The 54657-nt window shown below is 67.7% G+C and carries 55 protein-coding genes and 1 pseudogene (2 of these 56 running past the window's edge); 31 read left to right on the top strand and 25 right to left on the bottom strand.

All coding sequences use genetic code 11. From position 1 onward, the window contains the following. Positions 1-519: the 5' portion of a TetR/AcrR family transcriptional regulator gene (locus ACWPXK_RS20000; protein WP_454197674.1), read on the bottom strand. The gene continues 738 nt to the left of window position 1, outside the view; the window shows 519 of its 1257 coding nt (coding positions 1-519); the start codon lies at positions 517-519; the stop codon falls past the left edge of the window. Between the two features lie 267 nt (positions 520-786). Between ACWPXK_RS20000 and ACWPXK_RS20005 the strand changes: the two genes are divergently transcribed. After that, complete coding sequence (locus ACWPXK_RS20005) at positions 787-1059, top strand: LuxR C-terminal-related transcriptional regulator (RefSeq protein WP_454197675.1); 273 nt, start codon at positions 787-789, stop codon at positions 1057-1059. Between the two features lie 9 nt (positions 1060-1068). Here the strand turns inward: ACWPXK_RS20005 and ACWPXK_RS20010 are convergent, their stop codons facing one another. Next, complete coding sequence (locus tag ACWPXK_RS20010; RefSeq protein ID WP_454197676.1) at positions 1069-1503, bottom strand: hypothetical protein; 435 nt, start codon at positions 1501-1503, stop codon at positions 1069-1071. A 314-nt stretch (positions 1504-1817) separates the two neighbouring features. Between ACWPXK_RS20010 and ACWPXK_RS20015 the strand changes: the two genes are divergently transcribed. Both ACWPXK_RS20015 and ACWPXK_RS20020 read left to right on the top strand, forming a co-directional pair. Continuing rightward, the gene (locus ACWPXK_RS20015) at positions 1818-2288 is read left to right on the top strand and encodes a hypothetical protein (RefSeq protein WP_454197677.1); all 471 of its coding nucleotides are present in this window, start codon (positions 1818-1820) and stop codon (positions 2286-2288) included. Between the two features lie 201 nt (positions 2289-2489). After that, entirely contained in the window at positions 2490-5213 is a 2724-nt protein-coding gene (locus ACWPXK_RS20020) for a hypothetical protein (RefSeq protein ID WP_454197678.1), read from the top strand. On the opposite strand, the gene ACWPXK_RS20025 is transcribed toward ACWPXK_RS20020, so the two are convergent. After that, positions 5192-6667 carry an MFS transporter gene (locus tag ACWPXK_RS20025; protein WP_454197679.1) on the bottom strand — a complete coding sequence of 492 codons (1476 nt, stop codon included), beginning with the start codon at positions 6665-6667 and terminating at the stop codon, positions 5192-5194. The two genes, ACWPXK_RS20020 and ACWPXK_RS20025, sit on opposite strands and share 22 nt — an antisense overlap. 116 nt (positions 6668-6783) lie before the next feature. Here ACWPXK_RS20025 and ACWPXK_RS20030 point away from each other — a divergent pair, with 116 nt between their 5' ends. Continuing rightward, a complete protein-coding gene (locus ACWPXK_RS20030) occupies positions 6784-6921 on the top strand; it encodes a hypothetical protein (protein ID WP_454197680.1) in 138 nt (45 codons plus the stop codon). A gap of 4 nt (positions 6922-6925) precedes the next feature. On the opposite strand, the gene ACWPXK_RS20035 is transcribed toward ACWPXK_RS20030, so the two are convergent. After that, positions 6926-7804: a LysR substrate-binding domain-containing protein gene (locus ACWPXK_RS20035; RefSeq protein ID WP_454197681.1), complete on the bottom strand. Its 879-nt coding sequence runs from the start codon at positions 7802-7804 to the stop codon at positions 6926-6928. A 70-nt stretch (positions 7805-7874) separates the two neighbouring features. On the opposite strand from ACWPXK_RS20035, the gene dapA reads away from it, so the two are divergent. Continuing rightward, positions 7875-8777, top strand: coding sequence for a 4-hydroxy-tetrahydrodipicolinate synthase (dapA, locus tag ACWPXK_RS20040; RefSeq protein WP_454197682.1), 903 nt, complete (start codon positions 7875-7877; stop codon positions 8775-8777). 32 nt (positions 8778-8809) lie between these two features. Continuing rightward, complete coding sequence (locus ACWPXK_RS20045) at positions 8810-10348, top strand: DHA2 family efflux MFS transporter permease subunit (RefSeq protein ID WP_454197683.1); 1539 nt, start codon at positions 8810-8812, stop codon at positions 10346-10348. Positions 10349-10539: 191 nt separating this feature from the next. On the opposite strand, the gene ACWPXK_RS20050 is transcribed toward ACWPXK_RS20045, so the two are convergent. After that, a complete protein-coding gene (locus ACWPXK_RS20050; protein WP_454197684.1) occupies positions 10540-10971 on the bottom strand; it encodes a type II toxin-antitoxin system Rv0910 family toxin in 432 nt (143 codons plus the stop codon). 434 nt (positions 10972-11405) lie between these two features. Between ACWPXK_RS20050 and ACWPXK_RS20055 the strand changes: the two genes are divergently transcribed. From ACWPXK_RS20055 to ACWPXK_RS20095, 9 genes are all read left to right on the top strand, one after another. Next, the gene (locus tag ACWPXK_RS20055; protein WP_454197685.1) at positions 11406-12773 is read left to right on the top strand and encodes a sensor histidine kinase; all 1368 of its coding nucleotides are present in this window, start codon (positions 11406-11408) and stop codon (positions 12771-12773) included. Continuing rightward, positions 12773-13198, top strand: a complete 426-nt coding sequence (locus ACWPXK_RS20060) for a roadblock/LC7 domain-containing protein (protein WP_454197686.1) — start codon at positions 12773-12775, stop codon at positions 13196-13198. Before ACWPXK_RS20055 ends, ACWPXK_RS20060 begins: the two co-directional genes overlap by 1 nt. Before the next feature lie 73 nt (positions 13199-13271). Then, positions 13272-13622: a DUF742 domain-containing protein gene (locus ACWPXK_RS20065; RefSeq protein ID WP_039805398.1), complete on the top strand. Its 351-nt coding sequence runs from the start codon at positions 13272-13274 to the stop codon at positions 13620-13622. Then, entirely contained in the window at positions 13597-14202 is a 606-nt protein-coding gene (locus ACWPXK_RS20070; RefSeq protein WP_195130218.1) for a GTP-binding protein, read from the top strand. Before ACWPXK_RS20065 ends, ACWPXK_RS20070 begins: the two co-directional genes overlap by 26 nt. Before the next feature lie 35 nt (positions 14203-14237). Further along, the gene (locus ACWPXK_RS20075; RefSeq protein ID WP_454197985.1) at positions 14238-15476 is read left to right on the top strand and encodes a cytochrome P450; all 1239 of its coding nucleotides are present in this window, start codon (positions 14238-14240) and stop codon (positions 15474-15476) included. 12 nt (positions 15477-15488) lie between these two features. Further along, on the top strand, positions 15489-16718 hold the full coding sequence (locus ACWPXK_RS20080; protein WP_454197687.1) for a cytochrome P450 family protein: 1230 nt from the start codon (positions 15489-15491) through the stop codon (positions 16716-16718). A gap of 157 nt (positions 16719-16875) precedes the next feature. After that, on the top strand, positions 16876-18174 hold the full coding sequence (locus ACWPXK_RS20085; protein WP_454197688.1) for a cytochrome P450: 1299 nt from the start codon (positions 16876-16878) through the stop codon (positions 18172-18174). 197 nt (positions 18175-18371) lie between these two features. Beyond that, positions 18372-19637: a cytochrome P450 gene (locus ACWPXK_RS20090; RefSeq protein WP_454197689.1), complete on the top strand. Its 1266-nt coding sequence runs from the start codon at positions 18372-18374 to the stop codon at positions 19635-19637. A gap of 10 nt (positions 19638-19647) precedes the next feature. Beyond that, a complete protein-coding gene (locus tag ACWPXK_RS20095) occupies positions 19648-20877 on the top strand; it encodes a cytochrome P450 family protein (RefSeq protein WP_454197690.1) in 1230 nt (409 codons plus the stop codon). Here ACWPXK_RS20095 and ACWPXK_RS20100 read toward each other — a convergent pair. Further along, on the bottom strand, positions 20874-21278 hold the full coding sequence (locus tag ACWPXK_RS20100) for a hypothetical protein (RefSeq protein WP_454197691.1): 405 nt from the start codon (positions 21276-21278) through the stop codon (positions 20874-20876). The two genes, ACWPXK_RS20095 and ACWPXK_RS20100, sit on opposite strands and share 4 nt — an antisense overlap. 462 nt (positions 21279-21740) lie before the next feature. On the opposite strand from ACWPXK_RS20100, the gene ACWPXK_RS20105 reads away from it, so the two are divergent. Beyond that, positions 21741-22241: a flavin reductase family protein gene (locus ACWPXK_RS20105; RefSeq protein ID WP_364329390.1), complete on the top strand. Its 501-nt coding sequence runs from the start codon at positions 21741-21743 to the stop codon at positions 22239-22241. A 24-nt stretch (positions 22242-22265) separates the two neighbouring features. Here the strand turns inward: ACWPXK_RS20105 and ACWPXK_RS20110 are convergent, their stop codons facing one another. Both ACWPXK_RS20110 and ACWPXK_RS20115 read right to left on the bottom strand, forming a co-directional pair. Further along, on the bottom strand, positions 22266-23126 hold the full coding sequence (locus ACWPXK_RS20110) for a TIGR03619 family F420-dependent LLM class oxidoreductase (RefSeq protein WP_454197692.1): 861 nt from the start codon (positions 23124-23126) through the stop codon (positions 22266-22268). Then, complete coding sequence (locus ACWPXK_RS20115; RefSeq protein ID WP_454197693.1) at positions 23123-23497, bottom strand: MerR family transcriptional regulator; 375 nt, start codon at positions 23495-23497, stop codon at positions 23123-23125. The genes ACWPXK_RS20110 and ACWPXK_RS20115 overlap by 4 nt, the downstream gene beginning before the upstream one ends. Positions 23498-23649: 152 nt before the next feature. Here ACWPXK_RS20115 and ACWPXK_RS20120 point away from each other — a divergent pair, with 152 nt between their 5' ends. After that, positions 23650-25911, top strand: coding sequence for a hypothetical protein (locus ACWPXK_RS20120; protein WP_454197694.1), 2262 nt, complete (start codon positions 23650-23652; stop codon positions 25909-25911). Positions 25912-25936: 25 nt separating this feature from the next. Here ACWPXK_RS20120 and ACWPXK_RS20125 read toward each other — a convergent pair whose 3' ends face one another. After that, on the bottom strand, positions 25937-26797 hold the full coding sequence (locus ACWPXK_RS20125) for an alpha/beta fold hydrolase (RefSeq protein ID WP_454197695.1): 861 nt from the start codon (positions 26795-26797) through the stop codon (positions 25937-25939). A gap of 64 nt (positions 26798-26861) precedes the next feature. Between ACWPXK_RS20125 and ACWPXK_RS20130 the strand changes: the two genes are divergently transcribed. Continuing rightward, a complete protein-coding gene (locus tag ACWPXK_RS20130) occupies positions 26862-27446 on the top strand; it encodes a TetR/AcrR family transcriptional regulator (protein ID WP_454197986.1) in 585 nt (194 codons plus the stop codon). Between the two features lie 49 nt (positions 27447-27495). On the opposite strand, the gene ACWPXK_RS20135 is transcribed toward ACWPXK_RS20130, so the two are convergent. Continuing rightward, on the bottom strand, positions 27496-28095 hold the full coding sequence (locus ACWPXK_RS20135; RefSeq protein WP_454197696.1) for a TetR/AcrR family transcriptional regulator: 600 nt from the start codon (positions 28093-28095) through the stop codon (positions 27496-27498). A gap of 65 nt (positions 28096-28160) precedes the next feature. Between ACWPXK_RS20135 and ACWPXK_RS20140 the strand changes: the two genes are divergently transcribed. Further along, a complete protein-coding gene (locus tag ACWPXK_RS20140) occupies positions 28161-29459 on the top strand; it encodes a DUF3533 domain-containing protein (RefSeq protein ID WP_454197697.1) in 1299 nt (432 codons plus the stop codon). A gap of 224 nt (positions 29460-29683) precedes the next feature. Continuing rightward, positions 29684-30565, top strand: a complete 882-nt coding sequence (locus ACWPXK_RS20145; RefSeq protein ID WP_454197698.1) for a hypothetical protein — start codon at positions 29684-29686, stop codon at positions 30563-30565. Here the strand turns inward: ACWPXK_RS20145 and ACWPXK_RS20150 are convergent. Further along, positions 30531-30842 (bottom strand): EthD family reductase, encoded by a 312-nt coding sequence (locus tag ACWPXK_RS20150; RefSeq protein WP_454197699.1) that lies wholly within the window; start codon positions 30840-30842, stop codon positions 30531-30533. The genes ACWPXK_RS20145 and ACWPXK_RS20150 overlap by 35 nt on opposite strands. 161 nt (positions 30843-31003) lie before the next feature. On the opposite strand from ACWPXK_RS20150, the gene ACWPXK_RS20155 reads away from it, so the two are divergent. Next, complete coding sequence (locus ACWPXK_RS20155; RefSeq protein ID WP_454197700.1) at positions 31004-31906, top strand: LysR substrate-binding domain-containing protein; 903 nt, start codon at positions 31004-31006, stop codon at positions 31904-31906. A 167-nt stretch (positions 31907-32073) separates the two neighbouring features. Here ACWPXK_RS20155 and ACWPXK_RS20160 read toward each other — a convergent pair whose 3' ends face one another. Next, positions 32074-32403, bottom strand: a complete 330-nt coding sequence (locus ACWPXK_RS20160; protein ID WP_454197701.1) for a hypothetical protein — start codon at positions 32401-32403, stop codon at positions 32074-32076. 16 nt (positions 32404-32419) lie between these two features. Between ACWPXK_RS20160 and ACWPXK_RS20165 the strand changes: the two genes are divergently transcribed. Continuing rightward, complete coding sequence (locus ACWPXK_RS20165; RefSeq protein WP_454197702.1) at positions 32420-33253, top strand: hypothetical protein; 834 nt, start codon at positions 32420-32422, stop codon at positions 33251-33253. A gap of 2 nt (positions 33254-33255) precedes the next feature. Here the strand turns inward: ACWPXK_RS20165 and ACWPXK_RS20170 are convergent. The 3 genes and pseudogenes from ACWPXK_RS20170 to ACWPXK_RS20180 form a co-directional block, all read right to left on the bottom strand. Beyond that, positions 33256-34135: pseudogene (locus ACWPXK_RS20170) on the bottom strand (IS5 family transposase). A gap of 180 nt (positions 34136-34315) precedes the next feature. After that, positions 34316-34651 carry an ArsR/SmtB family transcription factor gene (locus ACWPXK_RS20175; RefSeq protein WP_454197703.1) on the bottom strand — a complete coding sequence of 112 codons (336 nt, stop codon included), beginning with the start codon at positions 34649-34651 and terminating at the stop codon, positions 34316-34318. Beyond that, positions 34638-35069, bottom strand: coding sequence for an SRPBCC domain-containing protein (locus ACWPXK_RS20180; protein WP_454197704.1), 432 nt, complete (start codon positions 35067-35069; stop codon positions 34638-34640). Before ACWPXK_RS20180 ends, ACWPXK_RS20175 begins: the two co-directional genes overlap by 14 nt. Before the next feature lie 270 nt (positions 35070-35339). Between ACWPXK_RS20180 and ACWPXK_RS20185 the strand changes: the two genes are divergently transcribed. The 5 genes from ACWPXK_RS20185 (at position 35340) to ACWPXK_RS20205 (ending at position 42089) form a co-directional block, all read left to right on the top strand. Then, a complete protein-coding gene (locus ACWPXK_RS20185) occupies positions 35340-36572 on the top strand; it encodes a PucR family transcriptional regulator (protein ID WP_454197705.1) in 1233 nt (410 codons plus the stop codon). 128 nt (positions 36573-36700) lie between these two features. Next, on the top strand, positions 36701-38179 hold the full coding sequence (locus tag ACWPXK_RS20190) for a class I adenylate-forming enzyme family protein (RefSeq protein WP_454197987.1): 1479 nt from the start codon (positions 36701-36703) through the stop codon (positions 38177-38179). Between the two features lie 34 nt (positions 38180-38213). Continuing rightward, on the top strand, positions 38214-39974 hold the full coding sequence (locus tag ACWPXK_RS20195) for a DUF3556 domain-containing protein (RefSeq protein WP_454197706.1): 1761 nt from the start codon (positions 38214-38216) through the stop codon (positions 39972-39974). Then, entirely contained in the window at positions 39971-41422 is a 1452-nt protein-coding gene (locus ACWPXK_RS20200) for a phytoene desaturase family protein (protein ID WP_454197707.1), read from the top strand. The genes ACWPXK_RS20195 and ACWPXK_RS20200 overlap by 4 nt, the downstream gene beginning before the upstream one ends. A 199-nt stretch (positions 41423-41621) precedes the next feature. After that, positions 41622-42089, top strand: coding sequence for a PaaI family thioesterase (locus tag ACWPXK_RS20205; protein ID WP_454197708.1), 468 nt, complete (start codon positions 41622-41624; stop codon positions 42087-42089). A gap of 65 nt (positions 42090-42154) precedes the next feature. On the opposite strand, the gene ACWPXK_RS20210 is transcribed toward ACWPXK_RS20205, so the two are convergent. The 6 genes from ACWPXK_RS20210 to ACWPXK_RS20235 are packed head-to-tail and all read right to left on the bottom strand — an operon-like array spanning position 42155 to position 47168. Further along, positions 42155-42997 (bottom strand): acyl-ACP desaturase, encoded by an 843-nt coding sequence (locus tag ACWPXK_RS20210; protein ID WP_454197709.1) that lies wholly within the window; start codon positions 42995-42997, stop codon positions 42155-42157. Positions 42998-43014: 17 nt separating this feature from the next. Continuing rightward, the gene (locus tag ACWPXK_RS20215) at positions 43015-43863 is read right to left on the bottom strand and encodes an SAM-dependent methyltransferase (protein ID WP_454197710.1); all 849 of its coding nucleotides are present in this window, start codon (positions 43861-43863) and stop codon (positions 43015-43017) included. Further along, positions 43860-44126, bottom strand: coding sequence for an acyl carrier protein (locus ACWPXK_RS20220; RefSeq protein ID WP_454197711.1), 267 nt, complete (start codon positions 44124-44126; stop codon positions 43860-43862). The genes ACWPXK_RS20215 and ACWPXK_RS20220 overlap by 4 nt, the downstream gene beginning before the upstream one ends. Next, entirely contained in the window at positions 44123-44692 is a 570-nt protein-coding gene (locus tag ACWPXK_RS20225) for a PaaI family thioesterase (protein ID WP_454197712.1), read from the bottom strand. The genes ACWPXK_RS20220 and ACWPXK_RS20225 overlap by 4 nt, the downstream gene beginning before the upstream one ends. Positions 44693-44696: 4 nt before the next feature. Then, positions 44697-45485, bottom strand: a complete 789-nt coding sequence (locus ACWPXK_RS20230) for a ferritin-like domain-containing protein (RefSeq protein WP_454197713.1) — start codon at positions 45483-45485, stop codon at positions 44697-44699. 24 nt (positions 45486-45509) lie between these two features. Next, positions 45510-47168, bottom strand: coding sequence for a fatty acyl-AMP ligase (locus ACWPXK_RS20235; RefSeq protein ID WP_454197714.1), 1659 nt, complete (start codon positions 47166-47168; stop codon positions 45510-45512). Between the two features lie 242 nt (positions 47169-47410). On the opposite strand from ACWPXK_RS20235, the gene ACWPXK_RS20240 reads away from it, so the two are divergent. The 4 genes from ACWPXK_RS20240 to ACWPXK_RS20255 all read left to right on the top strand — a co-directional run bounded on the left by ACWPXK_RS20240 (position 47411) and on the right by ACWPXK_RS20255 (position 52747). Next, positions 47411-48649, top strand: a complete 1239-nt coding sequence (locus tag ACWPXK_RS20240; protein WP_454197715.1) for a cytochrome P450 — start codon at positions 47411-47413, stop codon at positions 48647-48649. A gap of 139 nt (positions 48650-48788) precedes the next feature. Next, a complete protein-coding gene (locus ACWPXK_RS20245) occupies positions 48789-50012 on the top strand; it encodes a cytochrome P450 (RefSeq protein ID WP_454197716.1) in 1224 nt (407 codons plus the stop codon). Beyond that, positions 50009-51418, top strand: coding sequence for an FAD-dependent oxidoreductase (locus ACWPXK_RS20250; RefSeq protein WP_454197717.1), 1410 nt, complete (start codon positions 50009-50011; stop codon positions 51416-51418). Before ACWPXK_RS20245 ends, ACWPXK_RS20250 begins: the two co-directional genes overlap by 4 nt. 60 nt (positions 51419-51478) lie before the next feature. Beyond that, the gene (locus tag ACWPXK_RS20255; protein ID WP_454197718.1) at positions 51479-52747 is read left to right on the top strand and encodes a cytochrome P450; all 1269 of its coding nucleotides are present in this window, start codon (positions 51479-51481) and stop codon (positions 52745-52747) included. Positions 52748-52866: 119 nt separating this feature from the next. Here the strand turns inward: ACWPXK_RS20255 and ACWPXK_RS20260 are convergent, their stop codons facing one another. The 4 genes from ACWPXK_RS20260 to ACWPXK_RS20275 all read right to left on the bottom strand — a co-directional run. After that, positions 52867-53277, bottom strand: coding sequence for an RNHCP domain-containing protein (locus ACWPXK_RS20260; protein WP_454197719.1), 411 nt, complete (start codon positions 53275-53277; stop codon positions 52867-52869). 10 nt (positions 53278-53287) lie between these two features. Next, positions 53288-53671, bottom strand: coding sequence for an RNHCP domain-containing protein (locus ACWPXK_RS20265; RefSeq protein ID WP_454197720.1), 384 nt, complete (start codon positions 53669-53671; stop codon positions 53288-53290). Positions 53672-53916: 245 nt separating this feature from the next. Next, positions 53917-54480: a TetR/AcrR family transcriptional regulator gene (locus tag ACWPXK_RS20270; protein ID WP_454197721.1), complete on the bottom strand. Its 564-nt coding sequence runs from the start codon at positions 54478-54480 to the stop codon at positions 53917-53919. Positions 54481-54508: 28 nt separating this feature from the next. Next, on the bottom strand, positions 54509-54657 hold the 3' portion of the coding sequence (locus tag ACWPXK_RS20275) for an OmpA family protein (protein WP_454197722.1). Its footprint extends 358 nt past the window's final position; only the last 149 of its 507 coding nucleotides appear in the window; its start codon lies beyond the right edge, outside the window — the gene reads right to left on this strand; its stop codon occupies positions 54509-54511.

Genomic DNA, 54657 nt, shown 5'->3' on the forward strand with positions numbered 1-54657 from the left:
CATGAGGAAGCCATCCAGCACAGCGGTCAGCACGACGCAGAAACTCTTGACGGTGAGCGGCTTTCGCAACGTCGCGCCGCTGTGGGCGAAGAGAACCTCGAAGATCTGCAGAATCAGTTCGTCGCCGCGGTGATAGGAGGAGCGCATCGTCCGCGCCGTCCGCGGGTCGGTCGGGCCGAGCGCCGTCGCCAGCAGCCTGCGGGTGCCGGCCGCGTTGTCGAAGACCTGGTCGAAATGTTCGTGCACCAGCATGCGCAGCGCCCGTCGCCGGTCGCCGCCCGCGGCAGCCAAGGCCACGCGCACGTGCGTTCTGATGTCGGTGGGCAGCCCAGGCGCGGTATCGACCAGGTGGTCGAGTACCGCCGCGAGATACCGCGATTTCGTGGCGAACTTCCGGTAGAACGTGGCATGCGAACAGTTCGCGAGATTGATCACGTCCTCGCTGCGTAGGCCGCCGTCGAGAAGCTTGCCGGGTTGCTCGATCATGAGTTTCAGTCCGGTCTGCACGAGCTCGATCACGGCATGGTCGTCGGTGGAAATCGGCTACTCCTTGCCCCTGCTATGCCCCTGCGTCGCGGCACGGAACGCGACCTGTCGATGAGTTGATCCGGTCGCACGGCCACGCCGTTACGGCGTCGGTTGAGACTCTTCGCTCTCATCCGAGTCCCGGTGGTCCGGCGCGCGGAGTGACCTGGCGTACCGCCAGCGATTACATAGTGAACATCCATCGAATTGCCTTGTACGAGTCGGGGACTCGGCATCAGTAAAAGAAGAAATGGAGACCCCATGGGTGTCCCAGCCGATTGCCACCACGAGGCGGTTCGTCGTCCCGAGCGCCCGCCGCTCAGTCGTCGCGAGGTCGAAGTCCTCCTGGCCTGGTTCGAGTGCGATTCGAAAACGGAAGTCGGCCGCCGCCTTTATATTTCGCTCGGCACGGTCAATACGCACCTGTCTCGTATCCGCGACAAGTACGCCGCGGTCGGCCGACCGGCCCCGACGAAGGCCGCGCTGGTGGCGCGAGCCCTGCAGGACGAGCTCGTCGGCATCGATCAATTGTGAGCCGAGACCTCATTCCGCGTCGTTCGCGGCCCGGCGGCACAGCCGGGCCGCGACGTCGGCCGCGGTGAGTGTCGCCGACGTGGTGGCCGCGAGGAATTCGGCCCAGGAGGTCTCTCGATCGGCAGCATTTGCCGAACCGCTTGTCGCACAGTGGAATTGTACTGAGGCATGCGCTCCATTCAGCTCGAAGACGACGTCCACCGAGATCCGGTGGTGGGTGACCACGCGAAACGCGGCGATCGGATGCCCGGCGTGGTGCCTGGAGCGTGCGGTGTCGATGGCGAGGTCCCGCATGCGGGGTCTGCCGATGCCGACGACGTTGCCGTAACGCCATCGCCGTGACGACGCGAATCCTGGCTGTTCGGCCGCCGCGTGCACGGCGAGGATCAGCTCGCTCAGGGCCGAGGCGGAGACCGTTATCGAACAGACTTCCTGACGAGTCATGACTTCACGCCTTCCGTCCAGCCGACGGCATTGGGACTCCGCACGTTTCAGCGACGATCGCTCGCCCTGCGATGCCTCGAGTCGATGCGAAGTGTTGCCACGGAGGTTAGACCGCGGACCGGTGCGGCGGTATCGGTCGATCAGGGGATAGCCGACGACTCGTGCGAATCCGGATGAATCCAGCCCATTTTCGCATTGATGGTCGATCATTCGAATGACATTCCGAATGGGGCGGCGGTGCTACGTTCGATTCCGCGGGTTCGGTGGAAGCGCTGGATGCAGGGCCCCCGTCTTCGGCCGTCCCAGTGGGGAGCATGGTAGTGGAAATATTCGTCTTCGCGGTGGTCGTCGGTGTCGTCGGCTTGCTCGCCGCTTTTTCGGTCGGATTCGAGACAGGACTTGTTTTCATCGGTATCTATCTGGTGTTCCTGGTGGTCGGCGGATGGGCGCTGACGTTCTCGGCCAGGCGGCATCTCGTCATGGTGGTGCCCGCGCCGGTCGGCGTGGTCGGCGCCGCGGTCCAGCAGCACTTCGCGGGTGCCGGCTGGCGCGCCGTGAAGGGCGAAGGAGCGTTCAATTACCAGTCGCGGGGGATCGGTCTGGGCGCCTATGGGACCGAAAATCCCGTCCTGTCGATCGAGTTGGAGGATCTGCACGACGGCACCACCGGCGTCGAGGTGTGGATGTCGGAATGGATGAGCCGAATCGGCATCGCGGCATCGGTTGACCGCGTCGTGTCCAAGAAGTGGTGGCTGGCACGGAAGCTCGCTGAATATCGGCCATGACGAAAACCACTGTGCCGGGGGCGGGTAGGAGCAGGAACATAATCGGAATGTCGGATGACCAGTACGTTTATGCAGTGTGGATCGTCTATGCGCCAGGGTGCCAACAGCTTTGGCGTCTGCTTCAATAGATCGTCACATTCGGCGGAGGACGCGGGGGCGTTTATGTCCGGCATCAGAGGAGTCTCCTTCCAGGGAGTCGTTGTGCTCGAAGACTTGCTGCGCTTGTTGGTGCCACGGCCGCCGCGCGGCGAACGGATGTTGCCGATGGTGGGTCTATCCGGTGATCTCGCCAATGTCGAGGCCTGCCTGGAGATGTTCGCCGGAGCACTCGGCAGCGCGGTGCACGTGAGCGTCGACGCGGCGAATCTCGCACCCTTGCCCGACGGCAGCTCCGTGGCGGAGGACACGGCGCCAGGGTTGACGACATTGCGCCAACTGCTCTACAGCCTCTGCAAGGGTTTGTCCGCGGATCGCTTCGGACGGTTGCGCCCGTTGCCCTTTCGGCGCTACCGGTTGGCCGAATGGCTGATGGCGCGCAAACTCGACTCCGATAACGAGCTCGACCAGCTGGCGAAGCTGCTGCGCGAAAACCTGGGCCGATGGGGCGAGGAGCTGCTCGGTGAAGCGCACTCCTCGGGGGTAGGACCGCTACACCGCATGCTGTTGGGGGTGTTGCGGCTCGTGTTGCCGACGGCGGTGTTCCGGGCGCGTACCAGCGGACGCATTCCGGGCGTCGGGCGCGAGTTCCGCTGGTTCATGCGTCAGCAGTATCTGGCGCCGGAGCAATCGAGTCAGTTCGTCGGGTTCGCCCACCGGCTCACCGAGCGCGCCCGCAAGGAAGAGCACGCGGAGCAACTGGCCAAACTGCTGGTACATGCCTTTCTCGAGGATCTGCGGGTGGCCTACCGCCGCCGGTGGTGGAGCATCGGCGCGGCGCGGCGAACCACCTATCCCGTCGTCGTCCTGCGCGCTGTCGACGCCGAAGTCGGTCCACGCCTGCTGGACCTGATCAACGACGTCCGCAACGAAACCGGCAAGGACGACCCGCTGCTGGTGCTGATCGGCACTCGGACCCCGCCGGAGGGCGAACGGGCGGAACCGGCCTATGACCTGCGGCGGTGGTACGAGCTCTGGCTGGAGCAGCTGCCGGTCGCGCGGCAGCGTCAGCGACCGCGGGCCTGGCAGCTGTGGTTCACGGTGCCCGGCACCGGAGCCGACGATCGCACGCCGGCCCCGTTCCGGCGGATACCAGCGCCCACACCGCCATGGTGGGCGCGCCGGGGCAAGCCGGTGAGCGTCGGACTGCTGGTGGTGTTGATCGCGGTGGCCGCGGGCGGGTTCGCGGTATGGCGGCCATGGCATACGGACACGCCCGCGTGCGGCACCGGCGACGCCGTGCGGTGGGTGCGAGTCGTGCCCGGCGAGGAGGGCAACTGCATCGGTTTCAGCGCTTACGATCCCGATGATCCGGCCACCGGCGGTCGCGGCTTCCTGTTCGCCGGCGATGAGCCGGGCAGTCGCCGCCTGGTGGAAGTGCAGCGGCGGGTGTACCGGCAGAATCTGCGCGCCGAGCAGTTGGCCCGTGCGCAGCCGACCCGGCCGCTGTTCACCCTCGTCTATTTCGGCCAGCTCACCGGTGTTCCGGGCGATTACCCGGCGCAGAGCGAGGACATCGAGGGACTCGCGCTCGCCCAGTACCACGCGCTCCAATCGGTGACGCCGTCGGCGGAGGTCACGCCGGACACGGTCCCGCTGATCCGGCTGTTGCTGGCCAATACCGGTCCGGCCAACCTGCAGGGCCAACAGGTCGTCGAGCTGCTCGCCCCGCTGATCCGCGCCGAGCCCGGCATCGTCGGGGCGATCGGACTCGATCAGAGCCGTACCGCCACACTGGCCATGATCAACGCGCTGACCGGGCTCGGCGTGCCGATGGTGGCGCCTAGTCTGTCGGCCGACGAGATGGTGCGGTCCTCGCCGTTGTATTTCCAGATCGCCCCGCCGAACTACGAGATCGCCGACATGATCAGGCAGTATCTGAACTCCCTTCCGGGGTTGGCCGGGCGTGGGGTGCGGATCTACCACCGTCCCGATCCGACCGATCTCTATACCGAGAACATGGCCGCGGACCTGCACATCCTCGCCGAAGACGGGCGTGCGATCTGGGACGGGTCGTGGGACCTGCGCGACGCGTTCGTCAACGCGGACAACACGGACGCGTGCGATGAGGTGCTGTTCTTCGCCGGCCGGGATTCGGAGTTTCCCGATTTCCTGCAGAGCCTCAACAAAGCCTGCGGCGACCAGCGCGTCATGTTGATCGCGGATGATTCGGTGAACCGGTTCATGGCCAGCGCGGAGCGGCGCCGGGCGGCCAACAGCGCACGCCCGCTCGTCTACGTGGCCAAAGCCAGCCTGGTCACCTGCCGGAACAAAGGTCAGGGATTCCGCAGCCGCGTCGAGTTCTACAACCTCGCCACCACCGTGGATCCGGAGATCCCGAGTTGGAACGCCTGCGCCGAAACGGACAAGCCCTTGGGTGAACGGGTTCAGTTGCATCCGCTGGGCGAGCGCGTCGCGTTGACCTATGACGCGGTCGGATTGTTCGTGCGGGCCGTGCAGGCATTGGCCCCCGCCGTCTCCGGCGTCTGGACCGAACCGATCCCGATCAGCCCGGCCGCGGTATGGGCCGCGCTGCGTGATCTGCCGCGTCAACCGGTGATCGAATCCAGCAGCGGCGTGCTGGATTTCTCGGTCAGCCAGGGCCCGTACGCGGGGCGGGTGGCGCAGGACAAGTGGGTCGGCCTGCTCAGTGTGGAGCAGATCTGGGATCCCTCGGCCACCGCCGAGCCCGTGATGATCTACGGCTGCGGCCGGGCCACCGCGACCGACACCACGCAGTGCCGTCCCTACCCGCTGGGCGGCGGCTGAGCGGCGGGCGTGCGGGCCGGCTCGTGGGTCGCGCTGAGCGGCTCGGCCAGTTCCTCCAGCGATCGCCGTTCGGCACGCACCCCGTACGCCAGCTCGACCAGCCCCGCGGCGAACATGGCGAGCGCGCCGATGGTGAACGCCAGCGCGGTCTTGCCGGGGTCGCCCTCGTCGGACAGTTCGGCGAACACCAGCGGTCCCGCGACGCCGCCCGCGACGGTCCCGATCGCGTAGAAGAAGGCGATGGCCATCGCCCTGGTCTCCATCGGAAAGATCTCGCTGACGGTCAGATAGGCCGCGCTCGCGCCGCACGAGGCGACGAACAGCACGGCGGTCCAGCACGCGGTGAGCGTCACGGCGGACAACTGGCCCGCCGCGAAAAGCCATGCGGTGCCCAGCAGGAGCACGGCGGAACCGAGGTAGCTGCCCGCGATCATCGGTTTGCGGCCGACCGTGTCGAAAAGTTTGCCCAGCAATAGCGGCCCGAGGAAGTTGCCGAAACAGAGGACGGCGAAGTAGTAGCCGACCCGGTGGTCGGGAACGCCGAACGCTCTGGACAGGATGAGCGCGTAGTTGAACGTGATGGCGTTGTAGAGGAACGCCTGTCCGATGAACAGCGCCAGTCCGAGCGCGCTGCGGCGCGGATAATGCCGCACCATCACCGCCGCGATCTCGCGGAAGGAGATGGCGCGCCGCTGCCGGATCACGAGCCGCTGATCGGAGACATCGTCCAACGCCGCGCCGGTGTCGGCGCGGACCTGCTGTTCGATCGCGGCGACGGTCCGCTCCGCGTCGTCCTCGTGGCCGTGGATGAACATCCAGCGCGGGCTTTCCGGAACATGCCTGCGTACCACCAGGATGACCAGCCCGAATACGGCGCCGAGCGCGAACGTCAAGCGCCAGCCCACATTCGGCGCGAACAGGTCGGTGTTCAGCGCGACGATGGACAGCAGCGCACCGCCGACCGCGCCGAGCCAGTAGGTGCCGTTGACGACGATGTCGACGCGTCCGCGGTAGTGCCGCGGAATCAGCTCGTCGATCGCGGAGTTGATCGCCGCGTATTCGCCGCCGATGCCGAAGCCGGTCAGGAAGCGGAAGATCACGAACCACCACATCGAAAACGACAGTGCCGTCAGCGCGGTCGCGCAGAGGTACACCGCGAGGGTGACCAGGAAGAGCTTCTTGCGGCCGAATCTGTCGGTGAGCCAACCGAAGAACAGCGCGCCGGAGCCCGCGCCCGCGACGTACATCGCCGCGGCGACGCCGGAAACCTGTGCCGCCGTGATGTCCAGGCCGCTGCCCGGATCCGACAACCGGCTGGCCACGCTGCCGACGACGGTCACCTCGAGCCCGTCGAGGATCCATACCGACCCGAGCCCGATCACGATCATCCAGTGCCAGCGCGACCACGGCAGACGATCCAGCCTGGCCGGGATATCGGTCGATATGGTCCGCATGGATCACCCCTTCGGAAGACTGACGACCGGTTACCCGGAGCCGCCCCGGCCAACCGCGCCGGTGGGTTGGGCTCGGACCATTCGAATGGAACGTGTTCTAGAAAGTGGCCGGGCCGATGAAGACGATCTTTGCGCTGTGGGGCGCCCGTGACCTGCTGGCGCGCCGCGTCGGCCGGCTGATGACCAGCGTGGCGGCCTTCGGCGGCGACCGGAACCTGGACGTCGTGCCCACCAGTCGATACCGGCTGCGGTGACAGCTCAACGGCCGGACGAACGTCCCGCCGATTCGCGCAGCGCCACCCGTGCGGCGCGCACTGCGGGATGGTTGCCAGTGCCGCGTCGATAGGCCAGGCGGGTTCGTCGCCGCGTCGGCAGCGGGCTGAGTGCGACGCCGGCCGGGCATTCCCGAGCGCCGAGTTCGGGGACCAATGCAACGCCCTGTGCCGCGGCGACCAGCGCGAGCACGGTGCCGAAGTCGTCGGCATGGTGGCGGATGCGTGGGGTGAATCCGGCCGCCTCGCAGGCGCGCACCGTCATCGTGTGGCACAGCGTGCCGGGAGTGCTTGCGATCCACGGGCTTTCGCGGTAAGCGGCGAGTGGCTCCGTGGAACGGGCGGCGAGATAGACGATCTCTTCGAACAGTGGCTCGGTGTGCAGGGCGGGGTCGGCGGCGACCGGCACGTAGTCGTACTCCTGCACCAGCGCGACATCCAGCGTCTCGGCTCGCAGCGCGTCGGGTGCGAGCGCCGGATCCAGTTCGGTCACCCGCAGTTCCAGCCGGGGATGCGCGGTGCTCAGGGCGACGAGTGCGGAAGAGAGGATGGTCCGCACCGCGGTGGGGAATGCTCCGATGCGCAGCGTTCCGGTCAACTCCGTATGGGTCGTGGCCAGCTCGGCGGTGGCCTGCTCGAGCACCGCGAGAATCGTCTCCGTGTGCTCGACCAGGGCCAGGGCCGTCGGGGTCAGCGTCACCCGGCGGCCGGTACGCGCCAGGAGCGGCACGCCCGCCTCGCGTTCCAGCGCGGCGAGTTGCTGCGAGACGGCCGACGGCGTGTAGGCGAATGCCTCCGCGACCGCGGCGATGGTCTCGCGGTGCGCGAGTTCCCGCAGCAGGCGCAGCTTGCGGATATCGAGCATAAGTTGAGCTTAGGTTCAGCGATAGAAACGTGAACTGGATCTGACGTATTGGCGCGGTCAGGCTGGTGGCATGACGCTCGCAGGTCTCTTCGTTCCTTTGATCACGCCGTTCACCGCGGACGGCGCGCTGGCCGCCGACGCTCTGGAGCGACTCGCCCACGAGGTGCTCGCCTACGGTGCGACCGGCATCGTCGCGCTCGGCACCACCGGGGAACCGGCGACGCTGACGGACGCCGAACGCGCGCAGGTGATCGCCATCTGCGCGCGGGTCTGCCGGGAGCACGGCGACGCGCCGCTGATCGTCGGCGCGGGATCGAACTCCACGGCGGGTTCGGTCGATGCTGTCGCGCGGCTCGACGCCGGCAGCACCGCGGCGCTCACCGTGGTCCCGTACTACACGCGGCCCTCCGAAGCCGGTGTGCTGGAACATTTCCGCAGACTCGCCGCCGCCAGTCCGGTGCCGCTGATCGTCTACCACATCCCGTACCGGACCGGGCTCGCGCTCGGCGCGGACACCCTGCTCGCGCTCGCCGATCTGCCGAACGTGATCGGCCTCAAACACGCCGTCGGCGCCATCGACGACCCCACCATCACGCTGATGAGTGCGCGTCCGGCCGACTTCGCGGTGCTGGCGGGCGATGACCGCTTCGCGGCACCGCTGCTGGCTCTCGGCGCCTCCGGCGCGATCACGGCCTCGGCGGCCGTGCACACCGCATCGTTCGCCGCCCTGGTCGACGCGTGGCGCGCCGGACCGGTCGAGGCGGCCCGGCTGCTCGGCAACCAGCTCGCGCCCTTGTCGGCCGCGCTGTTCGCCGAACCCAATCCGACTGTCATCAAAGCGGTACTCGCGGCGCAGGGCCGCATTCCGAGTCCAGCGGTCCGATTGCCCCTGCTGCCGGCGAGCGACGGCGCGACACGAGCCGCCTTGACGGCGATCGCGGAATTCTCGGCATCGGGAACGCCGAATCGGTAGTGCGAACGTCGGGAAGCTGCCACGCTGAAGCGGTGACACAACCTCCGGATATCAAGGGGGCCGGGACCGGCCCGGCGGCCGACAAACTGGACGTGGCCGTCTTCAAGGTCGCGGGCGTGGTCGTGCTCGGCGCGATCATGTCGATTCTCGACATCACCGTCGTCACCGTCGCGATCCCGACTTTCCAACACGAGTTCGACACCAGCTACGCCATCGCGGCGTGGACGATGACCGGCTACACCCTCGCGTTGGCCACCGTGATTCCGTTGACCGGGTGGGCGGCGGACCGGTTCGGCACCAAGCGTCTCTACATCATGGCGCTGACCTTCTTCGTGCTCGGCTCGGTGCTGTGCAGCACGGCGTGGAACATCGAGTCGCTCATCGCCTTTCGTGTGATCCAGGGCATCGGCGGCGGCATGCTGATGCCGCTGGGCATGACGATCATGACGCACGCGGCCGGTCCGCAGCGGATCGGCCGCGTGATGGCGGTGCTCGGCGTGCCGATGCTGCTCGGCCCGATCGGCGGCCCGATCCTGGGCGGCTGGCTGATCGAGAACTTCAGCTGGCACTGGATCTTCCTGATCAACCTGCCGATCGGCGTGGTCGCGCTGGCGCTGGCGGTCATCGTCTTCCCCGGGGACAAGCCGGAGCCGTCGGAGTCGTTCGACTTCGTCGGCATGCTGCTGGCCTCGCCCGGTCTGGCGTTGTTCCTGTTCGGCGTCTCCTCCATCCCCGAGGAGGGGACGGTCATCGCGGCGAAGGTGCTGGTTCCCGCCGCCATCGGCGTGCTGCTGATGGTCGCGTTCGTGTTCCACGCGCTGCGCACCGAGCATCCGCTGATCGATCTGCACCTGTTCGGCGACCGCGCGCTGACCTTCGCGGTGCTCACCATGGTGCTGTTCGCGATCGCGTTCTTCGGCGCGGGTCTGCTGCTGCCGACCTATCTGCAGCAGGTGCGCGGTGAATCGGCGCTGCAAGCCGGTCTGCTGATCGCGCCGCAGGGCATCGGCGCGATGCTCACCATGCCGGTCGCCGGTCGCCTGGTGGACAAGATCGGCCCCGGCAAGATCGTGCTCTTCGGCATCACGCTGATCGCGATCGGGACCTCCTATTTCGTCCAGCTCGACGCGGACAGCTCCTACCTGCCGATGATCGCCGCCCTGTTCGTGATGGGCCTCGGCATGGGCTGCACGATGATGCCGATCATGACCGCGGCCATCCAGACCCTGACCCACCAGCAGGTAGCGCGCGGCTCGACGCTGATGAACATCGTCAACCAGACCGCCGGTTCCATCGGCACGGCGACGATGTCGGTGGTGCTCACCAACCTGCTGAACAATGAACCGCTCGCCCGTCCGGCGATCGCGGCGACCTTCGATCCCACGCTGGCGGACCAACTTCCGCCGGGTACGGTGGAAACCGGTCTCCAGCAGGCGGCGCACGCGTTCAGCCAAACCTACGTGGTGGCGCTGGTGCTGATCGTGCTCACCTTGGTCCCGGCGTTCTTCCTGCCGCGGACCAAGCCGACGAATCCGGAGGTCGCCGAGGCGGCCACCACGGTGCACGCGTAGCTCCAAGGAGCCCGAGATCGCCTGTTCGGCAGGCGATCTCGGGACGCATGTGGCGAAGCGTTCCCGGCATCGGGCGGCAGGTCGGCCAGCTCGAGTCTTGCGCCGCAAGCTTGTTCGGCCGGACTCGAGAGAGCGATCGAAATCGGGCTCGGCAATACCTGTTCGTTATAGCAAAATTCGATTAATGGTCGTCAGGCGTAAAGGGCGATGAAACGGTCGAGGGATCGTTGGATATCCCCTTTGACGGCACGGGCGACGCCCGCGCCGATCGGGCCGAACAGCGGTGGGCCGCCGAGTTCGACGTCGACGGTGACCTCCGAACCCGAGCCTTTCGGGGTGACGAGCAGTTGCAGGCCCAGCTTGGTGCCGCCCTTGCCCGCGCCGGTCAGTTGTAGCCGGCGTGGCGGCTCGGCGGCTCGCACGGTCCAGGTCACCCGGTTGCGCAGGCCCTTCACGGACGCGATGCCGACCAGTCGGGTGCCGACGGTCAATTCGGCGGGGACATCGCCGCGCCACGCTTCGTGCATGGTCAGCCACTTGTCGAGTTCGGCGAGGTTGGACGTGTGCGACCAGGCCTCCGCGGGGGAGATCGGGACGTCGACCGAGACCTTCAGCTTTGCCATGGGCGCATGGTATCCGGTACCGGTGGTCCGCCCTTATCGGTGAAGCCGTGTTCTGGTGATCGAGTTACACGGCAGCCCAACATTGTTGCGCATCTATGTCGCGATCAGCGGCACCTATCGTCCCAGTTGGGGGAATCCGAAAAGTGTCGGCGGGATCGGCAGAGACTTTGTTGGAATGCTGCTAATGTGCGGATGGTCGGGTTCTGGTAACCGTTCGGACACGATTCGAGCGGTCGGCGATTGACGTGTAATCGCCTGTCCTGCGGGCACTGTGCGGTAGGCGCTCGAGTGAGCGCCGGTGTCGACGTGGGGCTCCGGGGCTCCGACGCGGACTCAACCGACCGGTCCGTCCATGGTCGGCAGGCGAGGGAAGGCGAGCGAAGCAGGATGGCAGAGGGCCGACTCCTCGAGACCAGTCAACGACGAAAGAACTGATGAATCAAGATATCGCCGTGGTGCTTTCATGGATCCTCGCCGTCGCTTTGGTGATCGCCGTAGCGGGGGCGTTGTACGCAGTGCAGTATGCCAAGGCTCAGCGGGTCAGGGTCGAGGCCCTGACCAGAGAACAGCGCGCGACGGAGGACACGCTGGAACGATTCGCCGCCACCACGCTACCCGCGGTGGCCGAGTCGATCCGCCGGTTCGAGTCGCAGGTGCCGCCGGTAGAAGTCCAGGCGGGCATGGAGAATTCGCGACTGGCGCAATGCCTGCGCTGGATTTCCGAGCGATACGCCGACGATCTGAGCCTGATGCGCTCGGAGACCAGGGAACAGACCAACACCGAAGCGCAGCAAGCGATCAAAGCCGCCGAGGAGACCGCGCGTAACGAGGTCGCCGCAGCGTCGCGCCAGGCGTCCAGCGCCGCGGTCCGCTCGTTCGGTACCTCCGTGGTCAGCCTCGGCGCCGACGTCAGCCAGGTGGTGAGCGCCGCGCTGCGCGAGCACCGCGATGACCAGGTGTACGAAACCCTTACCCGCATCGACCACACCGTGCAGCAGATGATCCGTCAGGCGCAGTCCTACGTGATCGTCTGTGGTGGCCTGCCCGGCCGTCGCTGGCCCGCGCAGACGCTGACCGACGTGATCGGTGGCGCCATCGGCCGCGTTCGCGAATACCTGCGCGTGCGGCCGGCCCAGCTGGACCGCGTCGTGATCAGCCGTGCGGTGGAACCGCTCGTGCACACGCTGGCGACCTTGCTCGACAACGCGTTGCGGTATTCCCCGCCGACTTCCTACGTGGACGTCAGCTTCCAGGAGGGCCACCACGGCGTCACCGTGATCATCGATGACGCCGGCGTGCGGATGAACGCCGAGCAAATGGAAGAGGCCCGCCAAGTGCTCGCGCACGAGCGGCCCGTCGACATCCACCAGCTCGGCCCGTCGCCGAAGGTCGGCTTCCCGGGTATCGCCGCGCTGGCGCGCCGCTACGGCTTCACCGTCTACATCGACGGCCCGAACGTGTACGGCGGCATGCGCGCGATGGTCTACATCCCGGAGTCGCTGCTGGTCGCCCCGCAGAACGTCCAGGAGGTCGCACCCGTGACGGAGGCACAACCCGACCCGGTCACGGTTCCGGCTCCGGACGCGCCGAGCGAGCAGTCCGGCGAGGACGAGTCGCTCGCGGTCAGCGAGATCACCACTGGCGGCCTGCCGAAGCGACGCCGTCGAACGGTCGCGTTGGCCCCGGTCGGGCCACGCACCGAACCTGGTCTCGCTCGCCCCGAGATCGCCGCAGCTTGGCAGACGGGTTCCAAGAGCGGCCGCGCCGCCGCATCCGATGACACGGAAGGGATGACATCCTGATGGCCACACCCGTGACCGACAGCAGCAACAAACTGGGCTGGCTACTCGAAGATCTCAATGTCTCCGGGGTCAGATTCGCGGTATTGCTGTCCGAGGACGGCCTGCGGATCGCGCACTCCTCGGGCATTACCCGGGACGAGGCGGAGCGCTTCGCCGCCGCCGCCTCCGGCCTGCGCTCGCTCGGCAAGGCGCTGGGCGAGTTCTGCGGTGATGCCACCAACGGCGTGCGGCAGAACATGACCGAGTACGACCAGGGAATGATCCTCATCACCGCCGCAGGGGAGGGCGCGCTGCTCGGCGTCGCGACCACCAACGACATCGATGTGGCCCTCATCGCGCACCGGATGAACGAGCTGGCCGGCCGGGTCGGACGCGAGCTGGGCAGCCAGCCGCGCAGGCGTGTAGACGGCGGCGAAATGTCATGATCGAGTGCGGCGAGCGAGTCACAGGCACCGCGCCGCTGGGCATTACGGACCCGAATAACCACGAGGCACCGTCATGAGCAAGCCACGGCGCGATCCGGACCTGGTCCGGGCTTACGTGCGCACCGGAGGACGTACCCGTCCCACTCGCGAGCTGGACCTGGTCACTTTGGTCCTGACCGCCAAAGATCCACTCCCCGGCGCGTCGCCCGACGCGCGCCGGGTCATGGCCCTGTGCAGCCGTCGGGGTGCGCTGTCGATCGCCGAGATCGCCGCGTACCTCGACCTGCCGCCATCCGTCGTCAAGATCGTCGCGTCCGACCTCATGGACGGCGGACATCTGGTCACCCCCACCCCGGCCGAGTCCCTGCCGGAGATCGCTCTGCTGGAGGAGGTACTCAATGGGCTCCGTGCTCTCGCCGTCTGATCGCGCCGTCGACTATGTGCCCGAGACCGTGACGCGCTCGGTGAAACTGTTGGTCGCGGGCAACTTCGGTGTCGGCAAGACGACGTTCGTGAGCAGCGTCTCGGAGATCAAGCCGCTGCGCACGGAGGAGACCATCACCGAAGCCAGTGTCGGCGTCGACGACATGGCCGGGTTGCCCGGCAAGTCGCAGACGACCGTCGCGATGGACTTCGGCCGTATCACCCTCAGCCCCAAACTCGCGCTCTACCTGTTCGGCACCCCGGGCCAGCAGCGTTTCGTCCCCTTGTGGGAGGAGCTGGCCCGAGGTGCCCTCGGTGCCCTCGTGCTGGTCGACACCCGCCGCATCGAGAAGTCCGACGAGGTGCTCTCGGTGCTCGAAGAACGCGGTGTCCCGTATTCGGTGGCGGTCAACCAGTTCGAAGGCGCACGGCATTACCCGCTCGACGAGGTGCGCGATGCCCTCGACCTGGAACCCGGCACGCCGCTGACGTCGCTGGACGCGCGTGACCGGGGCACGTGCCTGCGTTCGCTGATCACGCTAGTCGAATTCTTGTTCCATCGTTTGGAGTCTCGTCTTTGACCACGCCCCAGTCCTCGTCCACGCTCACCAGCCATATGGCCGCGGGCGGCTGCCCGGTCGTCGCGCACGGATCGCCGATCGACACCGATGGTCCCCGCATTCCGCTGTACTCGGAGGAATTCGCGGCCGATCCGCACGGGATCTACCGGGACATGCGCAGACGTCACGGCTCGCTGGTGCCGATCGAGCTGTCACCCGGTGTACCGGCCACGCTGGTGATCGGATACCAGGACGCCCTGCGGATCCTCAACGACCCCGAGCATTTTCCGGCCGATCCGCGCACCTGGCAGAAGAACATTCCCGAGGACTCGCCCATCCGCCCCATGATGGAGTGGTACCCGAACGCGCTGCGCAACAGCGGGGCGGCACATGCCCGCTATCGGGGTGCGTACACCGCCAGCATCGACGCCATCGACCTGCACGAGGTGCACGCGACGGTCGAGCGCATCGCCATCCCGCTGATCAACTCCTTCTGCCAGGCCGGATCCGCCGACCTGGTCACGCAATACGCGTTCCCGCTCGTCTTCGAAGTGCTCAACCGGATGGTGGGCTGCTCGGCGGAGCTGGGTCAGCGCGTCGCGACCGGCATGGCGATGCTCTTCGACACGGTCGAAGCCGCCAAGGGTATGCAGATGCTCTCGGAGGCGCTGATGGAGCTGGTCCACCTGCGCCGTGCGGATCCCGGCGACGATGTCACCTCACGACTGGTCCATCACCCGGCCGGCCTCGACGACGTGGAAATGCTGTCGCAGCTGATCAGCCTCTACGGCGCGGGAATAGAACCGCAGCAGAACCTGATCACCAACACGCTGCTGCTGATGCTCACCGACGACCGGTTCGGCGGCGAGATTCTCGGTGGCAGCCTGTCGACGCGCGACGCGCTCGACGAGGTGCTGTTCAACGACCCGCCGATGGCGAACTTCTGCATCACCTACCCGCGCCAGCCCATCCTCATCGCCGACACCTGGCTGCCCGCCCATCAGCCGGTGCTGGTCAGTCTCGCGGCCTGCAACAACGATCCGGCGATCCACGGCGGGGATCGCTCCGGTAATCGCTCCCATCTGGCGTGGGCGGTGGGACCGCACGCCTGTCCCGCGAAGTCCGTGGCGTCCGTGGTCGTCCAGGAAGCCATTGATCAGCTCCTCGATGCTCTCCCCGAAATGCGGTTGGCCGTGCCCGCCGACCAAGTGGTCTGGCGGCCCGGCCCGTTCCACCGGGCGCTGGCGGCCTTGCCGGTCGTTTTCCCCGCGTCCCCTCCGTTGAACCTGGTGTAAGGAGAGCGTCCGATGTCGCAAGAACCGATTGTCCTGGACCTCACCGGATCCGATATCCAAGGCGAGTCCGCGCGGCTGCGCGAACGTGGGCCGGTTGCTCTGGTGGAGCTACCCGGCAGGGTGCCCGCGTGGTCGGTCACCGACGCCGTCGTGCTGAAGAGCCTGCTGGCCGACCCGCGCGTGTCGAAGGACCCACGCCAGCACTGGGCGGCCTTCATGAACGGTGAGATCACCCAGGAGTGGCCGCTGCACCCGTGGGTGGCGGTGGACAACATGTTCACCGCGTACGGCTCCGATCATCGGCGGCTGCGGAAGCTGGTCGCGCCCGCGTTCACGCATCGGCGCACCATGGCCATGCGTCCGCGCATCGAGGCGATCACCGAAAGCCTGCTCGACCAGCTGGCCGCGACCCCGCCGGGGGAGTCGGTCGACCTGCGCGAGGGCTACGCCTACCCGGTACCGATCCAGGTCATCACGGAACTGATGGGTGTGCCCGATCACCTCGGGCCCGCCGTGCGGACCTGTGTCGACGGGTTCTTCGACACCTCGTTCGGGCCGGAGCAGGCCCAGGCGAACTATCTCGAAATGTACCGGCTCATGAGCGAACTCGTGGCGTACCGGCGGGAGACCCCCGGCGAGGACATCACGAGCGTGCTGATCAGCACCCGTGACGAGGACGACGGTTCGCGGCTGACCGAGAAGGAACTCGTCGACACGCTGATGCTGGTCATCAACGCCGGGCACGAGACCACGGTGAACCTGCTCGACCAGGCCATCTTCGCGCTGCTGACCCGTGCGGACCAGCGCGCCGACGTGGTCGGGGGCCGGGTCGCCTGGTCCGACGTGGTGGAGGAGGCGCTGCGTTTCGAGGCGCCGGTCGCGCATCTGCCGCTGCGGTATGCCGTCGACGACATCGAGATCGCCGGTATCCGTATTCCCAAGGGCGAGGCGATTCTCGCCTCCTACGCGGCGGCGAACCGTGATCCGAAGGTGCACGGCCCGACGGCCGACCAGTTCGACGTGCGGCGCTCGGGCAAGGATCACTTGGCCTTCGGTTACGGCGCGCACCACTGCCTGGGTGCGCCGCTGGCCCGGATGGAAGCCGAGATCGCGCTGCCCGCCATCTTCCGGCGCTTCCCGGACATGCGCTTGGCGGTCGACCCGTCCGAAGTCGGCACCGTACTCAGTTTCATCTCCAACGGACACTCCGAACTGCCGGTCTTGCTGGCGGCGGAGAACTAGCCCCGCACTGGCTGGCGTCAATACGCACCGCGACAACGAACTTCGCTGACATGGCGAATGCCCGTATCGACCACCTCGACGCACGTGACCGAGGCACGTGCCGCGCGCTTTTGACCATGCTCGTCGAACGTTCTGTCCCCGTTTTGGAGTCACGTTTTTGACCACGCCACAGTTCTCGCCGCACACTTCGGCAGCCGCGAACGGCTGCCCTGTCCAGCACGGTTCGCCGATCGACACCGACGGGCCGCGCGTCGCCCTGTACTCGGACGAATTCGCCGCGGACCCGCACCGTGTCTACCGCGAGATGCGCAGCAGGTACGGGCCGCTGGTGCCGGTGGAACTGGCGCCCGGCGTACCGGCGACGCTGGTCGTCGGCTACCACACCGCGCTGCGGATCCTGAACGACCCCGACCACTTTCCGGCCGATTCGCGCACCTGGCAGGCGACGGTGCCCAGTGACTGCCCGGTTCTGCCGATGCTGGAGTGGCGTCCGGCCGCGATCCGCACCACGGGCCCGGCGCACACCCGCTACCGGCAGGCCACCGTCGCGGGCATCGAAGAGATCGACCTGTTCGGTCTGCGCGGCACGGTCGAGCAGATCGCTGTTCCGCTGATCAACACCTTCTGCGGGGCTGGTTCGGCCGACCTGGTCGCGCAGTACGCGTTCCCGCTGGCCTTCGCGGTGATCAACGCCATGCTCGGTTGCCCGCCGGACATCGGGCAGCGGGCGGCGATGGGCATGGCCGCGATGTTCGAAGGTATCGAGGCCGAGCAGGGTAACGCGATGTTCGCTTCGGCGATGGCGGACCTGGTCGCGCTCAAGCGAACTCAGCCCGGCGACGACATCGTCACGGGGCTGTTGCGGCACCCGGCCGGGCTCGACGACGACGAGATGATCCACCAGGTGCTGTGCGTGTACGGTGCCGGTATCGAGCCCACGAAGAACCTGATCATCAACACCCTGCGGCTGATGCTCACCGACCAGCGATTCGCGGGCGGCATTCTCGGTGGCAGCCTCTCCACCCGCGACGCGTTGGACGAGGTGTTGTTCACCGATCCGCCGCTCTCGAACTACTGCGTCACCTTCCCGCGGCAGCCGATTCTGATCGACGGTGTCTGGCTACCGGCACACCAGCCCGTGGTCGTCAGCATGACCGCCTGCAACAACGACCCCCAGATCAACACGGGTGCGTACACCGACAACCGAGCGCACCTCGCCTGGAGTGTCGGTCCGCACGCCTGCCCGGCCAGGTCGGTGGCCTATCTGATCGTCCAGGACGCCATCGATCAGTTGCTCGATGCCCTGCCCGAGATGCGGCTCGCGGTCGCGGCCGAGGAGCTGGCCTGGCGGCCGGGTCCGTTCCAACGGGCGCTGGCCGCGCTCCCGGTCGTCTTTCCGCCATCCCCTCCGTTGAACGTATTCCCGGATCATCCTCGAGGACCATCGGCGTCATAGCCTCGATCCGCTCGGCGGGGGGCCACCGCACACCGATTCAGAAGGGAGGCAACGCCCAGGGGCGTGTACATCGAGGTACGCGCCGATCGACCTGGCACCCCGATACGCCTCAACCGAGTCGACGTCCGTGACCGGAGCGCGTGCCCGCATGCTCGACCGCGGTCGTCGACTGTCTGTTCGTTTCTGGAGTTACCTTCGTGACCACGCCACACTTCCCGCCGCCCGTCTCCCCGACGAGCGGTTGCCCTGTCCAGCACGGTTCGCCGATCGACACCGATGGGCCCCGCTACGCCCTGTATTCGGAGGAGTACGCCGCGGATCCCCATCGGGCCTACCGCGAAATGCGCCGCAAATACGGTCCACTCGTTCCGGTCGAGCTGGCGCCGAATGTGCCCGCCACCTTGGTGATCGGCTACCACACGGCGCTGCGTATCCTCAACGACCCCGAGCACTTTCCGGCCGACCCGCGCACCTGGCAGAAGGGCGTTCCCGGCGAGTGCCCGATCCTGCCGATGCTGGAGTGGCGGCCGAACGCGTTGCGCAGCGCTGGCCTGGAACACCTGCGCTACCGGCAGGCGAACGTGGCGAGTATCGCGGAGATCGATCTGCACGCTCTGCACAGCACGGTCGAGCGGATCGCCATCCCGCTGATCAACGCCTTCTGCCAGGACGGCGCCGCGGATCTGATCAGCCAGTACGCCTTCCCGCTCACTTTCGCGGTGCTCAACGCCATGCTCGGCTGCCCGCCGGAGATCGGGCAGCAGGTGGCGACCGGCATGGCCGCCATCTTCGAAGGCGTCAACGCGGACAAGGGCAACGCCATGCTCACCGACGCGCTGTTCGAGCTGGTGCAGATGAAGCGGAAGGAACCGGGCGACGACGTCACGTCTCGGTTGCTGCGGCACTCCGCGGGCCTGGACGACGTGGAGATGATCCACCAGCTGGTCACCTTGTACGGCGCGGGCATCGAGCCGCAGCAGAACCTGATCGTCAACACCCTGCGGGTGATGCTCACCGACGACCGGTTCGCGGGAGACTTCCTCGGCGGAAGCCTTTCGACTCGCGACGCCCTCGACGAGGTCTTGTTCAACGACCCGCCGATGCACAACTACTGCGTCAGCTATCCGAAGCAGCCGGTCCTCATCGACGGCGTATGGTTGCCCGCGCACCAACCGGTCTTGATCAGCATGGCGGGCTGCAACAACGACCCGGCGATCGGGATCGGCGACCGCGTCGACAGCCGCGCGCATTTGTCCTGGAGTGTCGGACCGCATGCCTGCCCCGCCCGGTCGGCCGCCTATCTGGTGGTGCAAGACGCGATTGATCAACTCCTCGATGCACTGCCCGAGCTGAGATTGGCCGTCGCGCCGAGCCAATTGACCTGGCGGCCCGGTCCTTTCCACCGCGCCCTGGTGTCCCTACCTGTCGTCTTCCCGAAATCCCCTCCGTTGACCGTGCTTTAAAGGAGACCCGATGGACACACAGCCCCTAGTACTCGACCCGGCGGGCACCGATATCCAGGGCGAGTCCGCTCGAATCCGTGCGGGTGGACCGGTCACCCTCGTCGAACTGCCCGGCGGCGTGCGTGCGTGGTCGGTGACCGACGCCGGCCTGCTCAAGCGCCTGCTGGCCGACCAGCGGGTATCGAAAGACGCCAGGCAGCACTGGCCGGCGTTCATCAACGGGGAGATACCGCAGGACTGGCCACTGTTCCTGTGGGTGGCGGTGAACAACATGTTCACCGCGTACGGCGCCGATCATCGCAGGCTGCGCAAACTGGTCGCGCCCGCGTTCACCCATCGCCGCACCCAGGCGATGCGTCCGATGATCGAGCAGATCACCGCGAATCTGCTGGCAGAGCTCGCGGCCACCCCCGCGGGTGAACCGGTGGACCTGCGTGAGCGTTTCGCCTACCCGCTGCCGATCCAAGTGATCAGCGCGCTGATGGGTGTTCCGGAAGCCCTGAACGCCGGTCTGCGCAAGTGCATCGACGGCATCTTCGACACCTCGCTCGGCCCGGAGGAGTCCCAGGCCAACTACATGGAGATGTACCGGATCCTCGGGGAACTCGTCACCTACCGGCGCGAGACGCCCGGTGACGACATGACCAGCCTGCTGATCTCACACCGCGACGAGGACGACGGTTCGCAGCTGACCGAACAGGAGTTGATCGACACGCTGCTGCTCGTCATCAGCGCGGGGCACGAAACCACCGTGAACCTGCTCGACCAGGCCATCTTCGCGCTGCTGACCCACGAGGACCAGCGCGCCCAGGTGACCGACGGCGCTGCGGCCTGGACCGACCTGATCGAGGAGGCGCTGCGCTTCGAGGCGCCGGTGGCGCACCTGCCGCTGCGGTTCGCCGCCGACGACATCGAGATCGACGGGATCCGGATCGCCAAGGGCGAGCCGATTCTCGCCTCGTACGCCGCGGCCAACCGTGATCCGAAGCTGCACGGCGCGACCGCCGACGACTTCGACGTGCGCAGGCCCACCAAGGAGCACTTGGCTTTCGGCTACGGGGCGCATCATTGCCTGGGCGCTCCGCTGGCCCGGCTGGAAGCCGAGATCGCGCTGCCCGGCATCTTCCAGCGCTTCCCGAGGATGAGGCTGGCCGCCGACCCGGCCGAACTCGGCAGCGTACCCAGCTTCATCTCCAACGGCCACGCGAGGCTCCCGGTCTACCTGGAGCCTGCGGACTAGCCCAGGCTGGTGCCGACGTGCCCGCGGACCAGCCCCGGGCACGTCAGCGCACGGCCTCGGCTCTGCCGGTCTTGCGCGCACGGGCGAGTCCGCGGCGCGCGAGAAAACCACTGGCGAGCAACAGGATCGTCTTGTTCGGCGGCGCCGTGAACCCGGCGGCGGTGTGCGCCGCGTACACCGCCGCCGAGTCGGAAACCTCGCAGCCCGATCGGCGCCACCGCCGCCACCACCGCGCCGCCCGCGGGCGTCAGGTACGCCACCGCGCAGGTCAGGTCGCCGCCGAGCACCTCGTCCACCTCGTCCGGCCAAGGTGACCGCCATGAGCGGAGTTCACTGCGCGCGTCCGATCGCGCCCCGGGAATCGTCGTCGCCGGACACTGCTGTTCGAGGAACCGAGTCATGTGGCACCGCATCGGTTCGGAACGCCGAGCTGGATCGGCCGCGTCATGGACAGTCGGCCCGGTCGCCACGACAATGGCCTTCGTGCCCGACACCAGAACGCGTTCAGCGGACGGCGTGCGCCATCTTGTTCCGCGGGGTATCGACAGGGTCGGGGTATGTGGGAAACGCCGTGGGTGTGGGGTTGTGCCCCGGTAAGCGCAGGTGCACACGCAATGTGGCAATCGCCACTCGGCATTTTCAGTGTGGGCGCGGAAGGCGTTGCGGTGGACTATCATCCACGGAACGTAGATCAGAAAGCGCTGACCTACGCAGCCGTCTCATGGGCACCGCACCCCTGTTGGCGTCACCGTCTCAGACGATTCGCCGCCGCAGTTGTAGGGTGAGTGGTGCCCAGCCCGGAACGTTTGCCCGAGGATCGCGCGGGCATCCGGGGAAGACGTCGCATCACGCTGGGAGGACCCATGGCTACCGAAGACCGGACCGCAGTGTTCGACGCGGTGGTCGCGGCGGCGGACTATCCCGTGCTGCTGGTCACCGTCCAGGCCGATGGGCGGCGGGCCGGATGTCTGGTGGGCTTCGCGACGCAGGTGAGCATCGAGCCGCGCCGGTTCCTGGTCGGTCTGTCCAAACGCAACCACACCTACCGGGTCGCCCAGCGCGCCGAGCGGGTCGCGGTGCATGTGCTCGGCAGCGAACAGCTGTCGCTCGCCCGGCTGTTCGGCGGTGAGACCGGCGACGACATCGACAAGTTCGTGCACTGCGACTGGACCCCCGGGCCCGGCGGCGTGCCCGTGATCAGCTCGGTGCCCAGCTGGTTCAGTGCCCGCATCCGGGACCGCTACGACTTCGGCGACCACGTGGGAATACTGCTGGAACCGGAGGACGGAGCAGCGCCGCGCCGCGGGGCCGAGACGCTGCACTACCACGCGGTGGCCGACCTGACCGCCGGACACGCGGTCTGAGGCCGTTCGCGTCCGGCTGCCGGGTCAGGCCGGAGCGTGTGCGAGTCCGAAGCGCTCGGCGAAGGCGGACAGCTCGTCGCGCGCCTGCTGCGGCTCACCCGTGCTCGCGCTCACCACGATGCGTGTGACACCCTGCTCGGCCAGCGCTTCGACACGCTCGACCGGCATATCGAGCGATCCCCAGCGCGTGTACTCGAACGCGCCGATGCCCTGGTCCGCCGCCGCGGCGCGGGCGATCTCGAGCTGGACGGCGCGTTCGCCGGGACCGAGCGCGCCGCCGGGGAAGTAGCCGTCACCACGGGCTCCGGCCCGCCGGGCGGCGGCCCGGCTCGATCCGCCGACATGAATCGGCAACCGCTGGCTCGCATAGGGTTTCGGGAAGCTGCACAGGTTCTCGAAGCGGAAGAACTCGCCCTCGAAGCTCACCCCGTTCGCGTCGCCCGACCACAGCAAGCGCAGCACGTCGATGGCCTCGTCGGCCCGGCGACCGCGGGTGCCGAAATCGACGCCAACCGCCTCCGCCTCACCGGGCAGCGTGCCCAGCCCCACGGTCAGCAGGCGCATCCGGCCCCGGGACAGCACATCGATGGTCGCCAGGCGTTTGGCCAGCACCACCGGATGGTGGTACGGCAGCAACAGCACCGCCGTGCCGAGCAGGATCCGGTCCGTCGCGGCGGCCACGAAGCTCAGCGCGTCGAGTGGGTCGGCGAAGGGCACCGACGGCGTGATCTCCATCGGTCCGACCGTGGCGCCCGGGTACAACGCGATGTGCTCGGGCAGGTAGATGGCTTCGAAGCCGCACTGTTCGGCGTGCTGGGCGTAGCCGATCAGCCGGTCCGGGTCGGTGCCGAAGAACGGAGTGCTGTAGCTGACCGCGAACTTCACCGGCCCTCCTCGATCCGGTCGAACTCGCAGGCCGCCGTGAGCTGGCCGCGCAGTTGATGGCGCACGGTCTCCAGGCGGTCGATGTAGGAATCGACCTCGGCCAGTTTGCGCCGCAAGGTGGAGACCGAGTCCGGGCAGATATCGCCGGAGGGGTTGCCCGCCCGCAGGCAGGCGACGAACGGACGGATGTCGTCGAGATCGAAACCCGCTCCGAGCAGCGCGCGAATCTCCGCCACGATCCGCAGCTCCGCCTCGTCGTAGGAGCGATACCCGTTCGCGGCGCGGCGCGGCCGCACCAGGCCGTGCTCCTCGTAATAGCGCAGGGCACGCGTGCTGGTGCCCGCCCGCTGCGCCAGTTCGCCGATTCGCATCCATCCTCCTTCACCGACGTCACCGCAACGCTAAACCTTCTCGTCGACGTCAAGGCAAGTCGGCGCCCTTCCTCTTCCGATGGCGAAAAGTCGGACATATCGCGTGCATAGGACGTGACGAGTTCACTCGCCGCCACTACACTGCGCGCTTTGTGAGGATCGGCGCGGCGCCCGGAGCGCGAAAAGAGCACTACGTCTGGGGTGCGGCCACCGTCATCGGGGTGATCGCCGGGTATGTGGCGGTGCTGCTCGCCGACGCCAGGCACTACTACACCGACGACACCGAGGCGCAGTACGCCCCCATGTGGGTCAGGCTCGGAGAGCTGTTGCGCGACGGCAAGTTTCCCGCCCTCGTTCCGCACGAGTGGATGGCGGGCAACTACACGCTGGAAGAGGCGGCGTTGTTCAATCCGCCGCAGCTGCTGGTCTACCTGCTCGCGCCGTCGATGGACGATCTGGCCGCCTACGCGACGGCGGTGAAGCTCGTCTTCTCGATCATCGCCGCGCTCGGCGTGTTCCGCATCTGCCTGGCCTACGGCGCCCGTCCTCGCTGGGCGGCGGTGGCGGGGATCGCGTTCCCGCTGAGCGGTTGGTTCTTGTTCTTCGATCAGGCGAGCTGGTTCACCCCGCACGTCGCGACCGCGTGGATGGTGCACGCCTGGGCCTCGGCGGTGCGGTACGCCCGCGGCCGGAGTGGACCGTTGCCGGTGTTCGTCTTCCTGTATCTGACGCTCACCGTCCAATATGCCTTTCCAGCAGTGGAATCCGCGCTGATCATCGCCGCGGTCGCGGCCGGCGAGGTCGTGCATCAGCGCCGGTGGGGGCCCACGGTACGACTGTGCCTGGCGGCGGGATGTGCCGCGCTCACGGCGGCTGTCGCGAACCTGTCCGGGATTCTGTCCTCGCAGGTGACCTGGCGGGGGAGCGCCCAGATCCACAACGATCCCTTCCTGACGGTGCCGTGGTCGGAGTCGCTGAATGCCAGTCTGCCGAGCACCACGCCTGCGTTCACCGCATGGTGGGGGCATGTCCAGCCGCTGCCGATGGTCTATATCGCCTGGTTCCTCATCCCGGCGCTCGCATTCGTCGACTGGCGTGCCGCGCGTGCCGCGGCACGAGAGTTGAGCGGTCTGGCCTTCTTCGCCACAGCGGTGCTGATGTGGACGGCCGGGCCGGGCGCCATCGGACCGCTGCGCTGGCCCGCCCGGGTCCTGCCGATGCTGGCCGTCGTCTTGCTCGTGCTGGTGTGCGTATTGCTCAGTCGTTACGGCGCTTTCGCCGCTTCGCGCCGCCGCGCCACGGCCGCCGCCGTGCTGGTCGGGTTGTTGTTCGTCCGGTCGGTTTCCGCCGCGCCGGACTTGGTGCTGCGCCATATGGTCGCGGTGCTGGCGGTCGGCGCGCTCGGCGCCGCCGCCGTATGGCTGGCCCGCAATCGCGGGACCGTCGCCGCGTGCGCGCTGACCATCGCCGCCATGTTCCCCATCGCCTACGAGCAGGTGCGGGGGGCGCCCACGACGCCGATGTCCTACGACTTCCCGGAACGGCGCTCGGCGATGCGTGCGGCGTTCCCCGATTTCGACGGCCTCACCCTGCAACTGGCCGACCGCGCCGCCCTGCCCCCCGAGGACAGGAACCTCGCGGGCGCCTACGGCTCGCTGGCCATCGGCAACTACGCCAAGGCCGTCGGGCTCGACTACGTCAACGCCTACACGCCCATCGGCCACGCCGCTTTCGCGGGCATGTTGTGCATGGCCTGGGACGGCAGCACCTGTCCCGACGCGTACCGTCGCGCCTTCGCGACCGAAACCGTCACGGGGGCACCCATCGTCGATCTGATGAAGGTCGACAGGGTGGTACTGCATCGCGTGCAGTACCCCGACGCGCGCGAACGTCCCGCGCCCACTGGCTGGCGGTGGGCCGACTACCCCGGACACGAACGCCACATCTGGGTGCTGGAACGCGCCGATGGGCAGGTTTCCACGCGCAACGGTCCGATCGCCCACACCGCGGGCGTCACCGCGGTGTCGAGCAGTTCCTCGGACGACATCACGGCCCGCGCCGTGGTGAGCTCGGCGAGCGGCGGACGCGTCGTGTTCGCGCGGCTGGCCTGGCCCGGACACCGGGTCACGCTGAACGGCAGGGAGCTGTCCGCCCACACGATCGGAGGCGTATTCCTCGCCGTCGACATCCCTGCGGGCACCGAGGACGCGGAATTGGTCGTCGACTGGCGCCCGCCCGGCAGCCGGATCGGCATCGCGACCACCGTTGCCGGACTCATCGGGATCGGCCTGCTGCAGTGGATCCATTACCGGACGCGGCGGCGCGCCCAGGACGAGCCCTCCGAGCCGTCCGAGACCACGGAGATTCCGGAGACCCCGGCGGCTCCAGTGGAACTGGAGACCGTGAAAGTCTGAGAACGGATTCGGCCGCCGGGAACGTCTACCGCGTGCTCGGCCCCGGAGTGGCGCGGTGTTCGGTGAGGAACGCCGACATAGCCTCGGCGACCGCGGTGGGCTGGTCGAGCATGGAAAGGACGTAGGCGTCGTCGATTTCGACCAGTCGCGCACGGGGGATGAGTTCGGCGAGCCGACGCCCATGCTCGCGCGGCATCACCTTGCCCGGCGACGACCACAGGATCAACGCGTCACCCGAGAAGTTCCGCAGCGCTTCGGTGTGGGCGACGAGTTCCCGCTTGCGGAAGCCCGATTTGGTGTAGGCGAGCAGGTCGCGCCGGATGCGGGCGTCCCGCAGTCCGGGTTCGGTCCAGCCGCGCACCAGGTCGTCGGACAGCGGGCGGCGCGCCATCCAGCCGAACAGCAATGGTGAGCGACGCAGCCACGGCACGCGTAACTGCCGCAGCGCCAAGGAGATCCCGCCGGGTAGATAGGTTGCGACGGTCGCCATCTTGCCCGGCAGGCCGGGCGGGAAGTTGTCGAAAGCCTCACACGGCAGCACGATCAGCCTGCCGACGCGCTCGTCGAGCCCGTAGGCGGTGAGGAACAGCGCACCGCCCCAGTCGCTGTGCACCAGCGTCACGTCGCGCAGATCCAATGCCGCGAGGAAATCGGCGAGCAGCTGGTTCAGGCCGCGCAGGCTCAGGTCGGCGCCCGGCTTCAACGGTACGGGGTGCGCGCCGAGGGGAAGGTCCGGCAGCACGTACCGGAAGCCGTCGGGGAGTAGGCCGAGCACCTCGTCCCACAGTGTGTGGTTCATCAGCAGGCCGTGCAATAGGACGACGGGCGGTCCTTCGCCCCGCTCGACATAGTGCACCCGTCCCACGGGAAGGTCGATTGTCGGCATGTTCGCCTCCATTCGAGCGATCGCTCTAGAGTATTTGCTCTAGTCTGGTGGGGTGACCGAGAAGATGTCAACCAGCACCTCCGCACGCCTGGTCACCGCCACGGCCGAGCTGATGCGCACGCAGGGCTACGCCGGAACCAGCGTCAAGCAGATCACCGTCGCCGCCCGCGCGCCGATGGGCTCGCTCTACCACCACTTTCCCGGAGGGAAACCGCAGATTGCCGCCGCGGCCCTGCGCGCATCCGGGGCCGCCTACATCCAGTTGCTCCCGCTCCTGTTCGACCCGCACGACGACCTGCGCGACGCGGTCCCCGCCGCCTTCGAAGCCGCCGCCGAACAGATCGAAGAGACCGGCTGGATCAACATGTGCCCGGTCGGGACCATCGCGGGCGAGATCGCCGACAGCGAACCCGCCCTCCGCGAGGTCGCCGCCGAGGTCATCGGCTCCTGGGTCGACGAGGGCACCGCCTACTTCGTCCGCCGCGGCCTGTCGGCCCCGGACGCCCGTGACTTCATCCTCGCCGTTCTCGCCGCCCTCGAGGGTGCCTTCGTCCTCAGTCGCACGCTCCGCTCGACCGAACCCCTGCATGCCGCGGGCAGATCGCTGCGCACTCGCATCGATGAAATGCTGGCGGCCGTGCGCGGCTGAGAGCGAACTGGATCGCGGTCACCGATCGATCGAGCACCGTGCCGCAGCCTCACGGACGCGGGCGCAACCCCTCGATCATGTGCGTGGTGGTCTCGTCCAAGAGTTCGTCGGCGGCATCGGCGGCGATCACACCGGAGCTGACGAAGGTGGCCAGGCCTTGCAGGGCGGCGACGGCGGACAGCGCGATGCGGCGCGGGTCGCCCGCGATCACCTCACCGCGCGTTTGCGCTTCGGCGATGAGCGCGACCGGCGTCGCGAACGCCGCGTCCACCGCCTGGGACATCGCGTCGCCCGCGGCGGGGCTGTGTCTGCGCGCGAACATCAGCGCGATGAGCGCCGAATTCTCCGTCGCGAAGCGGAGATAAATCCTGGCCAGCGCGCGAATGTGCCCCTCGATCGAACCGGCGGCGCCGGTCTGCTCCAAGGCGGTGGCAAGGCGTTCGAATCCGGACACCGCGAGGGCGTCCAGCAACGCCTGCTTGTCCTTGAAATGCCTGGTCGGGGCGGCATGGCTGACGCCGATGTCACGGGCAAGCCGGCGCAGCGACAGGCCGTCGACCCCCGACTCGCGCAGCGTCGCCTCGGCCCGCTGCAGCAACTCGGCGCGCAGGTCGCCGTGATGGTAGGAGCGGGCTCGGCTGATCGGCATGGTGTTGGCAGGATAACAAAATGTAGTCATTGCCTACTTTGTTGTCACTGACTACATTGACTCGCATGACGGTTCGGACCTTCACCGCCCCGATCGCGGTGCTGATGGTTTTCGCGGCGCTGCTCGCGACCATGTACCTCGGCTACTCCGGCAATACCGAGAAGAACCTGCACGACTTCCCGGTGGCCTTGGTCAATCAGGACGTCGGCGACACGATCGACGGCAAGCCCGCCAATATCGGCGCTCAGGTCACCGACGCGCTGGTCGCGGGTATCTCGTCGGAGAAGATCGACCTGCGCGTCGTCGGCATCGCCGAGGCGCGCACACAGTTGGGGCACGGCGAGGTCTACGGTGCGATCGTCATCCCGTCCGATTTCACCAAACGGCTGGCGATCCTCGGCGCCGCCGCCGTGGTGCCCGGCGAGATCGAGCGGCCGGTGATCACGGTCCACACCAACCCGCGCGTCGGCCCCTACACCACCGGGATCATGCAGCGCATCGCCGACCGCGCGCTGAACCAGGTGGACGAGACGGTCGGCAAGAACCTGACCGATCAGGTGAACGCCGCCCTCGCCGCGGGTCCCGGCGCGCCGGTCGAGCCCAGTGGCGCGGCCCGGCTGATGCTCACCGACCCGGTGCAGATCGTCACCGCGCCTTACCATCCCATGGACGAGTCCGCCGGGCAGGGTCTCGTCGCTTTCTTCTACACCCTGATCCTGCTGCTCGCGGGCTTCACCGGCGCCATGATCATCCACACTCTCGTCGATTCGGTGCTCGGCTTCACTCCCACCGAATACGGCCCGTGGTTCGTGCATCCCCCGGCCACCGGGATTTCCCGCTTCCGCACCCTGCTGGTGAAATGGGCTGTCGTGGCCACCGCGGCGCCGATTCTGTCCGGGATATTCCTCGCCGTGGCAAAGGCATTGGACGTTCCGCTGGGTAGTTCGCTGCTGTTGTGGCTGTACGGAACTCTGGCCATCATCGCCGTCGGCGTGACCGCGCTGGCTGTCCTCGCCGCCTTCGGCACCGCGGGACTGATGGTCAACCTGGTCCTGTTCGTCGTTCTCGGCCTGCCATCCTCGGCCGCCACGGTCCCGCTGGAAGCGACGCCCACCTACATCGCGAACCTGGCCGCGTTCGAACCCATGCACCAGATCTACTTGGCGGTGCGCGCCATCCTGTTCTTCGACGCCCGCATCGAAGCCGGTTTCGGCCAAGGCCTGTGGATGACGGTGCTCGGCCTCGGCGTGGGCCTGCTCCTCGGTGCGGGCGTCACCTACGCCTACGACCGCCGCGGGCTGCACCGCGCCACGGCGTCTGTCGATACCGCGGTGGTCATGCCTGTGCCCGCCGTTGCTCGGTAATCCGCGTTCCCGTGGGAGCGTGGCGTAGGCGACACTCGCCATGTCGAGGTGCGGGAGACGCCGGACGAGCAGGTGCGTTCGGTAGTCTCCCGCTCCGGCTGATCGCGGTGAGTTGACTGAACTACCGACCCCTCCCGGCTCGATCTCGTGGCCAATGCTGCGCGGCCGGGGCTATGTTCCGTGCTTGTGTCTGAAGAGCGCGATGCGCCAAGAGATCGCTGGACTTGCCCGAATACGTCCGCAAAGCGTTGGGGCTGGGTATGGCGCAGCTGATCGTCGGCGACTATGTGCGTCCGGCGGTGAGCTGGTTGTTGACCACGGCGTCCCCGTTGCGGATCGCTAGCGAGATGGCCCATGTCCGCGACCCGGCCGGCTTCGCCGAACTGGCAGCGGTCCGGGCGGCGAACTCGCTCGGCGATGCGACCATGCTGCCCGCGATCGAGAAAATCGCGCTGGTCATGGCGTTCTGGAAGGACCTCGAACGGCATCATCCCGCCATCGACACGCTGCGGCTGAGCCACGAGATCGCTGCCGCTTGGAAGCAGCGGGCCCGCACCCGCACCATCCGTTCGACCGGCCCCGACGGCGAGGTCGTCGAGATCACCGTCGAACGAGACACCGCGGCCGACGTGCTGATGACCGTGCGCAGCTTCTATCTCGACCTCGCCCAGTGGGCCTTCGACGACCCCGGCCGCTGGGGCCGGTGGGCCGTGCCCTGCCCGATCCGCGCCGACGACACCCAATACCGAAAGATGACCTCGCGGCGCAAAGCCCGCATGGACCAGCGCACCCGTGAACGGCTTCCGGTCCTGCCGACAGTCAGAATTCCTTACTGGGTTCGGAACGCTTGGACCGTTCTTCGAAAGGCGATGCCGGGCCTGCCCGAGGTTGGCGGGCTCCCGCCCCGGCTGTCGCGCCGCACGCGCGCATCAACCACCGTGACATCCGGCCAGGACATCGGCCCACCTTCGACGCTCAACGAACCGGCAACCGCGAACGGCGTTCCGCCGATAGCCGGGACCTGCCCGCAACGGCACGCTCCGAACGCGTCCCGGAGCGTGCCGTCCTGCCTCAGCCGGTGCCGTCCTGCACCGGATAGTCGATGACGACCACGCCGCCGGTGGCGTAGTTGACGACATCGGCGGCCAGCCGCTGGCCTTGCGGCGACTCCCGCGCCGCGGCCAGGGCGGCGGCGTCAGCGAAGTCGCCTTCGAAGACCGCGAAATACGGCGCTTCTCCGTTGGTCGCCGCTACGTCGAAGCTGTAGCGCCACGCAAGCAGGCCGGGCCAATTCATGACCAGTGGAAGGTGGTTGTTCACGTAGTAGTCGCGGAAGTGGTCAGGGTCGGCGGGCTTGGGATATAGGACCACCGTCTTATGCATGACGACCTCCGTCCAGATCAGGGGTGTGTGTGAGTGCGATGTCCGGTACCGCGGTCAGTTGAATCGTCATATGCGCAGGTTAGAGGTTGATGTGAGGTCGAGGGAAAGACCGGGACGGGATAGACTCAGAACGGATCGTTATCAATCGGCAGGGAGGGCATGTGGCGCCGGACACGGCGAGCCTGCGGTACTTTCTGGTGCTGGCGCAGGAGTTGAACTTCACCCGCGCGGCCGCACGGATCGGGATCGCGCAGCCCGCACTCAGTGCCCGGATGCGCCGATTGGAGGCGGAACTCGGTACGAGCCTGCTGGTTCGCAACACGCGTAGCGTCGTATTGACCACGGCCGGTGCGGCTTTGGCGGAGTCCGCGCCGCCCGCGCTGGCGGCGCTGGACCGAGCATGGGACACCGCCCGGAATGCGGGGGCCGGTGAACTGGGCACGCTGCGCATCGGATACAGCCTCAGCACGGGGGCCGAGACGGCACCGGCCCTGGTGGACAGGCTCATTCGCAGCAGCCCGGGCCTCGAGGTCGGTGCGGTCCCGATGGCGACACCGGAGATCTCTCCCGCGGTCGCCGACGGCCGCATCGATGCGGGGATCACCCGCGGTGAACAGCCGGGTCGTGGCGTGCGCCGGTTCCTGCTGCGGCGCGAGCGCGTCGGGGTCCAATTGGCACAGCATCATCCGCTGGCCGAACACCCGGAGATCGGGATCGCCGATGCGGCCGCGTATCCGCTGCGACTCCCGGACCGTGCGGCCAACCCCGTGATCCACGATCAGCTGTCCGCACTGTTCCGCGACACCCGGCCGACCCCCCGATTCCACACGCCCGCAGTCTCTTTCGACATGTCTCAGCTCGACCTGCGCGACGGGCTCACCCTCGCCCCGGCTAGTGAAGCCGCGGTCACGGCACTATCGGCCGGTCTCACGTGGCGACCGCTGCGGGGCGCACCCACCTTGACGTTCCACCTGGTCCTCCCGCGCGTGCAGTCACCACTACACCGCCGGATCCGTACCGTCGCCAAAACCCTGGCACACGAGCTGCACTGGCTGCCGGACTGACGCGCAGCAGGTCACGCAGATTGCCGACGACGATTACGAACCCCTGCACCGCCAAAAACCTTCAACCACAGGCTTTCTCTCAACTGAATGTGCGGCGACCGAAGTTATTTCAGATCTGCGTCTCACCACCACACGCCCTCAGCCGTCGGCGGCTGTGTGCCGGGGAATCACGCGTCCGGCGCACCGATCTCGAGCCAGTACCGCCGCACTGGACCGTGTTCGGTGTTGCGCATACCTTCGAGGATGCCGCCGTTTCGTTCGATCGTCTTCGCCGAGGCGATGTTGTCGATGGCGCAGACGATCAGTACGCGGTCCCATGTCTGGCGCCGTTTCAGTGTCCGCTCTCCGGCTCTAGCGTCGAAAGCGAATTTGCTTGAAACGTGCGGATTCCGTGGGTGTTCCGTCAGCTCCGGCGTGGTGCCGATGCCTGCGCCGGAGCACCAAGACCGGTGGGTGCGTTGCAGCACCGCACCCACCGGCCAATCCAGACGACACACGCGCCAAGGGGACAAGATGTCGGAAGAATTCGGAGTTGTATTGATCATCGCAGCCGCCGTCATCGGGGTCGTGCTGCTTCTGTTCTGGGTGCTGCCCTGTCTGATCGACCTGGGCCGCCAGCTGCCCGAACTCGAGCACGCTGATGAAATACCGGAACGCCTAGGGCCCCACGCCGCGCCGAAAAGGCCCTACCTGGTGGATGAGGCCCACTGGGTGACCCAGGAACACATCGACTGCGACGCCCGCACGTGCGCCGCCAAGGGCGCAGCTATCGACGTCCTCATCGAAGCAGGGCGCATGCGCGCTGGGGTACGGATCGGTGGTGTTGCGATGAGGAAACGACTCGTCGGCGAAGGGTGCGAGGACGCTGCGGTGGCGGGCATCGATATCCGCCAGGCTCGCGGCATCATCGCCATCCACGAGCACTGCACCCCCTGTTTGCGCAATGATCGAGAGATGTTGGTTCGTGTAGAGGAGATGCCGCAGGTCCCGCTCCTGCCGATAGCGGTTCGGGTTCACGCACCTGTTGGAGTCGCTGTGGTGGCGTGGTGCGGCGCTCCGGAGCAGGCAGACGGTCAACATCATGTTGAGTGGTCCGTGGACGAGGATATCTTTTGGGGGCGGAACACCCGGCCGACCGCTCTTGCCGAACCCGGACTTTGGCAGGACGGCGACGAAGTCCTCCTGCGCGGCAGACTCGATGCCACCGGAAGCGAGCCTGTCCTCGAGATGGGTGACTCACAGATCTTGTTCGATCTTGCCGCCCCGCTTCCTGACGGCATCGACGTCGCCTGGGTGGAAGTCCGTGTGGAGGCAGCCACCGTTTCCCTGTGGCCGTATCAGCTCTGACATCACTGGTACCGGAGCCATTGGTTGATGACGGCGATGTGGATCGTGGCCTGGTAACGGACCGCGAGTTTGTCGAACCGGGTGGCCACGGCCCGATGCTGTTTGAGCTGGTTGATGCCACGCTCGACCGCATTGCGGTCACGGTAGACCACCGGCAGAACCGCGACGCCGCCGGTGCGCGGCCTGATCGGCCGGGACCGGAATCGTCGCCGCGGTCCCGTGACGACGTAACCATTGCCGGTTACCGCGACTGGAATACGCTTTGTCGGCCAGTACCCGCTGCGGCCGCATCCGGGCACGCCCACCACCGGTTTTCGGCACCACGATGCTGTCCAGCACTGCCGTGAACTGCGGACTGTCACCGGCCTGACCAGCGGTGACCAGTACCGACAGTGCCCGGCAGCCCTGCTCACACGCCAGATGCAGCTTGCTGGTCCACCCGCCCCGCGAGCGCCCCAACCCATGGTCGACCGGCTCGGACTCACCCGGACCGGCCGGCGGCTCAGCCTGGCCACCGCCATCGCGGCGCGCACCGGCGGCGTGCTGGTGGGCCCGGGTGATCGTGGAGTCCACGCTCACCTGCCAGTCGATCGCCCCGGCTGCATCGGCCAGGACCTGCAGTGATGTGAGGATCACCGACCACGCACCAGCCCGCTGCCAGCGTCGGAACAGTCCATACACCGCCTGCCAGGACCCGTATTCGGCCGGGACGTCGCGCCACGGCGACCCGACTCGTGTCCGCCACCGGATCCCGTCGATGAGCTGCCGCTTCGTCCACTTCGACGGGCGGCCTGTCTTCTTCGGTCGGGGCAGCAACGGTTCCAACCGCGCCCACTGGGCGTCGGTCAGGTCCGCACGACTCGCCACCGCTACGCTGGCCATGAGGTCTCCGGCACTATTCAGATTTGCTTGGTCGCTAATCCGAATACCGGAGACCTCACTTACATGCCAACGCGGGCAACAGCTTCCACCGAACATACTGATGGGGCGGCACCGCTTCGCCGTGCCACCCCATCAGAGACTTCGAGACACTGCCTGCAGCCGATCCGCGTGGAAGGCGCGTTACCTGTCGTCGAGGTGTCTCCGTAAGGCGTCGAACTGACCGTCCCAGTCGCGGGCGAGCGCGGCCAGAAACTGTTGCGCCACTTGCATCGGGGCGGAGTTGAGCCGGTATCGGATTCGGCGTCGTTCTCCCGGTTCGGCCGTGACCAGGCCCGCGTCCGCCAATAGGGCGAGGTGTTTGGCGATCGCCTGCCGGGTGATCGGCAGGCGATCGGCCAGATCCGTTGCCGTGGCGGGGCCACCGGCCGCCAACGCGGCGAGGATGCCGCGGCGGCTTGGGTCGGCCAAGGCGACGAAGACCTGCTCGGCGATCGCCTCGATATCAGGCGGCGTCAAGGTATTCGACCAGTTCACCCAGCTCGCTCGCCCAACCCTCGGTGTTGCCGTCGAACGCCTTGCGATATTCATCCGGAGGCAACTGGGCGAAGCCGGTTTCCACCACGGTCAGCCGAGTTCCGGCGCCGGCCGGCTCCAGCGTGAACTCGACATACGTGCGGCGCGGGTCGTCGTCCGGCAGGCCGTAGATGTGCCAGGTGAACCCGAACGCCGTCGGCTCCTCGACCCGTTCGATGCGCATATCCGCCTTGTCGCCACTCTTCCATGACATTTCCGCCGCGCCTCCGGGACGCAGGTCGATCGTCGCCGCATGACCGAACCAAGTGCCGAGGCCCTCGGCCGTGGTCAGCGCCGCCCACACCTTCGCGGGCGCATGTGCGAACTCGACGGTCCGCACGATCTTATCGGGGAATCCCATAACAGCCTCCAATATATAGCAACCATTTTGTTGCCATTGACAATATTGCAACCGAATGGTTGCGTCAAGGGGTGATTGTCTGTCCGAGCGGGAAGGCCCCGTCGGCCGCCGGGGCTGTTCACCGGTGCCGAACGCCGGCGAAGTGGTGCTCGCTCTCCAGCGCCATACTGTCCAGATAGCCGACGCAGAGGAGCTCGATCGAGCGAGGTGTCGCCGATTCGGCAACCGTAGCTGTCTCGGCTTCGCTCGTCGGTCGGGAGGCAGCTGGACATGCAGAGCAACGGCGCAGAATTGCTCGCGAGGATCGCGGGAGGGCTGAGCCGGCGTGCACTGGCCCTCTCCGAACAGTTGACGGAGCAGATGCTCGCGATCGAGCCGGAACTGCGCGGCGACAGCCGAGTCGAGGCTCTGCTGCGCGCCAGCGTCACCGGCAACGTCGTGATCGCCTTGCATGTCTATGAGCTGGGACTGGACGTCGAAGAGATCGATGCGCCGGCCGAGGCGTTGGAGTACGCCCGTCGCCTGGCCCAGCGCGGCACTTCGATCACCGCGCTGCTGCGGGCGTACCGCATCGGCGAGCGACTGTTCACCGGCCACATGCTCGGTGAGATCACCGCCGCGACGAGTGACCCCACGCTGGTCACGGCGGCGGTGGCCGAAATGACCGACCGCTCGTTCGCCTACATCGATCGGGTCTCCCAGCAAGTCGTGGCCGCCTACGAGGACGAGCGGGACCGGTGGTTGCAGAACCAGATGGCCGTCCGCACCGGTCGGGTGCGCTCGATCCTGTCCGGACAGCGCGTCGACCCGGGTGACAGCGAACGTGCGCTGGGGTATCGCCTCGACCGAACCCACTTGGGCCTGGTCGTCTGGTCCGACGCGGGCACTGGCCAGCTCCGTGCGGCCAAACACCTTGCGACCATCATCGCCGATCAGCTGCACTGCCAAGGCCAACCCCTGCTGATCCCGGCCGACGAATCGACGCTGTGGGCGTGGCTCCCGCAACCGGAACTGGACATGAACCCGGCCGCGGTGTGCCCGCCGGAGGCGACCTGGGTCGCGGTGGGCAGACCTGCCGCCGGGCTGGAGGGCTTCCGACTGACCCATCGCCAAGCGACACAAGCGCAGGTGGTCGCGATGTCCGCACCGGCACCGCAGCGTGCGCCGGTGTCGTATTCGGCACAGGTCGGGCCGATCGCGCTGATGTGCTCGGATCTGGCCGCCACCCGGGCATGGATCAGTGAAATCCTCGGGTCGCTGGCGCGTGATGACGATGCCACGGCACAGCTGCGTGAGACGGCGCGTGTCTTCCTGGACACCAACGGCAGCTTCCAGACAACGGCCGAGCGGCTGGTACTGCACCGCAACACCGTCCAGTACCGGATCCGCAAGGCGGAGGCGGTGCTGGGGCATTCGCTGCGGGAGGGACGGCTCGACGTCGAGGTCGCCCTGCTGGCTTGCCGATGGCTGGGATCGACTGTGCTGCAGCCCGTGGGTGACTGAAGCATCCGTCGTGCGGTGCGCACGATCACACCGGATTTCTTCATGCGCCCGCTATATGGTCCAGGTCACATCACCTTCCTAACGTGGCGTTCACGCAAGCGAGCTGCTGCGTCAGCAAGGAGATCGACATGCACTTCGCCGCCCTCCCGGATGTACGCGCCGGGAACTCCCCCACCAACCCCTGTCTTGCCGACGACAACCTCGGGCGGATCACCAACGCCGAATTCCTCGACCTCGTGCGAAAGTACGCCGATCGGTTGTCGAAAGCCGGGATCGGTGTCGGCGACGTTGTCGCCGTGATGCTGCCCAACCGGCTGGAATTGATCGTGGCGTTGTTCGCGGCTTGGCGGCTGGGTGCCGCGGCGACACCGATCAACCCGTCGCTGACCCCGGTCGAGGTGAACTATCAGCTGAACGATTCCCGCGCTCGGGCGCTGGTCTGCGCTGACCACAGCGAGTCCGGCGATGTCACTGTGCCGCAGCGGCTTTCGGTGCCCGACCTGGATCGGCACGAGGGCCGCGTCGGTGGCGCGGAGGCAACCGAGTTCTCGGGCGACGCCCTGGCGTTGATCATCTACACCAGCGGTACCACCGGACGCCCCAAGGGCGTCGAGCTGACGCACGCGAACATCATGGCGATGGCCGAGACGATGGTCGCGGGCATGCGACTGACCGCTGCCGATCACAGCCTGTTGATCCTGCCGCTGTTCCATGTCAACGGCATCGTGGTCAGCGTGCTGTCGCCACTGCTCGCCGGGGGCCGGACCACTGTCGCCGGCCGGTTCTCGCCGCGGACCTTTTTCGACCGGGTCGAGGCGGCGCGGCCGACCTATTTCTCCGCGGTGCCGGCCATCTACGCGATGCTGTCGGCGCTGCCGGACGAGATCCGGCCCGACACCTCCTCGGTCCGGTTCGCGCTCTGCGGTGCGGCTCCCATGCCTGTCGAGCTGCTCACCCGGTTCGAGGAGCGCTACGGTGTCCCGATCTACGAAGGCTATGGCCTGTCGGAGGGGACGTGCGCGAGCACGGGTACTCCGCTCGACGGTGTCCGCAAACCCGGCACCGTCGGCATCGCGCTGCCGGGGCAGGAAATCGCTGTCGTCGACAGCGACGGCAACTTCCTCGGCCACGGATCGGTCGGCGAGGTCGTGATCAAAGGCCCGACGGTGATGCGGGGGTATCTCGGTCGGCCCGAGGAGACGGCGAAGGTGATCGTCGACGGCTGGCTGCGCACGGGAGACGCCGGCCGCATCGACGCCGACGGCTACCTCACCCTGGTCGACCGCATCAAGGACATGATCATCCGCGGCGGCGAGAACATCTCTCCCAAGGAGATCGAGTCCGCGATCTACACCCACCCGCAGGTGCTCGAGGCCGCCGTGATCGGGCGACCGCACCCGGTGTACGGCGAAGTGCCCGTCGCCTTCGTGTCCTATCGCGATGACGCCGCGGTCGAGCCGGAACAGATGCTCGATCATCTCCGGAAGTCCTTGGCGCAGTACAAGCTTCCCGATCTGATCGTGACCGTAGACGAGATCCCGAAGAACCCCGTCGGGAAGATCGACAAGCGGGCGCTGCGCGCCCGCGCGGTCGAAGCGCGCCTCTGACGCCCCTCAATTTCCACCTCGAAAGACATCTGCCATGGGATTCACAAAACCGGATCTTCCGGACATCGACTACGCCGAATGGAAGACTCGACCGCGCGGCGAACGGCTCCGCATCGTTGCCGAACACTGGGTCGAGCACGGTTTCGGCACCCCTTATGCCGTCTACCTGCTCTACATCCTCAAGTGCGCCCTGTATGTCCTCGGCGCGGCAGCGGTGATCTCCCTGACTCCTGGACTCGGAGCGCTCACCGACATCACCTCATGGTGGACCGAGCCGATTGCCTACCAGAAACTGATCGTCTGGACCCTGTTGTTCGAAATCCTCGGGTTCGGGTGTGGGTTCGGGCCGCTCACCATGCGGTTCCTGCCGCCGGTCGGCGGGTTTCTGTACTTCCTGCGTCCCGGCACGCTGCGGCTTCCGCCGTGGCCGGGGAAGGTGCCGTTCACCCGTGGTGACGAGCGCGGCGTCATCGACGTCGCCCTGTATGCGGTCGTCCTCGGATCCGGAATCTGCGCGTTGCTCGCACCCGGTCATGGTGCGCCCCCGGTGGACGGCAGTCGGGCCGGCCTGCTCGATCCCACGGTCGTCATTGCTCTCGTCGTTGCCCTCGGCACGCTCGGGTTGCGGGACAAGACGGTGTTTCTGGCCGCCCGCTCCGAGCACTATCTGTTGATGCTGCTGATGTTCTTCGTCCCGTTCGCCGACATGATGATCGGATTCAAGCTGGTCATGCTGGCACTGTGGTGGGGTGCGGCCACGTCCAAGCTCAACCACCACTTCGGGCACGTGGTAGCCGTCATGATGAGCAACAGCCCGGTCATGCGGATCAGATGGCTCGAGCGCAAGATGTATCGCAACCCGCCGCAGGACCTGCGCCCGTCGTGGATCCCGTCCCTGCTGGCCCACGGCGGCACTGTCGTGGAATACCTGGTTCCCGCCTACCTGGTCTTCCTCGGCAATGGCGGCCCGCTGACCTGGGCGGCGATCATCTTCATGGCGGTCTTCCACCTGCACATCATCTCCACGGTGCCGATGGGCGTGCCGCTGGAATGGAACATCTTCTTCATCTGCAGCCTGTTCTACCTGTTCGGACACTATGGCTACATCGACGTCTGGGAGCTTCGATCACCGCTGGTACTCGCGCTGATTCTGTTCTCGGCACTCGTCGTCCTCCTCGGACATATTCGGCCGCAATGGGTTTCGTTCCTGGCGTCGATGCGCTACTACGCCGGCAACTGGGCCACCAGCGCCTGGTGTTTCCGCGGGGACGCCGAGCTGAAGCTCGAGCAGCATGTGACCGCGAGCGCCGCACTGCCGGTCACCCAGTTGACCAAGCTGTACGGCCCGGAGGTCGCCGACATCCTGTTCCAGATCGGGATGGGGTGGCGATCGATGCATACCCACGGCCGGGCGCTGAACGATCTGATCACCCGGGCGGTCGACAACGAAGAGGACTACGCAATCCGGGACGGAGAGGTTGTCGCAGGCCCGCTGCTGGGCTGGAACTTCGGTGAAGGGCACCTGCACAACGAACAATTGCTGGCAGCGGTGCAGCGTCGCTGCCAATTCGAGGAAGGCGAGCTGCGCATCGTCGTCCTCGAATCCCAGCCCATCCACCGGCAACGCCAGGCGTATCGTATCGTCGACGCCGCGACCGGAGTCATCGAAGAAGGTTATGTGCTGGTTGCGGACATGCTGGCCCGCCAGCCGTGGCCGGAGCCGGGCGACCCGTTCCCGGTTCACCCTCTCCGCCGCGATGAGACACGGGTTCTGCCCCCGGCGGATGTGCGATGACCACGGCGATCGTCGTCGGCTCCGGGCCGAACGGGCTGGCCGCCGCCGTCACGCTGGCCCGCCACGGCGTGGACGTCACCGTGCTCGAGGGTGCCGCCACCATCGGCGGCGGCATCCGCTCCGGCGAACTCACCCTCCCCGGCCTGCTGCACGACCATTGCGCAATGGCCCACCCCATGGCGGTGGGGTCGGCGTTCTTGACCGGAATCGACGCGGCCCGATACGGACTGGAATGGGCGTGGCCGGAAATCGACTGCGTGCACCCGCTCGACGACGGAACAGCAGGAGTGCTGTACCGGTCCGTCGAGGACACCGCCGCGGGCCTCGGCGCCGACGGCTCGATCTGGCGCCGCCTGTTCGCCGGTCCCTCCGCTGGATACGAGCCGCTGGCAACCGATTTCATGCAACCGCTCCTGCGGATACCGGCACATCCGCTGCGGTTGGCGCGATTCGGCATCCCGGCCCTGATACCCGCCGCCACGCTCGGACGATTGTTCCGGACCGAGCAGGGACGGGCGCTGTTCGCTGGGAACATGGCGCACGGCTGGCAACCACAGGAGCGGATCCTGTCCGCGGCAATCGGTCTCGGCATCACCACCGCCGGCCATCGCTACGGGTGGCCGGTCGCGGTGGGCGGCTCGCGCGCAATCGCCGGCGCCATAGCGGCCGCACTGACAGATCTGGGCGGGAAGATCGAGACCGGGCTGTGGGTCGAGTCGCTCGACCAACTGCCGCCAGTCGATCTCGTGATGTTCGACCTCGCCCCAGCCGCGATCGCCGACATCGCCGGGGACCGCCTGCCTCCGCGGGTCTCCCGAGCGTACCGGCGATTCCGGCACGGACCCGCCGCCTACAAGGTCAGCCTGGCCGTCGAGGGCGGCATCCCATGGACCAATCCCCACGCCTGCCGGGCTGGAAGCCTGCACGTCTGCGGTAGCGCGGCGGATGTGGTTCGCGCCGAACGCGTGATCCATCAAGGACGGCTTCCCGATCGACCCTTTGTCATGGTCGGACAGCAGTACCTCGCGGATCCAACACGATCACGCGGAAACGTGCACCCCATCGATCTGTACGCGCATGTGCCACAAGGATATTCGGAAGATGCCACCGACGTACTGCTCGATGGGGTCGAGCGGTTCGCGCCCGGGTTCCGGGACCGCATCGTCGCCACCACCGTGGTCGGCCCCACCGACATGCAGGCCTACAATCCGAACTACGTGGCCGGAGACATCCTGACCGGCAACAAGAACATTCGCCAGCTGGTCTTCGGCGGACCACGCATCACCCTGCGCCCCTACCATATAGCGGACCGGATGTTCATCTGCTCGGCCGCCGTTCCGCCGGGGCCCGGAGCACACGGGATGAGCGGATACAATGCCGCGGCCGCGGCGATGCGACAGCTCGCCATCCCCATCGAGGCACCTGCTGCCTTCGGATCCGCACGTTGACGCGTGCTATCGGCCACACGGGCGTCAGCAGTCGTAGAGTACCCATCTGATCAATAGCGGGTGGTCATGGCCGCGAGAGATGGACCCGAGGGGCGTCCTATCGGCCGATCGAAAGTCGGAATGCAATCGGGGGTGGCCGGGTGGAGTTCATCGGGCGCTGATCGAATATCGGGGCAAGGTTCGCGAGGGAGGAAAAGTCATGACCAGCATCGACACTCATGCCAACGGGACCGTCGCGTCCCGCGTCACCGAACTGACCACGGTCTTCGAGCGGGGGCTTCGCGAGAATCTCGGCGTCGGCGCATCCCTGGGTATTCGGTTGGAGACGGCCGGGGATGGCTACACCCGCTACTACCTCGACCCGAACCCGGCCACGATCAACGCCATGTTCACCGTGCACGGCGGCGTCCTGGCCACCTTGATGGACACCGCGATGGGCAGCGCGGTCTTCACCAAACTCCGTGACGGCGTGGCGTATACGACGCTGGAGTTGAAAGTGAACTTCATCCGTGCGGTGACGCTGGACGGTTCCCGCCTGACCTGCGAAGCCACCGCGGTGCACGTCGGGCGGCGCACGGCCACCGCCGAGGGACGGATCACCGACGCGGCCGGCAAGCTGATCGCGCACGGCTCCACCACGATCCTGGTGCTGCACCCCGAAGGGTGACCCGCGAACGCCGAACGGCCCTGCCGCGAAAGGAACTCGGCGGCAGGGCCGTTCGGCGTTCGAGCTCACGCGAGCGACCGGCACTCCTCGATGAAGCGCACCAGTTCGTCCAGGCGATCGCTGCGTGCGTCCACGGCGCGGTCGATCACCTTCACCAAGTGCTCGTAGGCCTCGGTGTGGTCGTAGGAGGCCACATCGGCGATCCGCAGCGCCCACCGCCAGTAGCCGCGCATGGTGTCGGCCAAGGGCATGCGGAAGGTGGCGATCACGTCGCGGATCGGCTGGACCGTCGCGTCGCCCTGTACCCGCAGGTAGCGCGTGACGACATCGGCCATGAAACTGAAATGCCGTGCCTCGTCGCGGGACAGGCGCGCCAGCACCGCCCCGAGCACCGGGTCGTCCACCACGTCGCGCAGATGCTGGTAGTACATCTGCGTCGCCTTCTCCTGTACCAGCGCGTAGGCGAAGAACTGCACCGGGTGCTGGTAGGGCAGGTCGAACGGCTTCTGCCCCTCGACCGCCAATTCCGCGCGCAACGCGTCGCGTCCGGCCATCCCGGACGCCTCCTGGTAGCGGCTCAGCGCGCGAGCGTGCGTGTCCTCCTCCAGCGCCCAGCGGACGGTGAAGTGGTACAGCTCGCGGTTGTGGATGAACGCCGCTGGTTCCACGCTGTCGTCCACCGGGAAATACCGGTGGTAGACGTCGAAGTAGCCGGGCAGATGGTCTTCGATCAGGGTGACGAACCGCACCGCGGAGCGCTGGCCCTCGGTGAGCCTGCCCGCGTCGGCGCGAGGCCAGTCGAACGCGGTCTCCACGTCCCAGGCCCGCGCGGCCGGGGACGCCGCGAGGAACCCGTCGACGGCCGCGGCCACCTCGTCGACGGGAATCAGCGCCGATTCGATGTTCATGTGCTCCTCCTCCGAGGTCAGCGGGCGTTACGGCAGGTCAGCGCGTAATGCTTGGTCGTGTAACCCCATCCGGCGTTCGCGATCTCCAGGTAGTGCCGCAGCTTCGCGGCCATGCCGGGGCCGTGCGCGTCGATGCGCTCGGCGGCGGCGTCGACGTTCGCGATCCAGTCATCGATGGTGCGGCGGTAGTGGTCGGTGAGATCGTCCACCGCGATGATCGAGAACCCGGCATCCTCGGCGGCGGTCACCAGGTCCGACAGCGGACGCAGGTCACCCCATCCGAAGATGTCCTCGCGGACGAATTCGGTGCCGTCCTTGGTGTCGAACGCCGTGCGCGCCGCCGCGTTGCGGAAGCAGCTCTCCGATACGTACAGCGTGCCGCCGCGGCGCAACACCGCGCGGGCGCGACGGAAGATCGCGCCGAGATCGGGCATGTGCACGATCGAGCCGAGCAGCGTCACGGCGTCGAAACTCCGCGGCGGCAGCTCGATCCGCTCGAAATGGCCGACGCGGGTGTGCACCCGATCCGCGACGCCGCGGGCGCGCGCCTGCTCGGCGATGTACTCGTGCTGGCGCGGCGCCGGGCTGATACCCGTTGTCTCGCAACCATATTCCGTCGCCATGAACAAGATCAGCGATCCCCAGCCGCAGCCGACGTCCAGCAGCCGTTCGCCGCCGGTCAGGCCGAGCCGGTCGGCCACGAACCGCAGCTTGCGCCGCTGCGCCTGCTCGAGGGTGTCGGTGTCGGACGCGTAGAGCGCGGAGCTGTATTTGCGCAGCGGGTCGAGGAACTGGCCGAAGATGTCCGGGTCGAGGTCGTAGTGCTGGTTGGTGTCGGCGGTGACGGGCTGGTCGGTGACGGTCACGCCGCCGCCTCGTGCAGCGCCTTGCCGACCACCGTGGCGACGTCGTCCAGCGTGGACAGGCCGAAGACGTCCTGGTCGTCGAGCTCGATGTCGTAGGTGCGCTCGATCTTGGCGACCATGCGCAGTACGCGCACCGAGTCGACGCCCGCCATGCCGCGCAGGTCCGCGTCGGGGCGCAGCTCGGCCTCCGGAATGCCGGTCTCGGCGACGGCGATGGCGGTGACGGTGCGCAGGATGTCGTCGGCGGTGTGGGTGCTGGTCATGACGGGACTCCGTTCGGTGTGCGGGCGGTGCCGCTGGACAGGGCGTGGGAGAGCGCGGCGACCTCGTCGTCGCCGAGGGTGAGCTGGTGGCGCACGTCGTCGAGCGCGAACGGCTGGTAGGCCGCGGTGGAGCTGGCGCAGACGAGATCGCCGGTGTCGCGGATCTCAGCCGAAGCGCGGATCGGGCCGTCTTCCTCGGTGTCGGACAGCGTTGCGACGCAGCGGTATTCGCGGCCGATGAGCAGTGGCGTGAGGAACCTGGTCCGCTGCGAGACGGTGAACGCGGGGTGGTGGCGAGCCAGGACGATCAGGTTCCCCATCACCTCGTCGCAGATCACGCCGATCAGGCCGCCGTGCACGACGCCCGGGTAGGACTCGAACTCGCGACCGAGCCGGAACCGTGCCTGCAGGCCGTCCGGGTGCAGGGTGAAACGCAGGCGCAGGCCGGTCGCGTTGTGCGGCGAGCAGCCGAAGCAGTGGTAGTCCGGGATCACCGACCAGGGCACCCGGACGGTGTCCACCCGGCCGTGCATGCTGTCCTCGCCGGGCGTGCTGTGGCGTTCCATGGCGCTAGGCGATCGCGTCGGCCAGGGCGCGGCGGACCTTGGCGTTGCTGGACAGGTCCAGCCCGGTCATGTTGCCGAAGGTGCGACGGACCTTGTCGTGCAATACGTTCAGCTCGCCCTCCGCGGCGACCTGCTCGAGGAACAGGTCGAACCCGGTATCGATGGTCTCGTGGTCGCCCAGCTCGCTGATCCCGGCCTTGAAGGTGCTGACCGGGTGCTTGATCTTGGCCTCGGAGCTGTACACGTACAGGGTCTCCAGCACCGAGGGCAGCTCTTCGGGACGCTGCCGCAGCCGCTCGGTGGCGTAGTGGATGAACTCGCGCGCGTGGCCCGCCTCGTCGCGACTGGCGTCGAGCAGCAAGCCTTTCAGCACCGGTTCCTCGACCCAGCTCGCGACCGCGCGGTAGATGTGGTTGACGGTGAGCTCGGAGATGATGTTGGTGGCCAGCGTCGCCGAGGGCGTGGTGCCGGGCGCGTACGGCTCGCGCATCGAGTCCACGGCCTTGTCGTCCACACCCTCGCCGAGGGCGCCGAGCCAGGCACGGAACGCGTAGTGGTGCTGCACTTCCTGGTAGCCCCAGACCACCGCGAAGGTGGAGAAGTCGTAGTCGTCGAGGAATTCGTTCAGGAATCCGTGCACCGCGGCGATCACGTTGGACTCACCCATCGTCGCGCTCTTGGCCAGCGTGATGTACTCGGGACGGACCAGGGACTTGTCGATGGCGTCGAGATCGAGGTCGGCCAGCTTCCAATGCAGGCGCTCGTAGTGGCGGAAGACGTCATAGCTGTGCACGAGAGGACTCCAGTTCGGTCGGTGTTACCGGCGGTGCGTGATGAGGTCGCGGGCGGCGAGCCGCTGGAGCTTGCCGCTGCTGGTTCGGGGGATGCTGCGGGGCGCGACGAGATGGACCTCGACCGCGGCCAGGCCGAGTTCGGCGGAGATCCTGGCGCGGATCGCCTCCGCCAAGGCGTCGGCTTCGGCTCCGGTGCGCTCGGATTCGGCGATCAGCGTGATCACGTCCGCGCCGTCCGGGTCGATCGCCGCCGTGCACCGGCCCTTGTACACGCCGTCGAGGCCGCGCACGGAGGCTTCGACGTCCTGCGCGTAGTAGTTCACGCCGCGGACGGTGATCATGTCCTTGCACCGGCCGGTGACGAAAAGCTCCCCGTCACGCAGATATCCGAGGTCGCCGGTGCGCAGCCAGCCGCCGGTGAACAGCCCGGCGACCCGCGACGGGTCGGCGGTGAGGTATCCGCCGGTGACCGCGTCGCCCTGGATGAGGATCTCGCCGACCGCGCCGTCGGGCAGGTCGTGGTCGCCGTCGGGCGCGACGACACGCAGGCGCAGTCGCTGCACCGGCGCGCCCACGCCCGCGATCGCCCGCGCGCCCGGCGTCTCCGGCGAAACGGGTCGTGCCAGAGCGTTGTCGGACAACTCGGCGCGATCGACCCACTCGAAGACGGGTTCCCGTCCGAGCGGGGGAAAGGTGACCGCCAAGGTGGCTTCGGCCATGCCGTAGACGCCGAACATCGTCGTCGGCCGGAATCCCGCGGGCGCGAAACGCTCGCAGAACGCGAGCACGACGCCCCGGGATATCGGTTCCGACCCGTTGAACGCGATCCGCCAGCGGCTCAGGTCGTAATCGCGTACCCGCTCCGGCGGGACGGCCGCCAGCAGCGACTCGTAGCCGAAGTTGGGCATCGCGGTGATCGTCGTGCCGCTGGCAGAGAATTCGGCCAGCCAGCGTGCCGGATCCTTGATGAACGCGATCGGCGACCACACATGCGCCGGAATACCCCGCAGGATCGCCGAGAGCGTGCCGAACAGGCCCATGTCATGGAACAGCGGCAGCCAGAAGCCGCCCTGATCGTCCGGGCTCAGCTGGATGCCGGTACGGATCGACGCGAGACCGCTGAGCACGTTGTGGTGGGTCAGGCGGACGCCTTTGGGTGTCGCGGTGCTGCCGGAGGTGAACTGCACGATGGCCGAGTCGTCGGGCCCGAGTACGGGAAGGGGAATACCCGACGCCTCTTCGGACTCCGAAAGCATTGTGGTGTCGATGAATTCGACGTCCATCGCCTCGTGCAGCGCGGTGGCGATATCGGCGAAGCGATGCGACACCAGCACGGTGCGCATGCCCGCTGCCGCGGTGATGGCCGCCAGTTTCCGTGGATAGCCGCTGGTCGCCCGCGCGCCCGTGGGCAGCGGCAGGGGAGTGGCCGCGCCACCCGCCGCGGCGACGCCGAACAGGCAGGTGAGGAACTCGGGCGCGTTCGGACCGAGGATGCCCACCGGTTCCCCGCGCCGCACACCCCGCCGTACCAGAGCCGCGGCGGCAACCTCGGACCGCCGATGCAACTCGGCGTAGTCCACGGTCTCCGACACCGACCAGAACGTGGCCGCCACCGCGGGATGGGCGGCGGCGATCTCGGCGAGGCGGCCGTGCAGGGTTTCGGCCGATTCCGCGGAATTCATGTCCGCCACCACAACAGCGAATTGTGACAATGCCTTGAACTCGTTGTGAATTAACGTCTGCGATAAAGAATGCCGATCAGCCGATCACACCGGCGGATAAAGTATTTCGACTATGGGCCGATAGGAACGGGCAATCGCCGCCGCGCCACGCGTCCGCGGCCCACCACCATGGACGACGGAATTTCTTTCCGGTCCCGGCTGCGGAATTCCGTGTCGCATCCATTTCTACTCAGGAGTTTCCGGTGAGTTCCGACCATTCCGCGGTCGAGGAATTGACCTCGGTTCAGCTGGCGGTCGTCGAGAGTGTCGCTCCGCATATGCGGCACAACCCGTACGGCAGTTACGAGGTGTTGCGGGCGGCGGGGCCGTTCGTGCCGGGTCCGCACGATACCCACTTGGTCACCCGCCATCACGAGGCGCAAGCGATCATGCAGGACCCGCGCTGGAGCCACGCCGAGGAACCGGACCTGCTGCACGGCGACAGTGATGTCGAGCTGCCCGGGTCGTTCCTCTGGATGGAGCCGCCGGAGCACACCCGGCTGCGCGGACTGGTGAGCAAGGCGTTCACCGCACGCACCGTCAGCGGCATGCGGGAACGTGCCGAGCAGCTGGTCGACGACCTGATGGCGAAAGTGCTCGCCGACCGCGACGTCGATCTGCTGGAGGCACTGGCCTACCCGCTGCCGCTGACCATGGTGTGCGAACTGCTCGGCGTGCCCGCTGAGGCGCACGAGCACGTCCGGCAGATCTCCACCAGCATCGCGCGCGGCCTCGACCCCGATGTGCTGCTGTCGCAAGAGGAGTTGGCCGCGCGCACCGACGCCGTGCGCGCCTTCCTCGAGTTCTTCGGCGACCTGGTCGAGCAGCGCCGCCGCGCCCCGCGCGCGGACCTGATCACCGCGCTGGTGCAGGCCGACGACGCGGGCGCGCGCCTGACCCGCACCGAATTGCTCGGCACGCTGCTGATCCTCGTCGTCGCGGGACACGAGACCACGGTCAACCTGATCGGCAACGGCGTACTCGCGCTCATCCGCAATCCGGAACAGTTCGAACGGCTGCGCGGCTTCCCGGAATTGTCCGAACCCGCCGTCGACGAAGTGCTGCGCTACGACGCCCCGGTACACCTGACCACGCGCACCGCGCATGACGAGATCACCATCTCCGGACGCACTTTCGCGCCGGGCGAGGCGGTGATCGTGTTGCTCGCCTCCGCCAACCGCGACCCGGCGGCCTTTCCACGCGCCGGCGAATTCGATATCGCGCGATACGCGCGAGGACGAAAAGCCGAGCGGCACTTGTCCTTCGGACTCGGCCTGCACTACTGCCTCGGCGCGCCGCTGGCCCGGCTGGAGATGCGGGTGGTGCTGCGGGCGATCGCCGATCGGGTGGCGTCCATGACCCTGCTCGAGGAACCGCCGTACCGGCCGAATGTGGTCGTGCGCGGCATGTCGCGACTTCGTGTCCGGATGGAGGCGCGATGAGGGGCGGCGGCCCGGCCGCCGTGTCCCGCCGGCCGGGCGTGGGTGTCCGGCACCGCACAGCAGCCGCGATGAGGAACCAGTGCGGAGCGCATGATCGCGCCCACCGGGTGCGGGCGTCCAGAAAGCAACAGGAGTCCCGATGAACACCGTTACGCCTACCGATGTGACCTTCGATGCTTTCGATCCGAGTGAGCGCGCCGACCCGTATCCGGCGTACCGGCGCGTGCGGGACGCCGCGGCGCTGTTCCCGTACGCCTTCGGCGACGTGCCGGTCACCTTGGTCACCCGCTACGAGGAGTGCGCCGCGATCCTGACCGGCGCCGACTGGGGCCACGGCTACGCGGCGGGCATCAGCCCGTTCCGGGACACCACGGCCGCGATCCCCGGTTCGTTCGTCCGGATGGATCCGCCCGAGCACGGCCGCTACCGCAAGCTGGTCGCGAAGGCCTTCACGCCCCGACTGATGGCCGAGATGGTTCCGGTGGCGGGACAGGTCGTTCGGGAGATCATCGACACCGCCCTCGAGCGCGGCGAACTGGATGTGCTCAACGATTTGGCCGTCCCGCTGGCGGTGGCGATGGTCCCGGTCCGGCTGCTCGGTGCCGACCCGGCCGACGGCGCGAAGTTCCGGGAGTGGCAGCTGGCCATCGCGCGCGGCAGCGACCCGGATTCGCTGCTCGGCCCGGAGGACGTGGCCGCGCGCGGCGCGGCGGCGATGGAGTGCATGGGCTACTTCGCCGGTTTGGTCCAGCGGAAGAAGGCGAATCCGACCCCCGATCTGCTGAGCGCTCTGGTCGCGGCGAGCGCGGACGGCGACCAGCTCACCGAGCCGGAAGTGATCGGCATGGCACTGCTCACCCTGGTCGCGGGCATGGAGACCTCGATCAACCTGATCGGCAACGGCATGCTCGCGGTGCTGCGCAACCCGGATCAGCTCGCGCGGCTGCGGGACAACCCGGAACTGATCGCCCCCGCGCTCGACGAGATGCTGCGCTACGACGCGCCCACCCAGTTCACCATCCGCGTCGCCCTGGCCGACACCACGGTCGGCGAGCACCAGTTCCGCCGCGGCGACGGCGTCGTGGTGCTCACGGCGTCGGCCAGCAGGGACGAGCGGGTCTACCCGGACGCGGATACCTTCGACGTCACCCGCTATGCCGGAAATCGCCCGGCCCGAAAGCATCTCGGCTTCAGCCTGGGCGTCCACTACTGCGTGGGCGCGCCGCTGGCACGGATCGAGGCGGGGGTCGCGGTCGGCGCGCTGCTGGCGCGGGCCCCGAAGCTGACCCTGGCGGCCGACGCGATCGAATACCGGCCCAGCCTGATCCACCGCGGCATCCTGTCGCTGCCGGTGTCCCTGTGAACGAGACGCGGCACGCGGTCGTCATCGGCGCGGGCATCGCCGGGCTGCTGGCGGCCCGGGTGCTGGCGGAACACTTCGCGCGGGTGACCGTGGTGGAACGCGACGGGTTCGATGTCGAGGGCATGCGCAAAGGCGTGCCGCAGGCGCGGCATCTGCATGGGCTGCTCGACCGTGGCCGGACCATCATCGAGGAACTCTTCCCTGGGTTCACCGCCGAGATGGCGGCCCGCGGCGCGACCATCGCCGAGGCGCTGGTCGACACCCGGTGGTATGTGGGCGGCCTGCGAGCCGCGCCGACCTCGACCGGGCTGACATCCGTGATCGCGACCAGGCCGCTGCTGGAATCTGTGCTGCGCGAACGTACTTCGGCGCTGCCGCGGGTCCGACTGCTGAGCGGGACAGCGCGCGGATTGATCGGTGACGCGCGCCAGGTGCGCGCGGTCGCGATATCCGGCGAATCGGGTGACGAGACATACGCCACGGACCTGGTCGTCGACACTTCCGGGCGCGGTTCGCGGGCTTCGGTCTGGCTCACCGCGCTCGGCGCTCAACCGCCGGACGAGCAGCGGATCGAGGTGGATCTGGGCTACGCCTCACGGTTCTACCGGCGCACCGAAGGACAGCTGGACGGTCAGTCCTCGGTGATCATCTCCACCGGGACCGATGGACGCGGCGGCGGCGCGATCCGGGTGGAGGGCGATCGCTGGCACGTCACCCTCGCCGGGATCCTGGGCGATCATCCGCCTACCGATCCGGACGGTTTCGCGCGCTTCGCCGCCTCGCTCGCCGCGCCGGATATCCACGACATCGTCCGCAGCTCCGAACCGCTCGGCGACGCGGTGCCGCACCGCTTCCGCTCGCCGGTGCGCAGGCGCTACCCACGCCGGGCGGCGGTGCCGGACGGATTCCTGATGTTCGGTGACGCACTGTGCAGCTTCAACCCGCTCTACGCCCAGGGTATGGCGGTCGCTGCCCAGCAGGCGATCGCGCTGCGCGACTGCCTGTGCACGGGCGGGAGCGGACCGGGTCTGCCCGCGCGGTTCTACGCGGCGGCGGACAAGGTGCTCGACGTCGCGTGGCAACTGTCGGCTGGAGCCGATCTCGCGCATCCTGGCGTGGCCGGACCGCGCACCGTACGGACCCGGCTCGGCAACGCCTACGTCGCCCGCGTTCATCGCGCCGCGCACGTCGACCCGCGGGTGGCGCGAACGTTCCTGCGGGTGGCGAACCTGGTCGAACCGCCCGCGGCACTGCTGCACCCGCTGCTGGCGGGCCGGGTCCTGCTGCGCGGCGGCGCGTCCGCGGATACGCCGCGGGGCATCCCCCCGTCCGGTCCCGGACCTGTTCCGGAGCCGGGTCCGTCATCGCCGCCGCGCCCGCGCTCCCGCATCCACTCCGATCACTGACGCATTCCGAACGACCGGCAGCACCGTCCAGCGTCGGTGCTCCGCACAGGAGGGACCACCATGGACTCGTCGACCGCGGGTACGGCTGTCGCGGAACAGGATTCCGCCATTCAGACAGCCCTGACCCAGCTCTTCGGCCCCGAAGGCCGGCCCGATCCGTACACACCCGCCCGGGTGCTGCGCGAGGCGGGCAGACTGCACCGGACGCCACTCGGCCATTACCTGCTCACCCGCTACGACGACTGCGCCGCCGTGCTGTCGACCACCGCATGGAGTCATGCGGAGGAAGCGGCCATGATGCATCCGACGGTGTCGCCGGAGGACGCGCCCGAGGAACTGCCCACCTCGTTCCTCTGGATGGAGCCGCCGGACCACACCCGGCTGCGCAACCTGGTGACCAAGGGCTTCACTCCGCGCATGGTGACCAGGTTGCGTCCGCGCATCACCGAGCTCACCGAGCAACTGGTCGACCAGGCCTTGGCGGCAGGCGAATTCGACCTCGTCGAGATGATCGCCTACCCGCTGCCGCTGATCATCGCCTGCGAGCTGATCGGCGTGCCGCCGGACGCCTATGACCAGTTGCACCGCTGGTCGCAGGATCTGGCCCGCGGCTTCGACCACGATTACACGTTGCCCGAGGAAGCGCTGAAGGCGCGCAGTGCGGCCTCGCGCGGCTTCATGGGGTACTTCCGCGAGTTGCTGAACGAACGCCGCCGCGACCCGAAGGACGACCTGCTCAGCGCGCTGTCGCAGGTCGAGGATCGCGGTGACGTCCTCACCGAGCAGGAGTTGCTGGCCACCTGCATCACCACGTTCGTGGCCGGGCACGAGACGACCGCCAATCTGATCGGCACCGGCATGCTCCAGCTGATGCGCAACCCCGGCGAGATCGACGCCCTGCGCAAACGCCCGGAGCTGACCGCTTCGGCGCCCGACGAACTCTTGCGCCTCGAGCCGTCGGTGCAGATCACCACGCGCGCGGCGACCCGCCCGATCACGCTGGCCGGACACGATTTCGAACCGGGCGAAGGCGTGGTGGTGCTGATCAATTCGGCCAACCGCGACGACGCCGCGTACGTCGATCCCGATCGCATCGACGTCGCCCGCTACGCCGACCCGATGAACCCGGCCAAGAAGCATCTCGGCTTCAGCCTCGGCATCCACTACTGCCTCGGCGCACCGCTCGCGCTGCTGGAGATGGAAGTGCTGCTCGAGGTGTTGCTGCGGAAGGTCCGCGACATCGAATTGCTTTCGGACACACCGCCGTACAAGCCGAACGTGGTGATCCGCGGCTTGGCGGCGTTGCCGACCCGTTTCGCCGCCGAATAACCGGCACCCCTGGACGGACCCCGGTTTGTAGTCCTGCACCGAGCGGAGGCGAGCAGCCGACTTGGTCGGTTCTCCGTCCGGGCCGAGAAGTCCTCGGCCCGGACGGTTGCACCGATCGGTCACAACGACAGCAGTACCCGGCGGCCGATCCGCGGATCCGCCAGCGGGCGCAACGCGATCCGCATCAGCGTCACCGCGTTGTCGTCGCCGGCGATGCGGTTCGCCCGGACGCAGCCGCAGGCCAGGCACTGGTGAACCAGCAGCCATTCGCCGTCGTCCCTGGCCGACATGCTCACCGCGGCCATCCGGCCGCGGCAGGACTCGGCGCGGTCGCCCGGCACGCGCCGGTCGACGTGCTTGCTGGCCAGGCAGTGCGGACAGTGATTGCGGTGCGCGGTGCCCGGTGCGACGACCGGGACTTCCCTGCGGCACTCGACGCAGCGGAACATGTCGCCGGATTCGCCTCCGCGCCCGTGCAATACGTGCTTGGGGCGCTGCGGGCGACGTGCCTCGGGTTTCCTTCGTGGCATCGCGCGCCCCCTACAGATCGCCGAACACTTCGAGCGGGAACGGCGGCTCGGCCAGCGGGCGCACGGCCATGCGCATCAGCATCAGCTGATTGTCGTCGCCACACACGGGGTGCAGCGCGAGCTCCTGACAGCGGGTGCACCGGTGCACCACGGCCCATTCGCCGGTGCGCAGCACGGCGATCGAGAGCGGAGCCATGCGGGCACCGCAGTCGGACGCGCCGCCCTCGACGTGGTCGTGGGTGTGCCGCGAACTCAGGCAGCTCGGGCAGTGGTTGCGCCAGCTGTCGTCCGGCGCGAGCGTCGCGACGACGAGTCCGCAGCGGATGCAGGTGAAGGTATCGGTCCGCAGCGACGGGCTGGGACCGCGATGAGACGAAGAGGTGTTGCTCGACACCCGGATCACTCCTAACTGAGCAGTGTTGCGATGCAGCAGGAGAAGACCGAGCGCGCCTCGATAAGCGCTTGCGGCGTCGGCTGGTTCAGGCGTGGCCGGACAGGTCGTTCGGATCCACACGGTGAGGCGCGCTCGGCGCTCGCCGGGACATAAACCACTCCTTCGCACGTCGGCAAACCCTCGCGCTGGCGAGGTCGCGCAACCGTACCGCCACCCGCCGCGGCGCCACCACCGAATTTCCGTGGCTACCTGTCCGGGAGGTCGAGGAGAAAACTCCCGGCGCGTGCGACGACCTCCTCGCGGGTGCGGCCGTCGTGATCGGCCGCGAGGAAGTGTTTGCCGATGGCCAGGCAGAAGGCGAGCATGCTGAGGGCTTCGACCTCGTCCGGGTCCGAGCAGTAGCTGCCGAACAGCGCGCGCAAGTAGTCCATGCGCCGGTTGTCGACGCGGCGCAGCCGCTCGGCGACTCGGGGGTCGCGCCGGGCCCAATCACGGACGGCGAGGTCGATCGGGCGCAGCCGGTCGTCGGAAAAGGTGAGCAAACCCGCACGCCGGATCTTCGCGCGCGCGTCGCCGCCCTCGCGTTCCACGCGGGTGATCACGTCGTCGGTGGTCTCGCGTTCCCAGGTGTCGAGCATCTCGGCCAGCAGCGCGTTCCGGTCGGCGAAGTGCCCGTAGAAACCGCCTTTGGTGACCCCGAGCGCCGCCGCCAGGCTCTCGATCCGCACGGCCTCCGGGCCGCCTGCCGCCAGCGCCGCGAGGCCCTGTTCGATCCAGCTGCTGCGTGGTGTGCGTGTGGCGGCGACCATGTCCTCAGTATGGCCGACGCTGTCGCACCTATTCGGCGACCACCTTGATCTGCGCCTCGTCGACCTCGACGTCCTGCGCGGTCGGGTTGGCCTCGGCATTCACTTTCATGCGCGCCTTGTCGATGCCCTCGGACTCGAGTTCGGCCGCGATGTTGTCGCCCCTGGCCTCGGCCAAGG

This window comes from Nocardia sp. Marseille-Q1738, assembly GCF_965283145.1.

What these genes read in the sequence shown, in the direction of transcription:
- ACWPXK_RS20005 (WP_454197675.1), top strand. Translation starts at nt 787, where the DNA reads ATGGGTGTCCCAGCCGATTGCCACCACGAGGCGGTTCGTCGTCCCGAG.
- ACWPXK_RS20010 (WP_454197676.1), bottom strand. Translation starts at nt 1,503, where the DNA reads ATGACTCGTCAGGAAGTCTGTTCGATAACGGTCTCCGCCTCGGCCCTG.
- ACWPXK_RS20015 (WP_454197677.1), top strand. Translation starts at nt 1,818, where the DNA reads ATGGTAGTGGAAATATTCGTCTTCGCGGTGGTCGTCGGTGTCGTCGGC.
- ACWPXK_RS20025 (WP_454197679.1), bottom strand. Translation starts at nt 6,667, where the DNA reads ATGCGGACCATATCGACCGATATCCCGGCCAGGCTGGATCGTCTGCCG.
- ACWPXK_RS20030 (WP_454197680.1), top strand. Translation starts at nt 6,784, where the DNA reads ATGAAGACGATCTTTGCGCTGTGGGGCGCCCGTGACCTGCTGGCGCGC.
- ACWPXK_RS20035 (WP_454197681.1), bottom strand. Translation starts at nt 7,804, where the DNA reads ATGCTCGATATCCGCAAGCTGCGCCTGCTGCGGGAACTCGCGCACCGC.
- dapA (WP_454197682.1), top strand. Translation starts at nt 7,875, where the DNA reads ATGACGCTCGCAGGTCTCTTCGTTCCTTTGATCACGCCGTTCACCGCG.
- ACWPXK_RS20050 (WP_454197684.1), bottom strand. Translation starts at nt 10,971, where the DNA reads ATGGCAAAGCTGAAGGTCTCGGTCGACGTCCCGATCTCCCCCGCGGAG.
- ACWPXK_RS20055 (WP_454197685.1), top strand. Translation starts at nt 11,406, where the DNA reads ATGAATCAAGATATCGCCGTGGTGCTTTCATGGATCCTCGCCGTCGCT.
- ACWPXK_RS20060 (WP_454197686.1), top strand. Translation starts at nt 12,773, where the DNA reads ATGGCCACACCCGTGACCGACAGCAGCAACAAACTGGGCTGGCTACTC.
- ACWPXK_RS20065 (WP_039805398.1), top strand. Translation starts at nt 13,272, where the DNA reads ATGAGCAAGCCACGGCGCGATCCGGACCTGGTCCGGGCTTACGTGCGC.
- ACWPXK_RS20070 (WP_195130218.1), top strand. Translation starts at nt 13,597, where the DNA reads ATGGGCTCCGTGCTCTCGCCGTCTGATCGCGCCGTCGACTATGTGCCC.
- ACWPXK_RS20075 (WP_454197985.1), top strand. Translation starts at nt 14,238, where the DNA reads ATGGCCGCGGGCGGCTGCCCGGTCGTCGCGCACGGATCGCCGATCGAC.
- ACWPXK_RS20080 (WP_454197687.1), top strand. Translation starts at nt 15,489, where the DNA reads ATGTCGCAAGAACCGATTGTCCTGGACCTCACCGGATCCGATATCCAA.
- ACWPXK_RS20095 (WP_454197690.1), top strand. Translation starts at nt 19,648, where the DNA reads ATGGACACACAGCCCCTAGTACTCGACCCGGCGGGCACCGATATCCAG.
- ACWPXK_RS20100 (WP_454197691.1), bottom strand. Translation starts at nt 21,278, where the DNA reads ATGACTCGGTTCCTCGAACAGCAGTGTCCGGCGACGACGATTCCCGGG.
- ACWPXK_RS20105 (WP_364329390.1), top strand. Translation starts at nt 21,741, where the DNA reads ATGGCTACCGAAGACCGGACCGCAGTGTTCGACGCGGTGGTCGCGGCG.
- ACWPXK_RS20115 (WP_454197693.1), bottom strand. Translation starts at nt 23,497, where the DNA reads ATGCGAATCGGCGAACTGGCGCAGCGGGCGGGCACCAGCACGCGTGCC.
- ACWPXK_RS20125 (WP_454197695.1), bottom strand. Translation starts at nt 26,797, where the DNA reads ATGCCGACAATCGACCTTCCCGTGGGACGGGTGCACTATGTCGAGCGG.
- ACWPXK_RS20130 (WP_454197986.1), top strand. Translation starts at nt 26,862, where the DNA reads ATGTCAACCAGCACCTCCGCACGCCTGGTCACCGCCACGGCCGAGCTG.
- ACWPXK_RS20135 (WP_454197696.1), bottom strand. Translation starts at nt 28,095, where the DNA reads ATGCCGATCAGCCGAGCCCGCTCCTACCATCACGGCGACCTGCGCGCC.
- ACWPXK_RS20140 (WP_454197697.1), top strand. Translation starts at nt 28,161, where the DNA reads ATGACGGTTCGGACCTTCACCGCCCCGATCGCGGTGCTGATGGTTTTC.
- ACWPXK_RS20150 (WP_454197699.1), bottom strand. Translation starts at nt 30,842, where the DNA reads ATGCATAAGACGGTGGTCCTATATCCCAAGCCCGCCGACCCTGACCAC.
- ACWPXK_RS20165 (WP_454197702.1), top strand. Translation starts at nt 32,420, where the DNA reads ATGTCGGAAGAATTCGGAGTTGTATTGATCATCGCAGCCGCCGTCATC.
- ACWPXK_RS20180 (WP_454197704.1), bottom strand. Translation starts at nt 35,069, where the DNA reads ATGGGATTCCCCGATAAGATCGTGCGGACCGTCGAGTTCGCACATGCG.
- ACWPXK_RS20185 (WP_454197705.1), top strand. Translation starts at nt 35,340, where the DNA reads ATGCAGAGCAACGGCGCAGAATTGCTCGCGAGGATCGCGGGAGGGCTG.
- ACWPXK_RS20190 (WP_454197987.1), top strand. Translation starts at nt 36,701, where the DNA reads ATGCACTTCGCCGCCCTCCCGGATGTACGCGCCGGGAACTCCCCCACC.
- ACWPXK_RS20195 (WP_454197706.1), top strand. Translation starts at nt 38,214, where the DNA reads ATGGGATTCACAAAACCGGATCTTCCGGACATCGACTACGCCGAATGG.
- ACWPXK_RS20200 (WP_454197707.1), top strand. Translation starts at nt 39,971, where the DNA reads ATGACCACGGCGATCGTCGTCGGCTCCGGGCCGAACGGGCTGGCCGCC.
- ACWPXK_RS20205 (WP_454197708.1), top strand. Translation starts at nt 41,622, where the DNA reads ATGACCAGCATCGACACTCATGCCAACGGGACCGTCGCGTCCCGCGTC.
- ACWPXK_RS20210 (WP_454197709.1), bottom strand. Translation starts at nt 42,997, where the DNA reads ATGAACATCGAATCGGCGCTGATTCCCGTCGACGAGGTGGCCGCGGCC.
- ACWPXK_RS20220 (WP_454197711.1), bottom strand. Translation starts at nt 44,126, where the DNA reads ATGACCAGCACCCACACCGCCGACGACATCCTGCGCACCGTCACCGCC.
- ACWPXK_RS20225 (WP_454197712.1), bottom strand. Translation starts at nt 44,692, where the DNA reads ATGGAACGCCACAGCACGCCCGGCGAGGACAGCATGCACGGCCGGGTG.
- ACWPXK_RS20235 (WP_454197714.1), bottom strand. Translation starts at nt 47,168, where the DNA reads ATGAATTCCGCGGAATCGGCCGAAACCCTGCACGGCCGCCTCGCCGAG.
- ACWPXK_RS20245 (WP_454197716.1), top strand. Translation starts at nt 48,789, where the DNA reads ATGAACACCGTTACGCCTACCGATGTGACCTTCGATGCTTTCGATCCG.
- ACWPXK_RS20255 (WP_454197718.1), top strand. Translation starts at nt 51,479, where the DNA reads ATGGACTCGTCGACCGCGGGTACGGCTGTCGCGGAACAGGATTCCGCC.
- ACWPXK_RS20260 (WP_454197719.1), bottom strand. Translation starts at nt 53,277, where the DNA reads ATGCCACGAAGGAAACCCGAGGCACGTCGCCCGCAGCGCCCCAAGCAC.
- ACWPXK_RS20270 (WP_454197721.1), bottom strand. Translation starts at nt 54,480, where the DNA reads ATGGTCGCCGCCACACGCACACCACGCAGCAGCTGGATCGAACAGGGC.